The organism is Zobellella sp. An-6 (assembly GCF_052487945.1).
The window spans coordinates 717461-774282 of record NZ_CP199259.1; the positions used below are offsets into that span (position 1 = coordinate 717461).

At 64.0% G+C, this 56822-nt stretch carries 52 protein-coding genes (2 of these 52 running past the window's edge); 21 read left to right on the forward strand and 31 right to left on the reverse strand.

Going from position 1 to position 56822, the window contains the following annotated elements; all coding sequences use genetic code 11:
• Together ntrB and ACT7DK_RS03235 are read right to left on the reverse strand one after the other, a co-directional pair.
• A protein-coding gene (gene ntrB / locus ACT7DK_RS03230) for a nitrate ABC transporter permease (protein ID WP_445396268.1) crosses the window boundary here: on the reverse strand, positions 1-90 show its start. It extends 768 nt beyond the left edge of the window; the window shows 90 of its 858 coding nt (coding positions 1-90); it begins with the start codon at positions 88-90; its stop codon lies beyond the left edge, outside the window.
• Positions 91-106: 16 nt separating this feature from the next.
• Entirely contained in the window at positions 107-1420 is a 1314-nt protein-coding gene (locus ACT7DK_RS03235) for a CmpA/NrtA family ABC transporter substrate-binding protein (protein ID WP_445396270.1), read from the reverse strand.
• Positions 1421-1755: 335 nt separating this feature from the next.
• On the opposite strand from ACT7DK_RS03235, the gene ACT7DK_RS03240 reads away from it, so the two are divergent.
• The 3 genes from ACT7DK_RS03240 (at position 1756) to parC (ending at position 6593) form a co-directional block, all read left to right on the forward strand.
• Positions 1756-2328: a YqiA/YcfP family alpha/beta fold hydrolase gene (locus ACT7DK_RS03240; protein ID WP_445396272.1), complete on the forward strand. Its 573-nt coding sequence runs from the start codon at positions 1756-1758 to the stop codon at positions 2326-2328.
• A gap of 109 nt (positions 2329-2437) precedes the next feature.
• On the forward strand, positions 2438-4333 hold the full coding sequence (gene parE, locus ACT7DK_RS03245) for a DNA topoisomerase IV subunit B (protein ID WP_096778414.1): 1896 nt from the start codon (positions 2438-2440) through the stop codon (positions 4331-4333).
• 10 nt (positions 4334-4343) lie between these two features.
• Positions 4344-6593, forward strand: coding sequence for a DNA topoisomerase IV subunit A (parC, locus tag ACT7DK_RS03250; protein WP_445396275.1), 2250 nt, complete (start codon positions 4344-4346; stop codon positions 6591-6593).
• Positions 6594-6847: 254 nt separating this feature from the next.
• Here the strand turns inward: parC and ACT7DK_RS03255 are convergent, their stop codons facing one another.
• The 7 genes from ACT7DK_RS03255 to ACT7DK_RS03285 form a co-directional block, all read right to left on the reverse strand.
• Positions 6848-8425 carry an aldehyde dehydrogenase (NADP(+)) gene (locus ACT7DK_RS03255; protein WP_445396277.1) on the reverse strand — a complete coding sequence of 526 codons (1578 nt, stop codon included), beginning with the start codon at positions 8423-8425 and terminating at the stop codon, positions 6848-6850.
• A 9-nt stretch (positions 8426-8434) separates the two neighbouring features.
• On the reverse strand, positions 8435-9430 hold the full coding sequence (gene araD1, locus ACT7DK_RS03260) for an AraD1 family protein (RefSeq protein WP_445396279.1): 996 nt from the start codon (positions 9428-9430) through the stop codon (positions 8435-8437).
• 5 nt (positions 9431-9435) lie between these two features.
• Complete coding sequence (locus tag ACT7DK_RS03265; RefSeq protein ID WP_445396281.1) at positions 9436-10608, reverse strand: L-rhamnonate dehydratase; 1173 nt, start codon at positions 10606-10608, stop codon at positions 9436-9438.
• A 119-nt stretch (positions 10609-10727) separates the two neighbouring features.
• Positions 10728-11753, reverse strand: a complete 1026-nt coding sequence (locus ACT7DK_RS03270; RefSeq protein ID WP_445396283.1) for a 4-hydroxythreonine-4-phosphate dehydrogenase PdxA — start codon at positions 11751-11753, stop codon at positions 10728-10730.
• Positions 11754-11755: 2 nt separating this feature from the next.
• Positions 11756-13042, reverse strand: coding sequence for a TRAP transporter large permease (locus ACT7DK_RS03275; protein WP_445396285.1), 1287 nt, complete (start codon positions 13040-13042; stop codon positions 11756-11758).
• Entirely contained in the window at positions 13039-13659 is a 621-nt protein-coding gene (locus ACT7DK_RS03280) for a TRAP transporter small permease (RefSeq protein ID WP_445396287.1), read from the reverse strand. The genes ACT7DK_RS03275 and ACT7DK_RS03280 overlap by 4 nt, the downstream gene beginning before the upstream one ends.
• 3 nt (positions 13660-13662) lie before the next feature.
• Positions 13663-14634, reverse strand: coding sequence for a TRAP transporter substrate-binding protein (locus ACT7DK_RS03285; protein ID WP_445396289.1), 972 nt, complete (start codon positions 14632-14634; stop codon positions 13663-13665).
• A gap of 266 nt (positions 14635-14900) precedes the next feature.
• On the opposite strand from ACT7DK_RS03285, the gene ACT7DK_RS03290 reads away from it, so the two are divergent.
• A complete protein-coding gene (locus ACT7DK_RS03290) occupies positions 14901-15638 on the forward strand; it encodes a FadR/GntR family transcriptional regulator (protein WP_445396291.1) in 738 nt (245 codons plus the stop codon).
• A gap of 54 nt (positions 15639-15692) precedes the next feature.
• Here the strand turns inward: ACT7DK_RS03290 and mutT are convergent, their stop codons facing one another.
• The 10 genes from mutT to ACT7DK_RS03340 all read right to left on the reverse strand — a co-directional run bounded on the left by mutT (position 15693) and on the right by ACT7DK_RS03340 (position 21755).
• Positions 15693-16112 carry an 8-oxo-dGTP diphosphatase MutT gene (mutT, locus tag ACT7DK_RS03295; RefSeq protein WP_445402261.1) on the reverse strand — a complete coding sequence of 140 codons (420 nt, stop codon included), beginning with the start codon at positions 16110-16112 and terminating at the stop codon, positions 15693-15695.
• Entirely contained in the window at positions 16102-16293 is a 192-nt protein-coding gene (gene yacG / locus ACT7DK_RS03300) for a DNA gyrase inhibitor YacG (RefSeq protein ID WP_445396293.1), read from the reverse strand. The genes mutT and yacG overlap by 11 nt, the downstream gene beginning before the upstream one ends.
• Complete coding sequence (gene zapD / locus ACT7DK_RS03305; RefSeq protein WP_445396295.1) at positions 16290-17024, reverse strand: cell division protein ZapD; 735 nt, start codon at positions 17022-17024, stop codon at positions 16290-16292. The genes yacG and zapD overlap by 4 nt, the downstream gene beginning before the upstream one ends.
• A 51-nt stretch (positions 17025-17075) precedes the next feature.
• Positions 17076-18221 carry a radical SAM family heme chaperone HemW gene (gene hemW / locus ACT7DK_RS03310; RefSeq protein WP_445396297.1) on the reverse strand — a complete coding sequence of 382 codons (1146 nt, stop codon included), beginning with the start codon at positions 18219-18221 and terminating at the stop codon, positions 17076-17078.
• Positions 18221-18820, reverse strand: coding sequence for an RdgB/HAM1 family non-canonical purine NTP pyrophosphatase (gene rdgB / locus ACT7DK_RS03315; protein WP_445396300.1), 600 nt, complete (start codon positions 18818-18820; stop codon positions 18221-18223). Before rdgB ends, hemW begins: the two co-directional genes overlap by 1 nt.
• 97 nt (positions 18821-18917) lie before the next feature.
• On the reverse strand, positions 18918-19331 hold the full coding sequence (locus ACT7DK_RS03320; protein WP_445396302.1) for a DUF4426 domain-containing protein: 414 nt from the start codon (positions 19329-19331) through the stop codon (positions 18918-18920).
• Between the two features lie 36 nt (positions 19332-19367).
• Positions 19368-19679, reverse strand: coding sequence for a DUF167 family protein (locus ACT7DK_RS03325; protein ID WP_445396304.1), 312 nt, complete (start codon positions 19677-19679; stop codon positions 19368-19370).
• The gene (locus ACT7DK_RS03330; RefSeq protein ID WP_445396306.1) at positions 19667-20218 is read right to left on the reverse strand and encodes a YggT family protein; all 552 of its coding nucleotides are present in this window, start codon (positions 20216-20218) and stop codon (positions 19667-19669) included. The genes ACT7DK_RS03325 and ACT7DK_RS03330 overlap by 13 nt, the downstream gene beginning before the upstream one ends.
• Positions 20219-20227: 9 nt before the next feature.
• Positions 20228-21052 carry a pyrroline-5-carboxylate reductase gene (proC, locus tag ACT7DK_RS03335; protein WP_445396308.1) on the reverse strand — a complete coding sequence of 275 codons (825 nt, stop codon included), beginning with the start codon at positions 21050-21052 and terminating at the stop codon, positions 20228-20230.
• Positions 21053-21062: 10 nt separating this feature from the next.
• Positions 21063-21755: a YggS family pyridoxal phosphate-dependent enzyme gene (locus ACT7DK_RS03340; protein ID WP_445396310.1), complete on the reverse strand. Its 693-nt coding sequence runs from the start codon at positions 21753-21755 to the stop codon at positions 21063-21065.
• A gap of 30 nt (positions 21756-21785) precedes the next feature.
• On the opposite strand from ACT7DK_RS03340, the gene ACT7DK_RS03345 reads away from it, so the two are divergent.
• From ACT7DK_RS03345 to yaaA, 3 genes are read left to right on the forward strand one after another with little or no spacing between them, the layout of a single operon-like run.
• Positions 21786-22820, forward strand: a complete 1035-nt coding sequence (locus ACT7DK_RS03345; protein WP_445396312.1) for a type IV pilus twitching motility protein PilT — start codon at positions 21786-21788, stop codon at positions 22818-22820.
• Between the two features lie 15 nt (positions 22821-22835).
• Complete coding sequence (locus ACT7DK_RS03350) at positions 22836-23945, forward strand: PilT/PilU family type 4a pilus ATPase (protein WP_445396314.1); 1110 nt, start codon at positions 22836-22838, stop codon at positions 23943-23945.
• 9 nt (positions 23946-23954) lie between these two features.
• Positions 23955-24728, forward strand: a complete 774-nt coding sequence (yaaA, locus tag ACT7DK_RS03355; RefSeq protein ID WP_445396316.1) for a peroxide stress protein YaaA — start codon at positions 23955-23957, stop codon at positions 24726-24728.
• A gap of 322 nt (positions 24729-25050) precedes the next feature.
• On the opposite strand, the gene srmB is transcribed toward yaaA, so the two are convergent.
• Entirely contained in the window at positions 25051-26343 is a 1293-nt protein-coding gene (gene srmB / locus ACT7DK_RS03360; protein ID WP_445396318.1) for an ATP-dependent RNA helicase SrmB, read from the reverse strand.
• Between the two features lie 71 nt (positions 26344-26414).
• Between srmB and ACT7DK_RS03365 the strand changes: the two genes are divergently transcribed.
• The 3 genes from ACT7DK_RS03365 to ACT7DK_RS03375 all read left to right on the forward strand — a co-directional run bounded on the left by ACT7DK_RS03365 (position 26415) and on the right by ACT7DK_RS03375 (position 29162).
• Entirely contained in the window at positions 26415-27122 is a 708-nt protein-coding gene (locus ACT7DK_RS03365) for a tRNA1(Val) (adenine(37)-N6)-methyltransferase (RefSeq protein WP_445396320.1), read from the forward strand.
• 152 nt (positions 27123-27274) lie between these two features.
• A complete protein-coding gene (gene brnQ / locus ACT7DK_RS03370) occupies positions 27275-28591 on the forward strand; it encodes a branched-chain amino acid transport system II carrier protein (protein WP_445396322.1) in 1317 nt (438 codons plus the stop codon).
• A gap of 196 nt (positions 28592-28787) precedes the next feature.
• On the forward strand, positions 28788-29162 hold the full coding sequence (locus tag ACT7DK_RS03375) for a DUF6746 family protein (protein ID WP_445396324.1): 375 nt from the start codon (positions 28788-28790) through the stop codon (positions 29160-29162).
• 256 nt (positions 29163-29418) lie between these two features.
• Here ACT7DK_RS03375 and fldB read toward each other — a convergent pair whose 3' ends face one another.
• Positions 29419-29934, reverse strand: a complete 516-nt coding sequence (fldB, locus tag ACT7DK_RS03380; protein ID WP_445396326.1) for a flavodoxin FldB — start codon at positions 29932-29934, stop codon at positions 29419-29421.
• Positions 29935-30009: 75 nt separating this feature from the next.
• Here fldB and xerD point away from each other — a divergent pair, with 75 nt between their 5' ends.
• Together xerD and recJ are read left to right on the forward strand one after the other, a co-directional pair.
• Positions 30010-30897 carry a site-specific tyrosine recombinase XerD gene (xerD, locus tag ACT7DK_RS03385; protein WP_445396328.1) on the forward strand — a complete coding sequence of 296 codons (888 nt, stop codon included), beginning with the start codon at positions 30010-30012 and terminating at the stop codon, positions 30895-30897.
• Positions 30898-31145: 248 nt separating this feature from the next.
• Positions 31146-32885, forward strand: coding sequence for a single-stranded-DNA-specific exonuclease RecJ (gene recJ, locus ACT7DK_RS03390; RefSeq protein WP_445396330.1), 1740 nt, complete (start codon positions 31146-31148; stop codon positions 32883-32885).
• A 271-nt stretch (positions 32886-33156) separates the two neighbouring features.
• Here recJ and ACT7DK_RS03395 read toward each other — a convergent pair whose 3' ends face one another.
• A complete protein-coding gene (locus ACT7DK_RS03395; RefSeq protein ID WP_445396332.1) occupies positions 33157-35037 on the reverse strand; it encodes a methyl-accepting chemotaxis protein in 1881 nt (626 codons plus the stop codon).
• 200 nt (positions 35038-35237) lie between these two features.
• Between ACT7DK_RS03395 and prfB the strand changes: the two genes are divergently transcribed.
• A protein-coding gene (prfB, locus tag ACT7DK_RS03400; protein WP_445396334.1) for a peptide chain release factor 2 occupies positions 35238-36336 on the forward strand; the annotation gives its coding sequence in 2 pieces (ribosomal slippage) (positions 35238-35312 and positions 35314-36336; 1098 coding nt in all).
• Positions 36337-36592: 256 nt separating this feature from the next.
• The gene (lysS, locus tag ACT7DK_RS03405; RefSeq protein WP_181256419.1) at positions 36593-38077 is read left to right on the forward strand and encodes a lysine--tRNA ligase; all 1485 of its coding nucleotides are present in this window, start codon (positions 36593-36595) and stop codon (positions 38075-38077) included.
• Positions 38078-38385: 308 nt separating this feature from the next.
• Here the strand turns inward: lysS and ACT7DK_RS03410 are convergent, their stop codons facing one another.
• From ACT7DK_RS03410 to doeA, 9 genes are all read right to left on the reverse strand, one after another.
• Positions 38386-39279 carry a DMT family transporter gene (locus tag ACT7DK_RS03410; RefSeq protein WP_445396337.1) on the reverse strand — a complete coding sequence of 298 codons (894 nt, stop codon included), beginning with the start codon at positions 39277-39279 and terminating at the stop codon, positions 38386-38388.
• Complete coding sequence (locus ACT7DK_RS03415; RefSeq protein WP_445396339.1) at positions 39276-40070, reverse strand: maleate cis-trans isomerase family protein; 795 nt, start codon at positions 40068-40070, stop codon at positions 39276-39278. The genes ACT7DK_RS03410 and ACT7DK_RS03415 overlap by 4 nt, the downstream gene beginning before the upstream one ends.
• 98 nt (positions 40071-40168) lie before the next feature.
• A complete protein-coding gene (locus ACT7DK_RS03420; RefSeq protein ID WP_445396341.1) occupies positions 40169-41113 on the reverse strand; it encodes a cyclodeaminase in 945 nt (314 codons plus the stop codon).
• Between the two features lie 37 nt (positions 41114-41150).
• Complete coding sequence (gene eutB, locus ACT7DK_RS03425) at positions 41151-42143, reverse strand: hydroxyectoine utilization dehydratase EutB (protein ID WP_445396343.1); 993 nt, start codon at positions 42141-42143, stop codon at positions 41151-41153.
• Positions 42144-42247: 104 nt separating this feature from the next.
• Positions 42248-43654 carry an aspartate aminotransferase family protein gene (locus ACT7DK_RS03430; protein WP_445396345.1) on the reverse strand — a complete coding sequence of 469 codons (1407 nt, stop codon included), beginning with the start codon at positions 43652-43654 and terminating at the stop codon, positions 42248-42250.
• A 54-nt stretch (positions 43655-43708) separates the two neighbouring features.
• A complete protein-coding gene (locus tag ACT7DK_RS03435) occupies positions 43709-45226 on the reverse strand; it encodes an NAD-dependent succinate-semialdehyde dehydrogenase (RefSeq protein ID WP_445396347.1) in 1518 nt (505 codons plus the stop codon).
• A gap of 385 nt (positions 45227-45611) precedes the next feature.
• Positions 45612-46091, reverse strand: coding sequence for an Lrp/AsnC family transcriptional regulator (locus ACT7DK_RS03440; RefSeq protein WP_445396349.1), 480 nt, complete (start codon positions 46089-46091; stop codon positions 45612-45614).
• A 106-nt stretch (positions 46092-46197) separates the two neighbouring features.
• Positions 46198-47199: a N(2)-acetyl-L-2,4-diaminobutanoate deacetylase DoeB gene (doeB, locus tag ACT7DK_RS03445; protein WP_445396351.1), complete on the reverse strand. Its 1002-nt coding sequence runs from the start codon at positions 47197-47199 to the stop codon at positions 46198-46200.
• A 7-nt stretch (positions 47200-47206) separates the two neighbouring features.
• Entirely contained in the window at positions 47207-48394 is a 1188-nt protein-coding gene (gene doeA, locus ACT7DK_RS03450; protein WP_445396353.1) for an ectoine hydrolase DoeA, read from the reverse strand.
• 457 nt (positions 48395-48851) lie between these two features.
• On the opposite strand from doeA, the gene ehuR reads away from it, so the two are divergent.
• The 7 genes from ehuR to ACT7DK_RS03485 form a co-directional block, all read left to right on the forward strand.
• A complete protein-coding gene (gene ehuR / locus ACT7DK_RS03455) occupies positions 48852-50216 on the forward strand; it encodes a MocR-like ectoine utilization transcription factor EhuR (protein ID WP_445396355.1) in 1365 nt (454 codons plus the stop codon).
• A gap of 205 nt (positions 50217-50421) precedes the next feature.
• Positions 50422-51441: a TRAP transporter substrate-binding protein gene (locus ACT7DK_RS03460; protein ID WP_445396357.1), complete on the forward strand. Its 1020-nt coding sequence runs from the start codon at positions 50422-50424 to the stop codon at positions 51439-51441.
• A gap of 67 nt (positions 51442-51508) precedes the next feature.
• A complete protein-coding gene (locus tag ACT7DK_RS03465) occupies positions 51509-52069 on the forward strand; it encodes a TRAP transporter small permease (RefSeq protein WP_445396359.1) in 561 nt (186 codons plus the stop codon).
• Positions 52070-52086: 17 nt separating this feature from the next.
• On the forward strand, positions 52087-53373 hold the full coding sequence (locus tag ACT7DK_RS03470) for a TRAP transporter large permease (RefSeq protein ID WP_445396361.1): 1287 nt from the start codon (positions 52087-52089) through the stop codon (positions 53371-53373).
• A gap of 94 nt (positions 53374-53467) precedes the next feature.
• Positions 53468-54649, forward strand: coding sequence for a M24 family metallopeptidase (locus tag ACT7DK_RS03475; protein ID WP_445396363.1), 1182 nt, complete (start codon positions 53468-53470; stop codon positions 54647-54649).
• A 41-nt stretch (positions 54650-54690) separates the two neighbouring features.
• Positions 54691-55743: a threonine aldolase family protein gene (locus ACT7DK_RS03480; protein ID WP_445396365.1), complete on the forward strand. Its 1053-nt coding sequence runs from the start codon at positions 54691-54693 to the stop codon at positions 55741-55743.
• Positions 55744-55796: 53 nt separating this feature from the next.
• On the forward strand, positions 55797-56822 hold the 5' portion of the coding sequence (locus ACT7DK_RS03485; protein ID WP_445396367.1) for an aldehyde dehydrogenase family protein. The gene runs 408 nt beyond the window's last position; 1026 of the gene's 1434 nt are visible here — the first part of the coding sequence; it begins with the start codon at positions 55797-55799; its stop codon lies beyond the right edge, outside the window.

Here is a 56822-nt window from a genome sequence, read left to right on the forward strand (position 1 = left end):
GCCGTAGCGCAGCACGGGGCCGAGGGGAGCCGGGCGGGGCGCCCGCCGGGTGAGTGCAGGAGTCGGGGAAGAAGTGCTGTCGGTACGCATGATAATGCTCCTTGGGTCAGGCCAGCGTCTTGATGGCCAGGCTGTCCAGGTAGGCCATGGGGTTCTCGGGATCGAACCGCTTGCCGTCGAAGAAGGTTTCGATGCCGCGGGAGCGGGAGGCGGGAATGTCGGCCTTGTCCACCCCCAGCTCGGCGGCGGCGGTGCGCCACAGGTCTTCCCGGTTGACCCGGGCGATCAGCGCCTGGGTGTCGAGGTCGGTGGGCAGGTAGCCCCAGCGCATGTTTTCCACCAGGAACCACAGATCGTGGCTCTGGAAGGGATAGGAGGCCTGGTCCTTCCAGTAGCGCATCTGGTGCGGGCTGTTCTCCACGATACGGCCGGTGCCGTAGTCGAAGTGGCCCTGCATACGGTTGATAATGTCCTTGAAGGGGGCGTTGATCCAGCGGCGCTTGGCGCAGATCTGCGCTACTTCCTCGCGGTTTTCCGGTTGTTCGCAGAAGATCTGTGCTTCCATGATCGCCTTGAGCAGCGCCTTGGTGGCGTTGGGGTGCTGGTCCACGTAGTCGGCGCGCATGGCGAAGGCCTTTTCCGGGTGGTTGTGCCACAACTCGCCGGTGGTGTTGGCGGTGTAGCCGATGCCCTGGTGGATCAACTGCTCGTTCCAGGGCTCGCATACGCAGAAGGTATCCATGCTGCCCACCTTCATGTTGGCCACCATCTGTGCCGGCGGCACCACTATGGTGGCGATGTCCTGGTTGGGATCGATGCCGCCGGCCGCCATCCAGTAACGGATCCAGAGATCGTGGGTACCGCCGGGAAAGGTCATGGCCGCCTTCACCTGCTGGCCGCCGGCCTGCTTGGCGGCCAGCGCCTGCCGGAACTCGGCCAGATCCAGCCCGACCTTGAGTTCCTGGTACTCCTTGCCCACCGAGATGCACTGGCCGGCCAGGTTGAGCCGGGCCAGGGTGTACATGGGGGTGGGCACGTTGTTGGCGGTCATGGCGCCGGAACTGATGAGGTAGGGCATGGAGGAGAGGATATGGGCGCCGTCGATGCCGTTGCTGGCCGAGCCCAGCACCAGGTTGTCGCGGGTGGTGCCCCAGGAGGACTGCTTGAGCACCTGAACTTCGGTCATGCCGTGCCTGGCGAAGAAGCCCTTCTCGTCGGCCACGAACAGCGGCGCCGCGTCGGTGAGGGCGATAAAGCCCAGCTTGGCAGACCTGGTTTCGAGCGGACCCGTACTTTCCGCCGTCCAGCCCAGGCTCGGCAGGCTGCTCCACAGGGCGGCCCCGCCGGCGGCGGCCAGGGAGGCTTTGAGGAAGTGCCTGCGTCCGGCGGCGTCCACGGGGACGGACATTTTCTTGGTCATGGTTCATTCCTTCGATTTGCCAAAAAAAAAAAGCCCACTCGCCGCTGCATCTGCATGCAGCCTGCGGTGGGCAACGTTGCCTGAATGAGTGGGTCCGCCATTGAACCCATCTTGCCATGACCTAAGCAGAAAGCGTGCCAGAGGTCTCCAGATTGCCTCTGAAGGGTTATCCCCTAAGGGTTAACCCATTGGGGGTGGTTGGCGCCGCACTCGGAGGGCAGGAAAAAGTGCCGTTGTGGTGCGTATTGCACCGCATTAAGGCAGTGAATGTCGTTGTGGTTGCCGGGGCGGGCGGGTAAGCTCGCAGGCAGTTTTTTTCCGCAGGAGTGCACAGCATGACGGCCACGCTGCTTTATCTGCACGGCTTCAATTCTTCCCCCCAGTCGTTCAAGGCCCGGCTGATGGGAGAACATCTCGCCCGGCACCGGCCCGATATCCGTCTGATTTGCCCGCAACTGGCGGCTACCCCGGCGGCGGCCTGGGCCCAGATAACGGCGATCTGCGATGGGCTGGAGGGGGCTTTCGGGGTGGCGGGCAGCTCCCTCGGCGGCTTCTGGGCCACCCGGGTGGCCCAGTGGTACGGGGTACGCGCCGTGGTCATCAACCCGGCGGTCAATCCCCATATTCTGCTCGGCGACTGGCTGGGCGAGCAGCTCAACCCCTATACCGGCGAGCGCTATGTCCTGACCGCCGGACACATGGCCGAGCTGGCCGCCCTGCGGGTGGACGCGCCGAGCTGCCTGGACCGCATCTGGCTGCTGCAACAGCAGGGCGACGAGGTGCTCGACTACCGGGAAGCGCTGGACTACTACCGCTTCGCCCGGGTCTGCATCCAGAAGGGCGGCGACCATTCCTTCATCGGCTTCGAGCACTACTGCGCCCAGATCATCCGTTTTCTCAAGCTTTAAGCCGTAAGCCGGAAGCCGGAGGTGTTCCTGTCCTTCAGGCTTCCAGCTTCCAGCTGCTGGCTTCCGGTAGTAAGATGCCCGCCAATACCCCTGATTACCGAAGGTCAATATGACATCGAGTCAATATACTGCCGACGCCATTGAGGTGCTCAATGGCCTGGAGCCGGTGCGGCGTCGCCCCGGCATGTATACGGACACCGCCCGTCCCAACCACCTGGGCCAGGAGGTCATCGACAACAGCGTGGACGAGGCCCTGGCCGGCCACGCCAGCAAGGTCGAGGTGATACTGCACGACGACCAGTCGCTCGAGGTGATCGACGACGGCCGGGGCATGCCGGTGGACATCCACCCGGAGGAAGGCATTTCCGGGGTGGAGCTGATCTTCTGCAAGCTGCACGCCGGCGGCAAGTTCTCCAACAAGAACTACCAGTTTTCCGGCGGCCTGCACGGGGTGGGCATTTCCGTGGTCAACGCCTTGAGCAGCCGGGTCGACGTCACCGTGCGCCGCGGCGGCCAGGTGTTCGAGATGGCCTTCGAGCACGGCAACAAGGTGAGCGAACTCACCGTGACCGGCACCTGCGGCCAGCGCAACACCGGCACCCGGGTGCGCTTCTGGCCCGATGCCGGCTATTTCGACTCGCCCAAATTCTCCGCTACCCGCCTGAAGCACCTGCTCAAGGCCAAGGCGGTGCTCTGCCCCGGGCTCGCCATCCGCTTCGAGGACAGGGTCAACAACGAGACCCTGGAATGGTGCTACCAGGACGGTCTCAAGGATTACCTGGTGGAAGCGGTGAAGGAGTTCACCTGCCTGCCTGAGCAGCCGTTTACCGGCAACTTCACCGCCGAGCACTCGGCGGTGGAATGGGCCCTGACCTGGCTGCCGGACGGTGGCGAAGGGCTGGGCGAGAGCTACGTCAACCTGATCCCCACCGCCCAGGGCGGCACCCACGTCAACGGCCTGCGCCAGGGCCTGCTGGACGCCATGCGCGAGTTCTGCGAGTTCCGCAACCTGCTGCCGCGCGGGGTCAAGCTGACCCCGGACGACATCTGGGAACGCTGTGCCTACATCCTGTCGGTGAAGATGCAGGATCCCCAGTTCGCCGGCCAGACCAAGGAGCGGCTGTCGTCGCGCCAGAGCGCGGCCTTCGTCTCCGGGGTGGTGAAGGACGCCTTCAGCCTGTGGCTGAACCAGCATATCGAGCTGGCCGAACAGATCGCCGAGCTGTGCATCAGCAGCGCCCAGCGCCGGCTGCGCCAGGCCAAGAAGGTGGTGCGCAAGAAGGTGACCCAGGGCCCGGCCCTGCCCGGCAAGCTGACCGACTGCGCCTGCTCGGATCCCATGCAGGGCGAGCTGTTCCTGGTGGAAGGGGACTCGGCCGGCGGCAGCGCCAAGCAGGCGCGGGATCGGGAGTTCCAGGCCATTATGCCGCTGCGTGGGAAAATTCTTAATACCTGGGAAGTGGAGTCCGGCCAGGTGCTGGCCTCCCAGGAAGTGCACGACATCTCGGTGGCCATCGGCCTGGATCCGGACTCGGACGACCTGTCCGACCTGCGCTACGGCAAGGTGTGCATCCTGGCCGACGCCGACTCGGACGGCCTGCACATCGCCACCCTGCTGTGCGCCCTGTTCGTGCGCCACTTCCGCACCCTGGTGGAGCGGGGCCATGTGTACGTGGCCATGCCGCCCCTGTACCGCATCGACGTGGGCAAGGAGGTGTTCTACGCCCTCGACGAGGACGAGCGCGACGGGGTGCTGGAGCGGATCGCCGCCGAGAAGAAAAAGGGCAAGGTGCAGGTCACCCGCTTCAAGGGCCTGGGCGAGATGAACCCCAAGCAGTTGCGCGAAACCACCCTGGATCCCAACACCCGCCGGCTGGTGCAGCTGACGGTGGAGGATGCCGAGGCCACGGAGCAACTGATGGACATGCTGCTGGCCAAGAAGCGTTCCGGCGATCGCCGGGAATGGCTGGAAACCAAGGGCAACCTGGTCGACCCCCTGGCCTGAGGACGAGAGAATGAGCAACAACGACTTTACCATGGAAGGGGTGGAGCGCCTGCCGCTGCACACCTTCACCGAGCAGGCCTACCTCAACTACTCCATGTACGTGATCATGGACCGGGCCCTGCCCCATATCGGCGACGGCCTCAAGCCGGTGCAGCGCCGCATCATCTACGCCATGAGCGAGCTGGGCCTGTCGGCCCTGTCCAAGCACAAGAAATCCGCCCGTACCGTGGGCGACGTGCTGGGTAAATACCACCCCCATGGCGACTCCGCCTGTTACGAGGCCATGGTGCTGATGGCCCAGCCCTTCTCCTACCGCTACCCGCTGGTGGACGGCCAGGGCAACTGGGGCGCGCCGGACGATCCCAAGTCTTTCGCCGCCATGCGCTATACCGAGGCGCGGCTGTCGCGCTTTTCCGAGTTGCTGCTGTCCGAGCTGGGCCAGGGCACGGTGGAGTGGATCCCCAACTTCGACGGCACCCTGAAGGAGCCGCGCATGCTGCCGGCCCGGCTGCCGCACATCCTGCTGAACGGGGTCACCGGCATCGCCGTGGGCATGGCCACCGACATCCCGCCCCACAACGTGCGGGAAGTGGCCAACGCCTGCGTGCACCTGCTGGACCACCCCCAGGCGACGGTGAGTGAGCTGATGGAGCATGTGGCCGGGCCCGATTACCCCACCCGGGCCGAGATCATCACCCCCAGGGCCGAGATCCGGAAGATCTACGAAACCGGCAAGGGCAGCATCAAAATGCGCGCCGTCTACCAGCTGGAGCAGGGCGACATCGTCATCACCGCCCTGCCGCACCAGGCCAGCGGCGGCAAGATCCTGGAGCAGATCGCTGGCCAGATGCAGGCCAAGAAGCTGCCCATGGTGGCGGATCTGCGCGACGAGTCGGATCATGAAAACCCGACCCGGCTGGTGATCATCCCCCGCTCCAACCGGGTGGACGTGGAGCAGCTGATGCAGCACCTGTTCGCCAGCACGGATCTGGAGAAGAACTACCGGGTCAACCTCAACATGCTGGGCCTGGACAACCGTCCCCAGGTGAAGAGCCTGGATCTGATCCTGGGCGAATGGCTGCGCTTTCGCCGCGAAACGGTGCGCAACCGGCTGCAATACCGGCTGGACAAGGTCGAGGCCCGGCTGCACATCCTGGCCGGCCTGCTGGTCGCCTTCCTCAATATCGACGAGGTGATCCACATCATCCGCACCGAGGACGAGCCCAAGCCGGTACTGATGGCGCGCTTCGATCTGACCGAGACCCAGGCCGAAGCCATCCTCGAGCTGAAGCTGCGCCACCTGGCCAGACTGGAAGAAATGAAGATCCGCGGCGAACAGGACGAACTGGCCGCCGAACGCGACCGGCTGGCCCAGATCCTGGGCTCCGAACGCCGGCTCAGCACCCTGCTGAAGAAGGAAATCCTGGCCGACGCCGAGAAATACGGCGACGAACGGCTCTCGCCGCTGGTGGAGCGGGAAGAGGCCAGGGCCCTGAGCGAGAAGGAGCTGGTGCCGAGCGAGCCGGTGACCGTGGTGCTGTCCGAGAAGGGCTGGATCCGTGCCGCCAAGGGGCACGAGGTGGATGGCGGGGCCTTGAGCTACAAGGCCGGTGACGGCTTCCTCGATGCCGCCCCGGGACGCAGCAACCAGATGGCGGTGTTCCTGTCCAATATCGGCCGGGCCTACGGCCTGGATGCCCACAGCCTGCCCTCGGCCCGGGGCCAGGGCGAGCCGCTGACCGGCCGCTGCAGCCTGAGCCCGGGCGAGCAGGCCAGCTTCGTGCTGATGGGGGAGGACGACAGCCTCTTCCTGCTGGCCTCCGACGCCGGCTACGGCTTCGTCTGCCGCTATGGCGACATGGTCAGCCGCAACAAGAACGGCAAGGCCCTGCTCTCGGTGCCGGAGGGCGGCCGGGTGCTCAAGCCCGCCGCCATCGGCAGCCTGGACAGCGACCTGTGCATGGCCATCACCAACGAGGGGCGCATGCTGCTGTTCCCGCTGAAAGACCTGCCGCTGCTGGCCAAGGGCAAGGGCAACAAGCTGATCGGCATCCCTTCCGCCAAGGTGCAGGCCCGGGAGGATTTCATCAAGCAACTGGTGGTGGTGCCGCAAGGCGCCAGCGTCACCCTGCACGCCGGCAAGCGCAAGCTGACCCTCAAGCCCGCCGATCTCGAGCACTACCAGGGCGAGCGCGGCCGCCGCGGCGCCCTGCTGCCCAGGGGCCTGCAACGGGTGGACGGCATCGAGCTGGAAGCCTGACTTAAGCCCGAAGCTTGAGGCTGGAAGCGGGAGGCTTATGTTGCCCCCGCTTCATGCTTCAGGAACTGACACTCGCCGTTTCAGCCTGCTGCGAACATTCACTGGATGTTCGGTCAGGCTGAAATACCTCGTCAAGGCGAGGCAAGCTCGCCCCTGTGACGGTCGGCTGAGCCGCTCCCTTTGTCCGCCTGTTCTGGCATCAGCGTTGCCTGTTTAAGTCAGTCTGAAGGCCCGAGCAATCGGGCCTTGTTGTTTCAGGAGGAGTAGCGTCCGTCCTGCAGGCGGCGCAGGTGCCAGGGGTTGTCGTCCTGCAGCGCCTCGGGCAGCAGGGCGGGCGGGCAGTCCTGGTAGCAGACCGGGCGCAGGAAGCGCTGTATCGCCGCCGAGCCGACCGAGGTGGTGCGGCCGTCGGAGGTGGCCGGCCAGGGGCCGCCGTGCACCATGGCGTGGCACACCTCGACCCCGGTGGGAAAACCATTGAACAGCACCCGACCGGCCTTGCGCTCCAGCCGCGGCAGCAGCCGCCGGGCCAGGGCGCCGTCCCGGTCGTCCATCTGTACCGTGGCGGTGAGCTGTCCTTCCAGCGCATCGAGCACCGCCACCAGCTCGGTTTCGTCCCGGCAGCTCACCAGCAGGGCGCTGGCGCCGAACACCTCCTGTTGCAGTTGCTTATCCGCCAGGAAGTGCGTGGCGCTGGTGCGGAACAGCCGTGGCCGGCAGCCGTGGGGGCCCCGGGCGGCCAGGCCGGTGGCCAGGGTGTCGACCCCTTCGGCCCGGGCCAGGGCCGCTACACCCTCCTCGTAGGCCTGGTGGATGCCGGGGGTCAGCATGGTCTGGGGCTCGGCCCGGGCCAGCGCCTCGGCGGCCAGCCCGGCGAAGCGCTCCAGCGCCGGGCCTTCCAGGCCCAGCAGCAGGCCGGGGTTGGTGCAGAACTGGCCGGCGCCGAGCTGAAGCGAGCCGGCAAAGCCCGCGGCCAGGGCCTCGGGGCGGGCGGCCAGGGCGGCGGGCAGCAGCAGCACCGGGTTGATGCTGCTCATCTCCGCATAGACGGGGATGGGCTCGGGCCTGGCCTGGGCGGTGGCGAGCAGCGCCTGGCCGCCCTGGCGGGAGCCGGTGAAGCCCACCGCCTTGATGCGCGGACTCGCCACCAACGCCTGGCCGACACTGTTGCCGCTGCCGTAGAGCAGGGAGAATACCCCTGCCGGCATGCCGCTCTCCCGGGCCGCCGCCGCCACCGCCCGGCCCACCAACTCGGAGGTGCCCGGGTGGGCCGAGTGGGCCTTGACCACCACCGGACAGCCGGCGGCCAGGGCCGAGGCGGTGTCGCCGCCGGCCACCGAAAACGCCAGCGGGAAGTTGCTGGCGCCGAACACCGCCACCGGTCCCAGGGGAAGGTGCTGCAACCGCAGATCGGCGCGGGACAGGGGCGAACGCTGCGGCTGGGCGGGGTCGATGCGGATTCCCAGCCAGTCGCCGGCGCGCACCACCTCGGCGAACAGCCGCAACTGGCCGATGGTGCGGCCCCGCTCCCCTTCGAGCCGGGCCCTGGGCAGGCCGGTCTCCAGCATGGCACGGTCGATAAGGGCATCGCCCAACGCCAGTATCTGTGCGGCGATGGCCTCCAGAAAGGCGGCGCGGGCCGCCGGGGGGCGGTGGCGGTAGGGCTCGAAGGCGGCCTCGGCCAGGGCGCAGGCCTCGGCCACCTGGGCCGGGCTGGCGCCGGCATAGCCGGGTGAAAGCCGTTCATTGGTGGCCGGGTTGATGCCGTGAATGGGCTCGCCCTCGCCGGCCACCGGGTGGCCGGCCAGCAGCAGTTGTGCGGTCAGGGTCATGTCTGTTCCTCAGTTCCAGTGGTGGACGGTGGCGAGCGGCGCTTCCCGCTGCCAGGCCAGGGGGTTGCGCAGCGGGCGGCCGAAGGCGGGCAACTGGATCTCGAACCGATCGCCGTCCCGGGTCTGGATGCCGTCGCCGAAGCTTAGGGTCGAGGTGCCGAAGAAGTGCACGTGCACGTCGCCGGGGCGGCGGAACTGGGCGTACTTGAAGTGGTGGTGCTCCAGGTTGGCGAAGCTGTGGGCCATGTTCTCCTCGCCGGTGACGAAGGGCTTCTGCCACAACAGCTCGCCGTCGCGCAGGATCCGGCTCTCGCCCTCGAGCCGGGCGGGCAGCGGATCCAGCAGCAGCTCGGGACCGAAGCTGCAGGCGCGCAGCTTGGAGTGGGCCAGCCACAGGTAGTTGGCCTTTTCGGTGACGTGATCGGAGAACTCGTTGCCCACCGCGTAGCCCAGGCGCCAGGGCCGGCCCTGCTCGTCGATAAGGTAGAGCCCCACCAGCTCCGGCTCTTCTCCCGCGTCCCGGGCGAAGGCGGGCACCGGCAGCGGCGCCTCCGGATGTACCAGGATGCCGCCGTCGCCCTTGTAGAACCACTCGGGCTGGGCCCCTTCGGTGCCGGCGGCGGGCTTGCCGCCGTCCAGCCCCAGCTTGAACATCTTCATCGAGTCGGTGAGCGGCTCCTCCCCGGCCGCCAGCCTGGCGTGCATGGCGGCGCGGGTGTCGGCGCTGCCCAGGTGGGTCAGGCCGGTGCCGGTAACCAGGCAGTGGGCCGGATCCGGGTGGCAGAGGGGCACCCGCAGCCGGCCTTCGCGCACCAGCTGCTCGTAGTCGAGACGGGTGTCGCCGGCGCGCAGCAGGGCTTCCTCCGCCAGGGAACGGCCATGGGCCAGGGCGTCCCGGGCCAGCTGGTAGGTGCCGCCGCCCAGCTCGATCAGGCGGATGTGTTGCTCGTCTTCCACCAGGCCGACGGCCAGCCGGCCCTGGTGCTCAAATTGGATCAAACGCATGGCCTTCACTCCACGATGTTGAACTGGTCGAGGTAACGCTGGGACAGGCTGAGTCCCAGGCCGGGCTTGTGCTCGTCGAGGTCGATAAAGCCGTTTTCCGGCGTGGGGTCGCCCTCGAAGATGTAGTAGAACAGCTCGTTGCCCACCTCGACCTCGTGCACCGGGAAGTATTCGGACATGGGCGAGGCCAGGGTGGACATGGTCAGGTGGTAGTTGTGCATCTGGCCGGCGTGGGGGATCACCGGCACCCCATACACTTCCGCCAGGGCGTTGATCTTGTGCGCCGCCGTGATGCCACCGACCCGGTTGGTGTCGTACTGGATCACCGACACCGCCCGCTTGTCGAGCAACTGGCGGAAGCCGTGGCTGGTGAACTCGTGCTCGCCGCCTGAGATGGGAATGGAGGTCAGCCGGTTCAGCTCGGCGTAGCCGTCGATGTCGTCGGCGAGTACCGGCTCTTCCAGCCAGCGCGGCTCGAACCGCTCCAGCTTCGGCAGCATGCGTTTGGCGTACTCCAGGTTCCAGCCCATGTAGCACTCCAGCATCAGGTCCACATCCGGCCCTATCACCTCGCGTACCGCCGCCACGCTGTCCAGGTTCTTGCGCATGCCCTCGGGGCCGTCCTTGGGGCCGTAGCCGAAGCGCATTTTCATGGACGTGAAGCCCTGGTCCAGGTAGCGCTGGGCCTCGGCCTGCATTTCGCCGAGGTCGGTGCGGTAGAGCTTGGAGGCGTAGCAGGGGATCTTCTCCTTGGTGCGGCCGCCCAGCAGCTTGAACACCGGCCGGCCGGTGGCCTTGCCCATCAGATCCCAGAGCGCGATGTCGATGGCGGAAATGGCGGCCATGGCCACGCCCTTGCGACCCCAGGCGTGGGTGGAGCGGTACATGCGCTGCCACAGGTATTCGTAGTCGAAGGGGTCGTGGCCCAGCACCAGGGGGGTCAGGTACTGGTCGATGATCGTCTTGGCGATGCGCGGCGCCAGGGCCACGTTGCCGATGCCCACCAGGCCGTCGTCGGTCTCCACTTCCACCACCGTCCAGCCGTGGAAGCGGAAGGTGCCCATGGAGTCGCCCTTGTCCCACAGCAGATCCATGGCGTTGGAGCAGAAGTGGGGCTGGGGCGGCACGGTGTGGCCTTTCCATTCGAATACCCGGGCGCGTACATTGGTGATTTTCATATAGTTAATTCCTTATAAAACAATTGCTTGAATATTTTTTGCGAATTTGTTCGGGCAAGTCTTGCCCGTACGGGTCCGTTCCCGGGCCCGCGCCGTCTCTTTGTTAGCCGTGCTGTGCCTTAGCCGGTGGCGGCCAGGGTCCGTTGCCGCCTGGCCAGCCCCATGCGGCAGGCGATGTCGAAGGCGTTGCGGGTCGGCCCCACCCGGGCCTTGCCCTGGCCGGCGATGTCGAAGGCGGTGCCGTGGGCCGGGGTGGTGATGGGGATGGGCAGGCCGCCCTGCACCGTCACCCCCTGGGAAAAGCCGAGCAGCTTGATGGCGATCTGGCCCTGGTCGTGGTACATGGTGACCACGGCGTCGAAGTCGCCGTCCCGGGCGCGGATGAACAGGGTGTCCGCCGGGTAGGGGCCGCTCACCGGGTAGCCCTCGGCCTGGCACTGGGCCACCGCCGGGGCGATGACGTCGATCTCCTCCCGGCCGCAGGTGCCGCCTTCGCCGGCATGGGGGTTGAAGGCGGCCACCGCCACCCGGGGCGATTCGAAGCCGGCGAGGAGCAGGGCTTCATGGATCAACTTGCTGGCCGCGACGATGCGTTCCCTGGTCACATACCGTGCCGCGTCCTTCAGCGGCACATGGGAGGAGATGCGCGAGGTCCACAGGTGCCCCAGGGTGTTGAACTCGCAGAAGTAGCCCTCCACCCCCAGGTATTCCGCGAAGAAGTGCAGCTCGTCCTCGTGCTGGAGCCCGCCCAGCTTCATGGCGTGCTTGTTGAGCGGCGCGAAGCAGATGGCGTCCACCTCGCCGGCCTGGGCGGCGTCCAGGCACAGCCGCAGTATCTCCAGGGTGGAGGCGCCGCAGGCCCCGCTCACCTCGGCGTAACGGGCCTGCGCCGGCGCCAGGGTGTCCACCTTCAGCAGCACCGGCCCCGGGTGCTGGTGGACCTCCTCGACGCGGGCCACCACCGGCAGCCGGTGGTCGGTGCCGGCCAGTTGCTGGCCCTGCTGCCACTGCCATTCGTCGGCCACCAGCACGATGCGGGCCTGCTCGCCGACGCCGGGCTCGGCCAGCAGCCTGGCGATCAGTTCGGCGCCGATGCCGGCGGCATCGCCCAGGGTCAGGGCCACTACGGGTTTCAGTTCAGTCATGTTCAGGCTCCGTACATGTATTCGACCAGGCCCATGGGGATAAAGGGCACATAGGTCACCAGCATCAGGATGAGGAAGAGCACCAGGATCATCGGCAGGTTGACCCGGGTCACGTCCCACATGTCCGCCTTGGCGATGGAGCAGGAGGTGGCCAGCACCGAGGCGACCGGCGGGGTCTGCTGGCCGATGGCCAGGTTGAGGGTGACGATGATGCCGAAGTGGATGGGGTCGATGCCGATCTGCTGCACCAGCGGCATCACGATGGGCACCACCAGTATGATGGCGGCGGCCCCGTGCAGGAACATGCCGAGCAGCAGCAGCAGCATGTTGAGCAGGGCCAGGACCAGCACCGGCTCGGAGGTGATGGCCAGGATCTGGCGGGCCAGCTGCTGCGGCAGCTGCATCTCGGTGAGGAAGAGGCCGAGGATGGCGGAGGTGGCCACCAGCAGCATCACCACCGAGGTCTGCACCACGCCGTCGAGTACCGCCCGGTACAGCAGTTGCAGGTTGAACTCCCGGTAGATGCAGCCGCCGATGACGATGGCCGCCAGCACGGCGATGCCCGCGCCCTCGGTGGCGGTGACGAAGCCGCCGAAGATGCCGCCGAGGATGATCACCGGCAGCAGCAGCGCCCAGAAGGCTTCCCTGAAGGCCTTGCCCAGCCGGCTCAGGGAGAAGGCCTCTTCCCGGGGCAGGTCGTACTTCACCGCGTAGTAGTAGCAGAAGCCGGCCAGCATGGCGGCGCCGAGCAGGCCCGGTACCACGCCGGCCACGAACAGCTTGATCACCGAGGTGTTGGAGATGGCGCCGTAGAGGATCATCGGGATCGAGGGCGGTATGATGATCGCCAGCGAGGCGGAAGACGAGGTGATGGCGGCGGCGAAGTTCTTGTTGTACTTGCGCTTCTTCATCTCGGGGATAAGGATGGAACCGGTCGCGGCCACGTCCGCCACCGCCGAGCCGGAGATCTCGGCGAAGAACAGGGACACCCCCACGTTGACCATGGCCAGGCCGCCGCGCACGAAGCCGACCACGGCACTGACCAGGTTGATCAACCGCTTGGACAGGCCCGAGGTGTTCATCAGGGCGCCGGCGAAGATGAACAGCGGAATGGCGATCAGCGGAAAGCTGGTGGCGCCGTTGAACAGGGTGAGGGGGGCGTTGACCAGGGCGTCCCAGCCCATGGTGAACCAGACGCCGACCACCGCCACCACGCCGATGGCCACGGCGATGGGCACGTTGATCAGCACCAGGGCGAACAACGCCAGTATCACAATCAGCAACATCATGACTTGCTCTCCTTCAGATCTTGCTCGGCCTGGCGAATGGCTTCGTCGATGGCTTCGTGTTCGGGGTCGATGCCGCTGCGCATCTTCTGCCAGGCGGCGGGCAGGCTGACCAGCTCGCACAGGATGAAGAGGACGGCGCTGACCGGAATGACCGACTGGGTAAAGTCCATGCCGACGCCGGGCAGGGACACCAGGCTGTCCCAGGCCAGGACCTCCAGTACCTGGTAGCCGAACCAGCCCATGATGGCGAAAAAGCCGATCACGATGACTTCGCTCAGCACGAACAGCAGGCTGCGCAGCGCCAGGGGGGCGGCGGTGACCAGGCCGGGAAAGCCCATGTGCGCCCGCTTGAGCGCGGCCAGGCTGGCGCCGTAGAAGCTGAGCCAGGCCAGGCCGATGGAGGCCACCTCGTCATACCAGACGATGGAGCTGCCGACGGCGCGGAAGAACACCGCCGCCACCACTATGGTGGTCAGGGCCAGCAGCAGGCCGATGGTGAACACTTCCAGCCCCCGTTCGAGCCAGGTTTTCAGGGCACGGAGCAAGGAGGTCATGGCGGCGCCTTGGGGCTGATGGGGTGCCGCCGGGGCGGCACCTTGGGTCAGGGTTCGTGGCATGGTTTAGTTCCCCAGGGCGATGGCCTTGTCGACCAGTTGCTTGCCGTTGCCGACCTGTTCGGCGAAGCGGTCGTACACCGGCTGGCTGGCGGCCATGAAGGCGGCCTTGTCGGCGTGGTTCACCTGCATGCCGGCGGCGGCAAAGGCCTCGATCAAGTCCTTATCCATCCGCTCGCCTTCGTCCAGCGACCACTGCTGGGCTTCCCGGGCGGTCTCACGAATGGCGGCCTGCACCTCTGCCGGCAGCTTGTTCCAGCCGTCCATGCCCGCGATCAGCCAGATCGGGGAATAGACGTGGTCGGTCATCGACAGGTATTTCTGCACCTCGTTGAGCTTGGCGCCCTCGATGTTGGTGAGCGGGTTTTCCTGGCCGTCCACCACCCCGGTCTGCAGGCCGACAAAGACTTCGGAGAAGGCCATGGGCGTCGGGTTGGAGCCCCACTGGGTGAACATCATGGTGCGCCATTCGCTCTGGGGGGTACGGATCTTGAGGCCTTTCAGATCCTCAGGGGTGGTGATGGGTCTGTCGTTGTTGGTGATCTGGCGAAAGCCGTTCTCCCAGGTGGACAGCACCTTGAGGCCGCGGGCCTCGGCAGAGGCGGCCAGCTCGGTCATCACTATCTGCTCGTCGATCTTCAGCAGGTGCTCCCTGTCCTGTACCAGGAAGGGCAGATCGAACAGCGCGAAATCGTCGGAGATGGACGACATGATGGAGGAGATGGCTGCCAGGTTCACGGTGCCCAGGCGCATCTTCTGTACCAGCTGGCGCTCGTCGCCGAGCTGGGCGCTGTCGTAGTACTCCACCTGGTGGGCGTCGCCGAGCCGTTCCTGCAGCTTGTCGGCGAACAGCTTGGCGGTTTGTCCCTGCAGGCTCTGCGGGCTGCCGCCGATGGCGAAGACGATTTTCTCGGCGTGGGCCTGGGGGGCGGTCAGCGCCAGGGTCAGGGCGGAGGCGGTAAGCAGTTTCTTAAACATGGCATGGTTCCTTGTGGTTCCTGCGGGGGCGGCCCGGCAGGGAGGCGTGTCCTACTCTCGTTCGCTTGAAAAGCTTAACTGGTATGCTGGTTGGTTTACCGTACCAGTTGGCGTTTAATTTAGTCAGCCGCGCGGTGAAGTGTCAAGCTGCTTTGTTAATCTTTTGTGTCGTGATGTTTTGATTTTGTTTGTGAAAATCTGTGATATCTTGCTATGGCCATTCTAGTGGTCTAATATTTAGTCCAGTTTGGCTGTTGGAGGCGCCCATGAGTACGGCACAGGAGACGGTGTTTGCCTTTGAGCAGACCCTGGAAAACAAGACCAAGAAAGACATTCTGGCGGAAAAGATCATCGAGATGATCGTTACCGGTCTGCTGCGCGACAACGACGTGTTGCCGAGTGAGCGGGAGCTGTCCCAGCTGTTCGGGGTGAGCCGGGAAACGGTGCGTGGCGCGCTGCGGCTGGTGGCGGCCTACGGCCTGATCTCGGTGTCCCACGGCAGCAAGACCCGGATCAATGCGGGAGAGGCTCAACTGGCGCGTTTCCACGACAGCTATTCCCATATGAGCCCGATTGGCGTCAACAATTACGATATCGACACCGTGTTCGAGAGCCGCAGCCTGATCGAGGCGGCCATCGCCCGCAAGGCGGCGGTGCGCATCGACCAGGCCGGGCTCGACAAGCTGCGCAGGATGCTGGACGCCCAGGCGGAGATGTTCGACAACCCGGTGCACTTCCAGCTGTCGGACAAGAGCTTCCACAAGCTGATCGCCGAATACGCGGGCAACGAGCTGCTGCTCAAGTATTCGGAGGAGCTGTATTCCTACGGGCTCAATATCCGCCGCAGCGTCATGCTGGAGCCGGGCGCCATCGCCCGCAGCTATGGCGAGCACTGCCAGATCGTCGAGGCCCTGGCCCGGGGGGACGAAGACGCCGCCGAGCAGGCCATGCTCGGCCACCTGACCAGCGTCTACAGCACCACCCGGGAGAAAATGCCGGGCTGAACAGGCCGGCCCGGGAGTGGGGGGATATTGCTTCCAGCTTCCAGCTTCCAGCTTCTAGCCTTCGGCTTGTACCTGCAGTTTTTCCACTATGGGGGCGTTGGCGGCGGGAAAGTCGTAGCGGTGCAGCTCAGGGATAGGCACCCAGCGGCTGGGCTGGCCTTCGCGGCCGTGGGCTTCGCCCTCGAAGGCGGTGACCTTGCGGATATCCAGGATCACCTGCTTGTCGCCGTAGTCGTGCTCGATGCGCATAAAGGGTTGGCAGCTCGCCACCCGGATGCCGATCTCCTCTTCCAGCTCCCGGGCAAGGGCCTGGGGCACGGTCTCGCCGGCTTCCACCTTGCCGCCGGGAAATTCCCACTTGAAGGCCTGGTGTTGGCTCTCGCCACGCCGACAGATAAAGATGTCGCCGGCGCCGTTCTCGATCACGCCCACCGCCACCAGCACGCTTTTCTTCAGGCCGGCCTCAGTATTCATTTTCATCGTCCTGCTCCGGCAGCCAGGCGGGATCGCCGGGAATGCGCTTTTCCTCGTCGGCCCATTCGCCGAGATCGATCAACTGGCAGCGCTTGCTGCAGAAGGGGCGGTAGGGGCTCTGTTCGCCCCATTCCACGGCGGTACCGCAGGTGGGACAGGGGACTGTGATGATGGTGCTCATTTGATGTTGGCCAGTTCGAAGTCGATATTGCCGATCTCGGTGTTGCCGACCGGCATAAAGCGGATGGTGAAGCGGTATTTGTTGCCGCTGACCACCGGATAGACGGCGAGCTCGGCCGGCAGGCGCAGGCGGATCATTTCGGTGAGCTCGGCGCTGTCCTGGAAGAAGCCGCTCATCGCCTGCTGGGCGCGATACTGGCCGGCTTCCCGCCACAGGGTCAGCAGCAGCTCCAGCCCTTGCTGCAGCAGTTGCAACTGGGCCAGCCAGCCGTCGATATCCTGCTGCTGGCGCGCCGCCGGCAGGTGCAGCCAGTAGTGCAGCTGGGGGACGTCGAAGGGGCAGAGGCCGCCGGGAATGGCGAAACGGCTGCGCACGGCGGCGAGCAGCTTGTCCTCCCGCAGCAGTTGGCCCAGGCGGGCCGCCCGGGGCAGTTGCTGGCTGAATTGCTCCAGCTGGCTCTCCAGTTGGGACAGGGCGGCGGCGTCCACCCCCGGCACCTGGGACCAGGCGGCCAGCTTGCCCCGTTGGGCTTCCAGATCCTTGGCCAGGTCGCTGCGGATATCGCAGCGTTCCAAGAGTTCCATGATATCCAGCAGCGCCTTGAACAGGGCGGTGGCCTGGCCGTTGGCCGAGAGCTCCCGGCACAGGCGGATTTGCTGCAAGAGTTCGTTCAGGCGCAGGTAATTGCGGCACTTCTCGTTGAGCGGAAATTCATAAACCAGTGATGACATAAGGCTTCGGCCTGCAGAGTGACGGCGATAATAACGGCAAGTTTACCCGCATCAGTCGCCAATAAACAAATCGAGCAGCCGGTTCAGGAAGCGGCGCCCCAGCGGGGTCACCCGCCAATGTTGTTCGTCTTCGATCAGCAATTCCAGCCGCATCGCCTCCGACAGCGGGGCGGCGAGCCGCTCCGGGGCAAGGCCGGTCAGCCGGCAGAATTCGTCCCTGGGAATGGGTTCGAACAGACGCAGCCGGTTCATGAAGTATTCCAGCGACAGATCCTGCGGCGCTATGGGCCAGTACTGATCCAGATAAGGGCGTCCCGGCTCCAGGTAGCCTTTGGGATGTTTGACCTTGACGGTGCGCACCAGCTTGCCCTCGAGCGGCAGGGTGATCTTGCCGTGGGCGCCGCAGCCGATGCCAAGGTAGTCGCCGAAGCGCCAGTAGTTGAGGTTGTGCCTGGCCTCATGGCCGGGCCTGGCATAGGCGGACACCTCGTACTGGCGGTAGCCCCGGGCCAGCAACAGGGCGTGGCCTTGCTCGTAGATATCGGCCAGCACCTCGTCTTCCGGCAGGGCCGGCGGGCGCGAGGCGAAGGGCGTATTGGGCTCTATGGTGAGCTGGTACCAGGACAGGTGCGGCGGCGCCAGCGAGAGCGCCTGCTCCAGATCCTGGAGGGCGTCTTCCAGACGCTGTTCGGGCAGGCCGTGCATCAGGTCCAGGTTGAAGGTCCTGAGTCCCACTCCGGCCGCTTCACGGGCGGCGAAGCGGGCCTGCTCCGGATCGTGGATGCGGCCCAGACGGGCGAGCTGGTCCGGCTGGAAGCTCTGCACGCCGATGGAGATGCGGTTGACACCGGCTTCCCGAAAGCCCCGGAAGCGACCGGCTTCTACCGTGCCCGGGTTGGCTTCCAGGGTGATTTCCATGTCCTCCTCGAAGGGGAGGAGCCGCCCTATGCCGGTCAGCAGCCGGGCGATGGCCTCGGGGCTGAGCAGGCTGGGGGTACCGCCGCCGATAAAGATGCTGTGCAGCCGCCGCCCCTGGGCCAGGTGCAGGTCCTGGCCCAGGTCGTCGAGCAGGGCGTCTACATAGGCCTGTTCGGGGATGGTGTCCTTCAGGGCGTGGGAGTTGAAGTCGCAGTAGGGGCACTTCTGCACGCACCAGGGAATGTGCACATAAAGGCTGAGCGGTGGCAGCTGCAGCATCAGGCTTCCTCTTGCAACTGGCTCAGCAGCTGGCGCAGGGCCTGGCCTCGGTGGCTCAGGCGGTTCTTTTCTTCCGGACTCAGTTCGGCGGCGGTCCTGCCGGCCTCGGGCAGCAGAAAGACGGGATCGTAGCCGAAGCCGCCGTCACCCCGGGGGGCCTCGGCGATGGCGCCGGTCCAGTGGCCGGTACAGATGAGGGGGGTGGGATCCTCGGCGTGGCGCAGGTAGACCAGCACGCACCAGAAGGTGGCTTTGCGAAGGCCGCTGGGCAGTCCTTCCAGATCGGCCAGCAGCCGTACCACATTTTGCTCGTCGGTGGCGGCGGGGCCGGCGAAGCGGGCGGAATAGACCCCGGGGCGGCCGTCGAGGGCGTCCACCGTCAGGCCGGAATCGTCGGCGATGGCGGGCAGGCCGGTTGTGCGTGCCGCGTGCCTGGCCTTGATGATGGCGTTTTCCACGAAGGTGGTGCCGGTTTCCTCGGCATCCATGACGCCGAATTCATTCTGGGGCACCACCCTCATGCCCAGACCACCGAGCAGGCTTTGCAGTTCGGCAACTTTCTTGGCGTTGCCGGAGGCCAGGACAATCTGTTTGCTCACCTATGTGTTCCTGTCAGGATACCGTGGGCGGCCATGATAACACGGGGACGGGAGTTCGATCCCGTGGCGGAGGCCTGCGGCGCAGGCCTCCCGAGGGTCAATCGGTATAGAAGGTATGGCGGAAGGAGAACTGGCCGCCCTGTTGCGCACCCTGAATATCGATGGTGAACAGGACATTGTCTTCGTTGCGGTAGGGATATTCGGCGATGTAGTAGATGGAGTCGCCTTCTCGCACCGTCTGGAAGTTCAGCTTGCGCACCGTGCCGAGCAGGGTCTTGCCTTCGCCGCTGAGGCTCACCTCCTGGGTGTTGCCGGCGGCGTCGGCCACCGCTATGTTGACCAGGCCATTGAAGCGGCTGCGCTCGATGTTGTAGCTGCGCGCCACTTCCGGCGTGAGAAAGGTGGAGGCGAAGGCGCTGTAATGCACCGTCCAGTTGCCGACCCGGGTTTCCGCACCGGAGAGCTGGGAGGCGAACATCAGTGCCAGGGCTGAGAGGATGACTTTGATCATGGCGGATCCTTATGGGCGAAGAACGTTATTGTTAGTTTAGGCCGGGTTGGCCAGGAGTTCCGCCAGTGCCGGCGGGATTTCCCGGGGGGATTCGACCATCAGCTTTTTGTGGCGGCTGGTCTCGCCGGAAAGCAGCACCACCCGGGACTTGGGCACCCGGCACTGTTTGGCCAGCCATCTCTGCAGGTAAGCATTGGCCTGGCCATCCACCGGCGGGGCCGTGATGGCCAGCCGGAGTTCGTCGCCATGCAGGCCGAGGAACTGATCCCGGCTGGCCTTGGGTTGCAGGTACAGGCTGAGATAGAGCCTGTCCTGCTCCAGCCGGACCGCCTGGGTCACAGTTGCCACCACAGCGGGCCAATCAGATCCCCCAGCAGCCAGTTCAGCGCCTGCAGGGCGATAAAGGCCACCAGTATCGACAGGTCCAGACCGCCCATGGGCGGTATGATGCGGCGCAGCGGGGCGAGCAGCGGCTCGGTCAGTTGGTGCAGCACGTATTCTATCTGGCTGCGGCCCTGGCTGACCCAGCTCATCAAGGCGCGAACGATCAGGATCCAGAACAGCATGACCCCGGCCTTCTTCAGCACTGTGATCAGTCCCACCAGCACCACTGTGCTCCAGTCGGCGTAGAGCAGGTTCATGGCCTTGAACAACATCAGCTTGGCGGTGGCCACCAGCACCGCCAGCACCACGGCGGCGAAATCGATGCCGAAGAAACCGGGCACGGCCCGGCGCAACGGGGTCAGTACCGGATTGGTGGCCTTGACCACGAACTGGCTGAATGGATTGTAGAAGTCCGCCCGTACCCACTGCAGCCAGATGCGCAACAGCACCACCATGAGGTAAAGATCGAAAAGGGTATTAATCAGGTAATAGGCTGTGTTCATTATTGTTCCTTAGAGCAGGGTTTCCAGTTCCCGGGCACGGGCCACGGCGGCGGCCATGGCCTCGGCCACCAACTGCTCCAATCCCTGCTCCTGGAAATGGCGAATGGCCGCGGCGGTGGTGCCGCCCTTGGAGGTAACCTGGGCACGGAGCTCGGCCAGGGACAGCCCGGGGTTGGCGGCGACCATCTGGGCGGCACCCAGGGCGGTCTGCTGCACCAGCAGACGGGCTTCATCGGCGGAAAAACCCTGTTTTTCGGCCTCCGCCGCCATGGCCTCCATAAAGAGGAAGAAATAGGCCGGGGCGCTGCCCGCGGCGGCGATCACCTGATTGATGCCGTCTTCCTCGGCCACCCACAGGATCTTGCCCACCGCCGCCATCATCTGGCTGCAGTAGTCCCGATCGGACTGGCTTACATGAGACCTGGCGTAGAGGCCGGTCATCCCCAGGCCCAGCAGGGAGGGGGTATTGGGCATGGTACGGATGAGGTTGTCATGCCCGCCGGCCATCTGCTCCAGCCGGGCCACGCAGAGACCGGCGGCAATGGAAATCAGCAGTTTGCCTTTGAAGTCGGCGCCCGCCTGCACCAGCTCCGCCAGCATGGCGGCCATCATCTGGGGTTTGACCGCCAGCACCAGGGCCTGGGCCCAGCCGGCGGCTTCCAGGTTGTCCTGAGTGGTGCGGATGCCGAATTCGGCAGCGAGGGCATCCAGCTTGGGACGGGAAGGGTTGGCGGCCAGGATCAGATCGGCCGGGTACCCCGACTTGATCAGTCCGGCGATCAGGCTGCGGGACATGTTGCCCGCGCCGATAAAGGCGAGTTTTCTGTGTTCCATCAATGATCACTCAAGGGTTGCGAGAGCCAAATATAGCCGTGCCAACCCTTACCAGGGTACTGCCACAGGCCACTGCGAGTTCCAAATCGTTGCTCATCCCCATCGACAGGGTGTCCAGTTGGGGGTGCTTTTCCGCCATTCTATCAAAGAGTTGCTTCAACTCTAGCAATTGTGCCCCGAGCTTTTCCCGATCTCCGGTCGCTTCGGGAATCGCCATCAAACCACGCAGGCGCAGACCCGGCAACTCAGTCACCTGCTCCGCCAGGGCCTCCACCTGCGCCGGGAGCAGGCCGGACTTGCTGGCTTCGCCGCTGACGTTCACCTGCAGGCAGATATTGAGAGGACGCATATGGACCGGGCGTTGATCGCTGAGCCGCTGGGCTATTTTGAGGCGGTCCACCGTCTGCACCCAGTCGAAATGCTCGGCTACCAGCCGGCTCTTGTTGGACTGCAGCGGGCCGATCAGGTGCCAGCAAATATCCGGACAGGTGGTTTTCAGCGCCTTTATTTTATCGACGGCTTCCTGCACATAATTTTCGCCAAACTGGCGTTGGCCGGCGGCGTAGGCGGCCTGCACATCGGCGGCGGGTTTGGTCTTGCTGACCGCCAACAGCTGGATATCGTGCTCTCGGCGGCCACAGGCGGTGGCGGCGGCGGTAATTCTGTCGTGAACCAGTTGCAGGTGCTGTACGATAGTATTCATATATATAACCAAGGGCGACAGGGATTTCTTATGGATATTACGGAATTATTGGCGTTTAGTGTAAAGCATAATGCCTCGGATCTGCACCTGTCGGCGGGAGTGCCGCCGCTGATCCGGGTGGACGGTGATGTCCGCAAGATCAACCTGCCGCTGTTGGAGCACCGTGATGTGCATCGTCTGGTGTACGACATCATGAACGATCGCCAGCGCAAGGAGCTGGAAGAAAACTTCGAAGTCGATTTTTCCTTCGAACTGCCGGGCCTGGCCCGTTTCCGGGTGAACGCCTACCATCAGTCCCGCGGCGCGGCGGCGGCCTTTCGCGTGATCCCGAGTGAGGTATGGAGTCTGGAGCAGTTGGGAGCGCCGGATAGCTTCCGACGCATCGCCGAATATCCCCGCGGCCTGGTGCTGGTCACCGGCCCCACCGGTTCGGGCAAATCCACCACCCTGGCGGCGATGATCGATCACATCAACGAGAGCTTCAACAAGCACATCCTCACCATAGAGGACCCCATCGAATTCGTGCACGGCAACAAAAAGTGCCTGGTCAACCAGCGGGAAGTGCACCGTGATACCCATTCCTTCAGCAACGCCCTGCGCTCGGCGCTGCGGGAAGATCCCGATGTCATCCTGGTCGGCGAGTTGCGGGATCTGGAGACCATTCGCCTGGCGCTCACCGCCGCCGAAACCGGCCACCTGGTGTTCGGCACCCTGCACACTTCCTCGGCGGCCAAGACCATAGACCGTATCATCGACGTTTTTCCCGGCGCCGAGAAGGACATGGTGCGCTCCATGCTGTCCGAGTCCCTGCGGGCGGTGATCTCCCAAAACCTGCTCAAGAAGGTGAGCGGTGGCCGCATCGCCGCCCATGAGATCATGTTGGGGACCCCGGCGATCCGCAACCTGATCCGGGAGGACAAGGTGGCCCAGATGTATTCGATGATCCAGACCGGCATGGCCCATGGCATGCAGACCATGGATCAGTGTCTCAAGCAGTTGGTCGGCCGCGGCATGGTGGCGCCGGTGGATGCCCGTGCCAAGGCGGTGGATCCCCAGAATATCTGATAACCGGAGGTGAACATGGAGCTGACTCCTTTTCTCGAGGCCATGCAGTCGCAACGAGCCTCGGACCTGTATATCTCGGCGGGCATAGCGCCCACCCTCAAGGTGCAGGGCCGGTTGTTGCCGCTGGGGACGGCGCCGTTGACCGAGGCCCAGGCCCTGGCGCTGGTGGAGTCCTGCATGAACGACGACTGGCGGCAGCGCTTTCATCGCCACAGGGAGGCCAACTTCGCCATCAGCGACGAACAGTCCGGCCGTTTCCGGGTGAGCGCCTTCTGGCAGCAGGAAAAGGCGGGCATGGTCATCCGGCGCATCGAAAGCCGCATCCCCACCTTCGAGGAGCTCTACCTGCCCGAGATACTGCGGGAGGTCGCCATGGCCAAGCGCGGCCTGGTGCTGTTCGTGGGCGGCACCGGCACCGGCAAGTCCACCACCCAGGCCGCCATGATAGGCCACCGCAACCGCCATGCGGACGGCCATATCCTCACCATAGAGGATCCGGTGGAATATCTGCATGCGCATGGGCGGTCGATCGTCACCCAGCGGGAGGTGGGCATCGATACCGAGTCCTTCGATGCCGCCCTGAAAAGCTCGCTGCGCCAGGCGCCGGACGTCATCCTGATCGGCGAGATCCGCTCCGAGGAGACCATGGGCTTCGCCCTGTCCTTCGCCGAGACCGGCCACCTGTGCATGGCCACCCTGCACGCCAACAACGCCAACCAGGCGCTGGACCGGATCATGCACCTGGTACCGGAAAGCAAGCACCGTCAACTGTTGTTCGATCTGTCGTTCAACCTCAGGGCGATAGTGGCCCAGCAACTGATCCCCACCCGGGACGGCTCGCACCGCAGGGGGGCTTTCGAGATACTGCTCAACAGTCCCCTGGTGGCGGACCTGATCCGCAAGGGCGAGGTGCACCGGTTGAAGGAGGTCATGGCCAAATCCCGGGAGCTCGGCATGCAGACCTTCGATCAGGCCTTGTTTGACCTCTATACCCAGCAGCATATAGGCTACACCGAAGCCCTGGCCTACGCCGACTCGCCCAACGATCTGCGGCTGATGATCAAGCTGCACGGCGGCGGCGGGCTGGATGCGGGCCTGCTCGACAATGTGACGATAGAATCTTAGAGGACCCTCATGCTGATAGTGGTTTCCCCCGCCAAGACCCTGGATTACGACACCCCGCCGGTACTTGCCGAGTACAGCCTGCCCGAGCTGCTGGATCATGCCGCCGAACTGATCACCAGAGCGCGCCGGCTGAGTCCGGCCGAGATCGGCAAGCTGATGAGTATCAGTGACAAGCTGGCCGGCCTGAACGCCGCCCGCTTCGCCGACTGGCAACCGGACTTCAGCCCGGCCAACGCCAAGCAGGCGATACTGGCGTTCAAGGGGGACGTCTATACCGGGCTGGACGCCGACACCCTGAGCGCGGACGATTTCGCCTTCGCCCAGCGCCACCTGCGCATGCTGTCCGGCCTTTACGGGGTGCTGCGGCCATTGGATCTGATGCAGCCCTACCGGCTGGAAATGGGCACCCGGCTCGACAACGGGCGGGGGCGGGATCTGTACCAGTTCTGGGGCGACATCATCACCGACAAGCTCAATCAGGCCCTGGCGGAGCAGGGTGATAACGTGCTGATCAACCTGGCATCCAGCGAATACTTCAAGGCGGTGAGACCGAAGAGGCTGGAGGGGCAGATCGTCACCCCGGTGTTCAAGGACCGCAAGAATGGCCAGTACAAGGTGATCAGCTTCTACGCCAAGAAGGCGAGGGGCATGATGGCCCGTTATATCATCGAGCACCGGCTGACCGAGGTCAGCCAGCTCACCGCCTTCAATTCCGCCGGCTATTACTTCGTGGAAGCCGAGTCCGGCCCGACCGAACTGGTGTTCAAGCGGGAAGAGCAATAAAAAATAAAAAAAGGCCGGAACCTTTTGTTCCGGCCACTTTCTTACTAGGTGTGTCTACTGAATTTTTTGATTTCTCTTCTCTTCATTTCTGTCATTTTCAACCGGCCCGATGGGCCGGTTTTTTTATCCGTCGTCCGCTGGAATCGCATCGCTGTGGCGCCGACCCGGGCGGGTTCGACGATCCCGGTCTGCCGGTGGCTGGCGTATCAGATCACGCCGATCCAGGATCCGCCTGCGTTGTCCCCGGCGCCGCTCGCGGCCGATAAAGGGAGTGCTCATGGCCATGCCTCCTTGGTTTCCTTTCAGCATAGCCAAGGCGGGATTACTGCCCGGCTTTTTTCTCTCTGGCCCACTTGGGCTTGCCCTTGGCCTTCTGGTCGCGCAGCCGCACCTTCTTCTTCGGCTCCGCCTGCTTGCCCTTGGCGTCCGTTTCCTTCTTCTTGCGCGGCGTGACGGCCGCCTCCTTGTGCTTGGGACGCAGCGCGTCGATGACCCGGCGCTTTAGCTTCTGGTCGGTGTAGCGCTCCACCTTGACCACCATCGGCATGTCGTGGGCTTCCACCAGGCTGATGGCGGTGCCCTTGCGGCCGGCCCGGCCGGTGCGGCCGATGCGGTGCACGTAGACGTCGGCGGTGCGCGGCATGTCAAAGTTGATCACGTGGCTGACCTCGGGCAGGTCGATACCCCGGGCCGCCACGTCGGTGGCCACCAGGATGTTGACCTTGCCGTTGCGAAAGCGGCGCAGCGCTTCGAAGCGTTTGTCCTGATCCATTTCGCCACGCAGCCAGGCGTTGTCCAGCCCTTCCTGCTGCAGCCGGCTGGCCAGCTCCATCAACCGCTCCCGGGTCTTGACGAAGACGATGCTGCGGCTCGCGTCCGGCTGGCGCAGCAGGTGAACCAGCAGGGCGAACTTGTGCTCGGCGTTGTCCGCCAGGTGCAGCCACTGGTTGATCTTCTTGCGTTCGCTGCGCGGCGGCTCGGCGGACAGCGCTACCGGCTCCTTGAGGATGTCGGCGGCGAACTTCATCAGGCCGCGGCCTTCCAGGGTGGCGGAAAACAGCATGGTCTGGCGGCGCCAGCGGGCCTCGGCGGCGATGCGGTCCACGTCATTGATGAAGCCCATGTCCAGCATGCGATCCGCCTCGTCCAGGATCAGGATCTCGATATCCCGGCTGTCGAAGGACTCTTCTTCTATGTATTGCAGCAGCCGGCCCGGCGTGGCCACCACTATGTCGGTGGTCTTGGTCAGGGCGGGCAGGTGCTTTTCGCTGTCCACCCCGCCGGTGATGGTTTCTACCCGCAGACCGGTATCCTTGAGCAGGGCCTTGGCGTCATCGGCGATCTGTTTGGCCAGCTCGCGGGTGGGGGTGAGGATCAGGGCCCGGGCCGGGCCGGCCTGGCGACGGGGAAAATCCAGCAGGTGCTGGCAGACCGGCAACAGGAAGGCGGCAGTCTTGCCGGTGCCGGTGGGGGCCGAGGCCATGATGTCCCGTCCGTTCATGGCTTCGGGGATGACCTGGCTCTGAATGGTGGTGGGTCTGGCATAGCCCATGCGTGCCAGGGCGCGGACCAGAATGGGATCCAGTTCCAGTTGCTCGAAGCTCATACTGCTCATGATCGATCTCGTCAGCCTAAAAGGCGGGTATTATAGGCGAACTCGGATAAAAAAACCTGTCAGGATAAGTCATGAGCAGCCGCGGTTTCACCTTCAAGCAATTTCATATCAATCACGACAGGTGCGCCATGAAAGTCGGCACCGACGGTATCCTGCTCGGAGCCTGGGCTCCGCTGGGACGGGCCCGCCGCATCCTGGACGTGGGCACCGGCTCCGGCCTGGTGGCACTGATGCTGGCCCAGCGCGGTGAGCCCGGAGTGACGATCACCGGGCTTGAGCTGGACCGGGACGCCGCCGCGCAGGCGGCGGAAAACGTGGCGGCCTCGCCCTGGCCGGAACGGGTCGGGATTGTCCATGGCGCCCTGCAGACGTTCGAGTCCACGCCCTTCGACCTGATCGTGTCCAACCCGCCCTATTTCGGCCATGGCCAGCGCTTCGACTGCCAGGCCCGGGCCAGTGCCCGCCATACCGGCAGCCTGAGCCTGGCCGAGCTGTTCGCCCATACCAAACGATTGCTCTGTGAAGATGGCGGATTATCCCTGGTTTTGCCGGTACAGGCGTTGGATGAGGCAATGCTGATGGCAGAGTCAAGTGGCTTTTATTTGACCGAAAGGCGGAATGTCGTCACTCGGGAAGGAAAAAGTCCAGGGCGTTTTTTATTGCACTTTTGCAGGATCAAACACTGCAGTTTTGTTAATGACATTGTCATTAATACTGACAATGGTGGGTATGGCGACATATACAAGAAGATGGTCTCGCCCTTCTATTTGAAGATGTAAATTTCGTCTTGAATATGATTTTCACATCATTATGCTACTCGCCAGCTCGACATGCGCCGGTTTTTAGTATTTTACAACTCTTTACTGGCAGCAGGTCGTATCGTCACCCTGTTTGGTTTCCATACGAAACCAGTACTGCGCGGACAGCCGCAATGAGGTTTGCTGTGAACAGATCCTTATCCACCTTCGATATCATGGGCTTGGGTTTTATGACCTTCGCCTTCTTTTTGGGGGCCGGGAACATCATCTTCCCGCCGCTGGCCGGCTTTCTCGCCGGTGAACACCTGGGCAGTGCCATGCTCGGCTTTCTGCTGACCGCCGTGGGCCTGCCGCTGGTGACCCTGATTGCCGCCGCCCTGGCTGGTGGCGGCCTGCCCACCATGGGCCGTTACCTGCCCGCCGCCGTGGTGACCATCATGGCCACCGCCATCTTCATCATCATAGGTCCGGCTTTTGCCGCCCCCCGTACCGGCCTGGTGGCCTACGAGATGGGCCTGAAGCCCTTCCTCGGTGAGCCCGGCCAGGCGACCCTGACCCTGTATACCATCGGGTTCTTCGCCCTGGTGCTGCTGCTTTCCCTCAACCAGGGCCGGTTGCTGGATGCGGTGGGCAAGATCCTGACCCCGATCCTGCTGCTGCTGCTGGTGGCGCTGGCGGTGGCGGTATTCGTCAGTCCCCAGGGCAGCCAGCCCGAGGTGGCCGAAGCCTACCTGCACCAGCCGTTCGTCAAGGGCTTTATCGAAGGCTATAACACCATGGATACCTTCGCCGCCCTGATGTTCGGCATGCTGATCCTGGACGTACTGCGCCAGAAGGGAGTGACCGATACTAGGGCCCAGTCTCGCTATCTGATGATAGCGGCGCTGATCGCCGCCGCCGGCCTGGGCTTCGTGTATGTGTCGCTGTTTATCCTGGGCGGCACCAGCCTGGGGGTGGTGGAGTCCGCCAGTAACGGCGGCGAGATCATCAGCGCCTATGTGATGGCTCTGTTCGGCACCCCTGGCCTGTGGATACTGGCCGGCATCGTCACCCTGGCCTGCCTGACCACCGCCGTGGGTCTGGTGTCTTCCTGCGCCGACTACTTCCACCGCCTTACCGGCAAGGGCAGCTACCGCGGTTGGGTGGTGATCAACGCCGCCGCCTGCATGCTGGTGGCCAACGTGGGCCTGAGCACCCTGATTGCCGTGTCGGTGCCGGTGCTGGTGGCCTGCTACCCGGTGGCGGTGGCCCTGGTGCTGGCCACTTACCTCAAGCCGATGATGAAGTCGCCGGTCTTCGCCTTCCGCCTGATCCTCGCCGTGGCCTTCGCCTTCGGCCTGATCGACGGTATGCAGGCCGCCGGCCTGAACATGAGCGCCTTTACCTTCCTGCCGATGTTCGAGATCGGCATGGCCTGGGTGCTGCCTACCCTCGGCGCCGTCCTGCTCGGCCTGGTGGGGGGCAAGGCCCGGGAAGAAGCCCTGGCCTGAGTGGCCAGGTGAAGACCCTCGTCCTCAAGGGGCGGCCATCGGCCGCCCCTTTTTGCATTTTACGGTGCAGGGCAAGGGCGACCGAAGCAAGAGAATGGGCCTGGGTTGATCTGTATCAAGCACTCGGGAATAAAGGTGGTAATAATTATCATTGTTTTCATTGAAGCTGCGATTCCACCCACCCTGCGAGGACACCATGATGAAATCCCTTCCGCTGTCTTTATTCTCCGCCCTGTCCCTGCTGCTGGCGGCCCATGTGCAGGCCGATGCGCGGCCGGATCATTACAAGGGGGAGCCCGCCGAGACCCTGGAGCAGGCGGTGGCCAACTTCTCCGAGTACAACACCAGGCTGGCCGAACTGCTGACGGGAGAGCTGACGCCGGCGGCCCTGAACGAGGTGCACCAGCTCACCTATACCCTGGAAAACGCCCTGGCCAAAATCAATGAGGAAACCGCGGCCCTGGCACAGACCCTGGAGGAAGTGCATGTCGCCTCCGAGAGCAACCAGCCGCTGGTGGTCAAGGACAGGGGCGAGGCCTATCTGGCAGTATCCCGCACCCTGGTCCCCTGAGCGGTGCCTGTTACTTCCCCATTCAGGCGGCATCAGGATTTGAAAGAGACAACAGGAACTGCCTCCGCCGACCGGCACACGCCAGGGGGCCGAAGGCCTTGCAGCGCCGCCAGCATCGCGAAGCGATGATACGGCGGTTTCCGCAACATCCGGCCTGTGCCGAGCGATACAGGTCCCGAAGCGTGTCGGCGGGTTCCCGCTTTAGTGGAAAAACCTGGGGTGGGTTAGCGGGAGCTTACTTTACTTCAGCAGCAGCTCACAAGGCCGCTATTTCTTCCACTATCTGGGCCACCCAGGCCTGGATGCGGGCGTCGGTGTCGTCGTACTGGTTGGCCTCGTCCAGCGACAGGCCGACAAAATAGCGGCCGTCGTCGGTGAGCGCCTTGGAGGCCTCGAACTCGTAGCCCTGGTTGGGCCAGTAGCCCACCAGGGTGGCGCCGCGGGCGGCCACCTTGTCGTGCAGCAGGCCGAGGGCGTCCTGGAACCATTCGCCGTAGCCGAGCTGATCGCCCATGCCGAACAGGGCCACCACCCGGCCTTCCAGCTCCAGCTGGTCCACCTCGTCCCAGTGGGACTCCCAGTCTTCCTGCAGTTCGCCGAAATCCCAGGTGGAGATGCCGAAGATCAGTATGGGGTAGTCTTCGGCGCGCTTGAGCGGCACATCCTTGATATTATGCAGATCGACCAGCTCGGCGCCGAGCTGGTCGCGGATTTTCTCGGCGGCCATCTCGGTGTAGCAGGTGGTGGAGCCGTAAAAGAGACCGATATTCATGGGGTTCCGTCATCTCAACTGACAATGGCCCTATCATAACAGAAGCCCGCGCGCAGGGCAGAGCCCGGAGTAACCATGAGCCATCCCCTGGTGGAACAATTCGTCGATGCCCTCTGGCTGGAGAAGGGGCTCTCCGACAACACCCTGGCCTCCTACCGCAGCGATCTGACCCACTTCGCCGCCTGGCTGGACGGCGAGGGGGGCAGCCTGCTGGCGGTGGACGGCCTCACCCTGCAGCAGTACCTGGCGCACCGGCTGGATCTGGGTTTCAAGGCCAGCAGCACGGCGCGCATGCTGAGCGTGCTGCGCCGCTTCTTCCAGTACCTGCACCGGGAGCAGTTGCGCGCCGACGATCCCAGCGTGCTGATCGCCGGCCCCAAGCTGCCCAAACGGCTGCCCAAGGATCTGAGCGAGCAGCAGGTGTCCAATCTGCTGCAGGCGCCGGCGGTGGGCGACCCCCTGGAGCTGCGCGACAAGGCCATGCTGGAGCTGCTCTATGCCACCGGCTTGCGGGTGAGCGAGCTGGTGAGCCTGTCGATGGAAAGCGTCAGCCTGCGCCAGGGCCTGGTACGGGTGACCGGCAAGGGCAACAAGGAGCGGCTGGTGCCCATGGGCGAGGAGGCGCTGTACTGGCTGACCACCTATCTCAAGGAGGCGCGGCCTGTGCTGCTGGGCGAGCAGCCGTCGGACGTGGTGTTCCCCTCGCGCCGGGCCCGGCAGATGACCCGCCAGACCTTCTGGCACCGGATCAAGCATTATGCCCTGCGCGCCGGCATCACCATGGAGCTGTCGCCCCACACCCTGCGCCACGCCTTCGCCACCCACCTGCTCAACCACGGCGCCGATCTGCGGGTGGTGCAGCTGTTGCTGGGCCACTCGGACCTGTCCACCACCCAGATCTACACCCACGTGGCCACCCACCGGCTCAGCGCCCTGCATGAACAACACCATCCCAGGGGATAACCGCCTGCGGCGGAGCTGGAAGCCGTAAGCGATAAGCTGGAAGCCGTTCAGGCGTGATTTATTGATGCAGCGTTATGCCTGCAAATTTTGTTCGAGTGCGGACGTCGCCTAATCGTCAGGCACAATTCGGGATCGACATTCCACTCCTCTTATAGCTTCAAGCTTATCGCTTCCGGCTCTGTCTACGGCGGGGCGTTGCAAATTCCCCCAGGCGCGGTTAGTGTGGTCGGCCCGTTTAAAAACAAGTTTTGCCCATGTCCGTCCGTTCCCGATTGCCCATCCGCCGGCGTGAAGTCGCGCTCCATCAGTTGCCCGCCGAACTCTCTCCCATACTGCAGCGGCTCTATGCCAGCCGTGGCGTGGTGCGGCCCGAGCAGCTCAACCTGCAGGCCGGAGCCCTGCTCAAGCCCGGCTTCAAGGGCATGGCCGAATCGGTGCGGCTGCTGGAGCAGGCCCTGGGGCAGCAGCGCAGCATACTGATAGTGGGCGATTTCGACTGCGACGGCGCTACCAGCTCGGCGCTGATGGTGCACGGCCTGAGGGCCATGGGCGCGCGGCGGGTCGGCTACCTGGTGCCCAACCGCTTCGACTACGGCTACGGCCTGAGTCCCCAGGTGGTGGACGAGGCGGCGGCCCTGGGCGCCGAGCTGCTGATCACCGTGGACAACGGCATTTCCAGCATCCAGGGAGTGGCGGCGGCCAGGGCGGCGGGCATGCAGGTCATCGTCACCGATCACCACCTGCCCGGCGAGGAGATTCCCGCGGCGGACGCCATCGTCAACCCCAACCAGCACGGTTGCGATTTTCCCTCCAAAAACCTGGCCGGGGTAGGGGTGGCTTTCTACCTGCTGCTGGCGCTGCGGTCGGCGCTGAGCGAACAGGGCTGGTTCGAGCAACAGGGGATCAGGGCGCCCAACATGGCGGACTACCTGGATCTGGTGGCGCTCGGCACGGTGGCGGACGTGGTGGCGCTGGACGGCAACAACCGGGTGCTGGTGCACCAGGGCCTGCAGCGCATGCGTGCCGGCCGGCTCCGGCCCGGCATCCAGGCGTTGATCGACATTTCCGGGCGCAACCAGGCGCGGCTGGCGGCCTCGGATCTGGGCTTCGCCCTCGGCCCCCGGCTCAACGCCGTGGGCCGACTCGACGACATGTCGATGGGGGTGGCCTGCCTGCTCAGCGACAACCTGGACGAGGCCCGCAAACTGGCGGCGCTGATGGACGAACTCAACCGGGAGCGCAAGGCCATCGAGGCCAGCATGCAGCAGGAGGCGCTGGCCAGCCTGGCCCGGGTGCGCCTCGGCGACGGCGAGTTGCCCGCGGGCCTGGTACTGCATCAGGACGACTGGCACCAGGGGGTGGTGGGGCTGGTGGCCTCGCGCATCAAGGAACGCTACTTCCGCCCGGTGATCGCCTTCGCCGAGGCGGGAGAGGACGAGCTCAAGGGCTCGGGCCGCTCCATTCCCGGGGTACACCTGCGGGATCTGCTGGAGGCCATCAACAGCCGCCACCCGGGCCTCATCACCAAGTTCGGCGGCCATGCCATGGCGGCGGGGCTGTCGCTGACCAAGGCGGCGCTGGCCCCGTTCAAGGACGCCTTCGAGCGGATGGTGGATGAGTGGGTCAGCCCCGAGCTGCTGACCGGGGAAATCCTGAGCGACGGCGAGCTGGCGGCCCATGAGCTGACCCTGGAGCTGGCCGAGCAGTTGCGCTTTGCCGGCCCCTGGGGCCAGGCCTTTCCCGAGCCCCTGTTCGACGGCGAGTTCCGCATCATCCAGCAGCGGCTGGTGGGGGAGAAGCACCTCAAGCTGGTGCTGAGCCCGGACGAGGGGCGCACCGTTTTCGACGCCATCGCCTTCAACGTGGATCTGGGAGTCTGGCCCAACGCCGCCATCCAGCAGGTGGAGCTGGTCTACAAGTTGGACGTGAACGAATGGAAGGGGCGGCGCCAGCTGCAACTGCTGGTGGAGCAGTTGGCTCCGTTGTAGGGCCGACACCGTTATATCAGAAAGGGATTTTTATGGAGCTTTTTGGCCGATCTCTTCGGTCATGACAACGTCCATCGTCTGTTTTTCCAGCGCTCTTCTTTAATGACTGCTGGTTAGCCTTGGTCATCTCCACGAAGGCGGAGATCCATGAAGGACTGCACTGGACTTCCGCCTTCGCGGGAGCGACTACAGAGAACGACGAAGCTTTGTCAGCAGTCTGAAAGGGCCCATTCGGGCCCTTTTGCATGATTCCGTAAATACCGGTGACGATTCAGAGGGTAAAGGCGCTGACCAGGCCGTTCAGCTCGCCCGCCTGGTTGTGCAGCTCCTTCGACTGCTGCAGGGACTGGGTCGCATCCTCGGCCAGCTCGTCGGCCACGTCCTTGATGGCGGTGGTGTTCTGGGTGATCTCCCCGGTCACCTGGCTCTGCTCTTCCGCCGCCGTGGCGATCTGGCTGGCCATGTCCGAAATCAGCCCCACGGCGGCGGTGATCTCCGCCAGTGCCCGGGCGGCGTCCTGGGCATCCGCCACGCTCAGATCCGCCAGGTGGCGGCTGCTGTCCATCAGCTTCACCGCTTCGCTGGTGGCCTGCTGCAGGGTGCTGATGGTGTCCTGGATTTCCTCGGTGGAGGCGTGGGTCCGCTGGGACAATACCCGCACCTCGTCCGCCACCACCGCGAAGCCGCGGCCCTGCTCGCCGGCCCGGGCCGCTTCGATGGCGGCGTTGAGCGCCAGCAGGTTGGTCTGTTCGGCGATGCCCTGGATGGTGGCCAGCACGCTGGAAATGTCCTTGGCGTGCTGATCCAGGCGCACTATCACCGACGATGCCTGCTCCATTTCCCGGGCCAGGGACTGGATGGAATCCCGGGTTTTGTGCACCAGCTGCTTGCCCTGCTCGGTGCTGACGGAGGATTGCTGGGCGGCGGTGGCGGTGTGCTCGGCGTTGTTGGCGATCTCCTGGGTGGCGGAGGCCATTTCGGTCACCGCCGTGGCCACCATGGCCACCTCCTGCTGCTGGCGGCCCAGCTCGGTCACCGTCTGGTTGGCGCGCACCGAGGCCTGCTCGGCGTTGGCTCCCAGGTGTCCGGCCTGGTGTCGGATCTGGCGGATCAGCTCCGCCTGGCTGCCGACGAAACGGTTGAAGTTGGCGGCCAACTGGCCCACTTCGTCCTGGCTGTTGAGGTGGATGCGCTGGGTGAGATCCCCCCGACCGTCGGCGATCTGGGCCAGGGCGCGGGAGACCCTGATCAGGGGAGCGAGCAGCACCTGCACCAGCAGGCCGATCAGCACCACGGCGGCGACGATGACCAGGGCGGTCAGGCCCAGCTGTTGCCACAGCAGGGTAGTGAGCGGCGCTTCCAGCGCCGCCCGATCGAGCACGAACAGCAGTTGCCAGTCGCTGCCCGGCACCGGCTGGGCATAAACCAACTTGCTTTCGCCGGCGAGGGTGACCGGGTGCAGGGTCTGGTCCTGTTGCCAGCGAGCCAGGTTGGTAGCGGACAGGTTCGGATCCAGGTTGCTGACCGGTTGCAGTACCCGGGCCTGATCCCGGTGGGCGATCAGGGTACCGTTGTTGTCGAGCATCATGGCGTAGCCCCGGGCGGGCAGGCGGATGGCATTGATGTCCTCGATCAGGCTGGTGATGGCCACATCGCCGCCGATCACCCCGGCCAGACGACCGTGGTGTTGCACCGGCTGGGCGAGGGTGACCACCAGCACCTTGTAGGCGGCGTCCAGATAGGGGGCGGTGACGATGTTTCCATTATCTCTCTGGGCCTGTTGATACCAGGGACGGCTGCGCGGGTCGTAACCGGTACGATCGATACCGGGGTCGCTGTCGTGCATGACGCCTTCGGCCGTGCCGTAAAAGCCGAGCTGGAAATCACCGGCCTCCTGTATCAGTTGCAGGGGCGAGAGGGGGCTGTCTCCCAGCTGCCTGGCGGCGGCCCCCAGCATGGCCTGGCGGCTGCCCAGCCAGTCGGCCACCTTCTCGGCTTCCTTCTGCGCCAGGCCGGACACCAGCGCCTCGCTGCCCCGGTAAAGTTGGGCCTTCATGTCCCGAAAGCCGAAGCCGCTGAGGATAAGGGCGGTGATAACAATGGCGGCGATAAAACTTAACAGAATCTTGTGCTTTAATTTAAGGTTGTTCACTTTTTTTGTTCTGGTTGGTGGCAGTGATTCATTATATCGACGGCAGCCCGGTAAAACTTAATCGAAACTAAATATTGATAGTGGCCCGGAATCTGGTCATGACCTGCTGCGTTCAGGGCCGGCTTTCGGTAGAATAAGCGCCCTGATTTTGGCGAGCCGCCAAACACACTCACTCAGCACAACAGAGAGTCAGTCGACCCATGTTTGAAGTAAACCCTGTGTACAACAAACTCAAGGAGCTGTCTGAACGGGCACAGCTCCTTAGGGGGTACCTTTGACTACGATGCCAAGAAAGAGCGTCTGGAAGAGGTAAACGCCGAGCTGGAACAGCCGGATGTGTGGAACCAGCCCGAGCGCGCCCAGGCACTGGGTAAGGAAAGGGCCGCCCTGGAAGGGGTGGTCGGCACCCTGGACGAGCTGGATCAGGGCATCGAGGATATCGGTGGCCTGGTCGAGCTGGCGGTGGAAGAAGAAGACGAAGACACCTTCGAGGAATCCAAGGCCGACCTGGAGGCGCTGGAGAAGAAACTGGCGGATCTGGAATTCCGCCGCATGTTCTCCGGCGAACAGGACGGATCCGACTGCTACCTGGATCTGCAGGCCGGCTCCGGCGGCACCGAGGCCCAGGACTGGTGCAACATGGTGCTGCGCATGTACCTGCGCTGGGGCGAGGCCCGCGGCTTCAAGACCGAGATCATCGAACTGTCCGAAGGGGAAGTGGCCGGCATCAAGTCCGCCACCGTCAAGTTTAGCGGCGAATACGCCTACGGCTGGCTGCGTACCGAATCCGGCGTGCACCGGCTGGTGCGCAAGTCGCCGTTCGACTCCGGCGGCCGGCGCCACACCTCCTTCTGCTCCGCCTTCGTGTACCCCGAGATCGATGAAGACATCGAAATCGAGATCAACCCGGCGGATCTGCGGGTCGACACCTACCGCGCCTCCGGCGCCGGCGGCCAGCACGTCAACAGAACCGACTCGGCGGTGCGCATCACCCACGAGCCCACCGGCATCGTGGTGCAGTGCCAGAACGACCGCTCCCAGCACAAGAACCGGGATCAGGCGATGAAGCAGCTGAAGGCCAAGCTGTACGAGCTGGAGCTGCAGAAGCAGAACGCCGAGAAGCAGGCACTGGAAGACAGCAAGTCCGACATCGGCTGGGGCAGCCAGATCCGCTCCTACGTGCTGGACGACGCCCGCATCAAGGACTTGCGCACCGGGGTCGAAACCCGCAACACCCAGTCGGTGCTGGACGGCGACCTGGACAAGTTTATCGAAGCCAGCCTCAAGTCCGGGCTTTAAGTAACCGTGCATTGGGCATAACGGCCGGATCCGCTAAGCAGACCCTTCGCGCCAGGGATGGCGCGGCGGAGCCCCAGGGGGCGAGCTTGCTCGCCGTGACGAGCGGTTTCGGCCTGACCGAACATCCAGTGAATGTTCGCAGCAGGCCGAAACCGCGAGTGTCATACCTTTTACGGCGTGTCTGCGTGCGGTTCCGGCCGGTGTGGCGTGATTGGGAACGGTTATTTAACTAACAAGATTCAAACAAGGCTTAATCATGACAGAGCAGCTACAAGACGAGAACAAACTCATTGCCGAGCGCCGTGCCAAGCTCGAGCAGATCCGCAAGGACTGCCCGGCCAACGCGCACCCCAACGACTTCCGCCGCGAGCACCTGGCCGGCGATCTGCAGGCCGAATTCGGCGAGCACGACAAGGACGCCCTCGAAGCCCTGGGCAAGGTGGTGTCCGTGGCCGGCCGCATCATGGCCAAGCGCGGCCCCTTCCTGGCCCTGCAGGACATGTCCGGCCGCATCCAGGCCTACGCCACCAAGGAAGCCCAGCAGATCATCAAGGATCAGTACGGCGGCCTGGACATCGGCGACATCATCGGGGTCAAGGGGGTGCTGCACAAGTCCGGCAAGGGCGATCTCTACGTCAACCTGGATGAATTCAAGCTGCTCACCAAGGCGCTGCGTCCCCTGCCCGAGAAGTTCCACGGCCTGTCGGATCAGGAAACCCGCTACCGCCAGCGCTACCTGGATCTGATCACCAACGAAGACTCCCGCCGCACCTTCCAGGTGCGCTCCCAGGTGATGGCGGCCATCCGCCAGTTCATGAACAGCCACGGCTTTATGGAAGTGGAAACCCCCATGATGCAGGTGATCCCCGGCGGCGCCTCGGCCCGCCCCTTCATCACCCACCACAATGCGCTGGATCTGGACATGTACCTGCGCATCGCCCCCGAGCTGTACCTCAAGCGGCTGGTGGTGGGCGGTTTCGAGAAGGTGTTCGAGATCAACCGCAACTTCCGCAACGAAGGCCTGTCGCCGCGCCACAACCCCGAGTTCACCATGATGGAGTTCTACTGGGCCTACGCCGACTACCGCGACCTGATGGACTTCACCGAAGAGATGCTGCGCACCGTGGCGACCCAGGTGCTGGGCACCGCCGAGGTGAAATACGGCGAGGAAGTGTTCGACTTCGGCAAGCCCTTCGCGCGCCTGAGCATGAAGGACGCCATCCTCAAGTACAACCCCGAGGTGACTCTGGAGCAGCTGGCTACCTATGACGGCGCCTGCGAAGTGGCCAAGGATCTCAAGATCAAGGTCGAGAAGTCCTGGGGCCTGGGCCGGGTGATCACCGAGATCTTCGAGGAGACCGCCGAGCACCGCCTGATCCAGCCGACCTTCATCACCGAGTATCCGGCGGAAGTGTCCCCGCTGGCGCGCCGCAACGACAACGATCCGAGCATCACCGATCGCTTCGAGTTCTTTATCGGCGGCCGCGAAATCGCCAACGGCTTCTCCGAGCTGAACGACGCCGAGGATCAGGCCCAGCGTTTCCGCGATCAGGTGGAGCAGAAGGAAGCGGGCGACGACGAAGCCATGTTCTACGACGAGGACTACGTCACCGCCCTGGAGCACGGCCTGCCGCCCACCGCCGGCCAGGGCATCGGCATCGACCGCCTGGTGATGCTGCTGACCGACTCCCACACCATCCGCGACGTTATCCTGTTCCCGACCCTGCGCCCACAGCGCTAAATTCAGGTTGTCTCCAGGATAGTTCAAAGCCGGTCATCGACCGGCTTTTTTGCTTTTAGAGCCGGTTTGAGGACTTTTGTCCTCCCCAACGTTTCATTGTCGCCTGTTGACTCGGGCGTTAGACAGCGCTGGAGCTTGGAAGAGGCAACAGGGATGGCCCCCACCGACCGTCACATGCCAGGGACGGCATGTGCCGAGCGCCACAGGGATGTGCTCGCAGCGTGTCGGTGGAGGTGGCCCTGTTGACTCTTTGCTGAGTGGTGACAGAGCAAGCTTTGCAAATGATCCTAAACAGTCATAACTGGTCTTCAAACCATGGGCGGGCTGGCGGCGGGGGGCAGGCCGGCGCGGTTTCTCGGCAACTGGCCGAGGCAGTGGAACAACAGGCCGGCGCAGACCACCAGGCTGCCCAGCAGTGTCCGCTCGCCCGGTGCCTCGCCCAGCACCAGCCAGACCCAGAGAGGCCCCAGCACTGCCTCCAGCAGCAGGAACAGGCTGACCTCGGTGGCCTGGATATAGCGCGGCGCCAGCTGCAGCAGGGTGAAGCCGATGGGCATCAGCAGGGCGGCGGTCAGCGCCATCACCCCCAGCTCGGTGGCGCCAGGCAGGGCCGGAACCGGCGTGTGCAGCAGCGCCAGCGCCGAGGCGAAGAGGCCGCCCAGGATCAGCATGGGGCTGAGATCCCGGGGGGCGGCCCGGCGCGCGATATTGAAGTTGAGCGCCATGAACAGGGCGGCGCCCAGGGCGTAGAGATTGCCCGCCAGGCTGTTGTGGCCGTCCTTGTCCGCCACTATGATGCCGATGCCGGCCAGGGTGATGGCGATGGTGATCAGGGTGCGGTGGCTGGCGCTTTCCCGCAGCCATAGCCAGGCCAGTACGGCGGCGAACACCGGTGCCGTGCTGATGATCATCATGGCGGCGGTGGGGCTGGTCAGCTTCATCGACTGGGTAAAGCAGTAGGTGGTTAGGGCGAAGCTGAGCGCGCAGCCCAGACCGGCCAGGCCGCCTTCCCGCAGCCTGGACCCCAGCTGGCCGCGGTAGCGGTACAGGGCCACGGCGCCGAAGCCGAAAAACAGCAATATCCCCCGCCAGAACAGCAGGGAGCCGTGATCCAGCGGTACCCAGCGTACCACCAGAATATCCGGCGACAGCAGCACCACCCCGGCGGTGGACAGCAGCATGCCGTTGAGCCTCGGATTCATGGCACCACCTCCGTGGATGGCGTGCGCAACAGCCGGCCGAAGCCGGCGATCTCCGGCTGCTGCCCGGCCAGCTGCAGGGCGTGCCAGAACAGCGCCTGGTTGGACGACACCATGGGCAGGCCGAACCGCCGTTCCATCTCTTCCAGTACCGTCACCGCCCGCAGGTTGGTGCAGGAGAAGAAGACCCCCTCGGCCCGGCAGCGGCCCAGCAGATCGGCGGTGGCGGCCATGATGGCGTCGGTATGGATGGCGGGGATCTCGGTGTCCAGGGTCAGGCCGAAGGCGCCGAAGGCCACTATCTCGAAGCCGGCGTCCTGCAGGCCCCGGTACAGGGAATGGTTGACCTCGGTATTATAGGGGGTGAGCACCGCCAGTCGCCGGATGCCGAGGTGGCGCAGGGCGCAGAGGCTGGCCTGCCAGGGGTTGGTGGCGGGCAGGCCGGGACGATCCCGGGTCAGGCGTTCGGCTACCCCGTCGCTGCCGATCAGCATGCTGGCGGAGGTGCAGCCGAAGGCCATGACATCGAGTTCCAGCCCCGGGGCCACCAGGGCGGCGGCGTCCGCAATGCTGCCTGCCGTGGCCCTGAGGGAGTCCGGTGTCATCACGCTGTTGTAGGCCATGCGGGTACTGTAGATCTCTATCCCTGCTTCCGCCAGACGGCGCCAGTCGTTTTCCAGGGTGTAGTCGCTGGCCAGCTGTACCAGGCCGATGCGGGCCCGGGCCTGGCGCAGCTGGGTGGTAAAGGTATAGGGCCTTTCCAGGGCGGAAAAGGCGTCTTGGGCTTGAGGCATGATGCGTGTCCTTGCGCAATCCGGGCCGAGGGGATCGGCCAGCTGCAGGTGGTTTCGGCCACCTGCCCATTCTGACTCTGTTTCGCTAATGTTACCCTTCAACCACCCAGGCGGGCGGCGGTGTAGTTGGCGATGGCGGTGTCCTGGACCCCGGTGCCGCTCAGGTCGCAGACGGTGATCTGCTCGGGTGCGGTGCGCAGGCCAAGCCCCTCGGCAATCACCTGGCCCAGTTCAAACACCTGCTTGGTAAAGGGACCGGGGAAGTGGTGCAGCTCGCCGATGGTCTCCGACTGGCTGCGCCTGTCCACCACCAGGGTGTCGGCGTTGGCCAGTATCGCCGGCTCCAGCTCGTTCTTGTGGCCGTTGTCCGAGCCCATGGCGGTTACGTGGGTGCCGGGGCGCAGGTCTGCCCAGTGTAGCACCGGGCTGGAGGCCGGCGTGGTGGTCACGACGATGTCGGCCCGGGCACAGGCGGCGGCCGCGCTCTGGTGCAGGGTCACCGGCAGGCCGTATTTGTGTGCCATGGTGTCCTGGTAGGTGAGCATCCTTTCGCTGTTGCGGGCGAATACATGCACTTCCCGTATCGGGCGCACCAGCCACAGGGCCGCGACCTGCAGTTCGGCCTGCAGGCCGGCGCCGATCACCGCCACCGAGCCGCTGTCCGGCCGCGACAGGTGTTTGGCGGCGATGGCGCCGGCCAGGGCGGTGCGGATGTCGGTGAGATAGCCTTCGTCGAACAGCACCGAGTCTACCACCCCGGTTTTGGCCGAAAACAGTATCATCAGGCCGTTGAGGCTGGGCAGGCCAAGTTTGGGGTTGTCGAAAAAGCCGGAGCTTATCTTGAGGGCGAACCGCTCTTGGCCGCGGATATGGGCGGTCTTGACGTCCACCTCGCCGTTGCTCTCGCCGATGTTCATGCTGAGCACCGGTGGCATGGTGACCTCGCCCCGGCCCAGGGCGGCGAAACCGGCTTCCACCGCCGCCAGGGCGTCGTCGGTCAGGCCGGTGACTTCGGTGATCTGCGCTTTATGATAAATCTTCATGTTTTGCTCCAAAGCGAAATGTCCTGATGGGGGCCGGTCAGCACGCCGCCGCCGCCAGCGCCCGGGCCCGGTCGAAGGTGTCCAGCGCCACGTTGTGGCCGCTGACCACGAACACCACCTGCTTGCCGCGCACGTCCAGGCTGTGCTGCTCGATGGCGGCCACGCCCACCACGGCGGCGCCTTCCACCAGCATCTTCTCGTGCTCCACGAAATGCACCATGGCGCGGGCGATGCTGGCCTCATTGACCAGATAAGCCCTGTCCATGTGCCGTCGCACTGCCTCGAGGCTGTAGCGGTTGTGCAGGCCGATGCCGCCGCCCAGGCTGTCGGCAAAGGATTCGTATTCGGTCACCTGCACCGGCTGGCCCGCTTCCAGGCTGGCCACCATGGCCGCGCCCCTGTCCATGGTGACGCCGACTAGCTCCACCGTGGGCTTGATGCCCTTGAGGGCGATGCCGATGCCGCCTATCAGTCCGCCCCCGGACAGGCCGGCGAAGACGGTATCGACGGTCGGCAGATCCTCCAGTATCTCCAGGCCGATGGTGCCCTGGCCGGTGATGATGTCCGGGTGATCGAAGGGCGGCAGGTAGACCATGCCCTGCTCCTCGACCAGGCGCAGGGCTTCCACCTCGGCCTCGTCCTGGGAATTGCCGATGATGCGCACCTCGGCGCCCAGGGCCCTGATGGCCTCGACCTTGTTGGCCGGGACCAGCCGGGACATGCAGATCACGGTGTGAATGCCGAGCCGCCGGCCGGCGTAGGCGATGGCGCGGCCATGGTTGCCGGTGGAGCAGGTGACCACGCCGGCCCGGCGCTGTTCCGGGCCGAGCCGGCTCATGGCGAAGGTGGCGCCGCGCAGTTTGAAGGCGCCGATGGGCTGGAGGGTTTCGAGCTTGAGCCAGGCTTCGCAGCCGAAGCGGCGCGACAGGGCTTCGGAGCGGATCAGGGGCGTGCGCGCCACCTGGCCTTGCAGTGCCTGCCGGGCCTGATAGATCCGCGACAGGTCGGGGAGTGCGTCCGTTGCTGGCATCCTTTGTCGTCTCTCTTGTAGTGATGACCGCAAAAGCCAGGTTCGACGGGCGAACCTGGCTGGGTGATATTTGCCGAAGCTAGAAGCTTCCGGCTTCCGACTATTTACCGGGCGTTCCAGTCGCCGCTGCTGATCAGCTTGTCGGTGACCTTGTTCACTGCCTTTGCGGTGCGCTCGACGATATCGTCCACTTCGCCTTTGGTCACCACCAGCGGCGGGGCAAAGCCCAGGATGTCGCCATGGGGCATGGCGCGGGCGATCAGGCCTTGCTCCAGGCAGGCGGCTGCGATCTGCGGGCCCACCTTGAGGTTGGGATCGAAGTGCTCACGCCTGGCCTTGTTGCTGGAGAACTCCAGGGCGTGCAGCAGGCCCACACCGCGGCTTTCGCCTACCAGCGGGTGGTCGGCAAAGGTTTGCTGCATACGTTGTTGCAGGTAGGCACCGGTGTCACGGGCATTACCGACCAGGTTTTCACGGGCGATGATGTCCAGGTTGCACAGGGCGGAGGCGGCACCGATGGGGTGGCCGGAATAGGTGTAGCCGTGGCCGATGGCGCCCCACTGATCGGTGCCCTGCTCCAGCACCTTCCACACCTTCTCGCCCACGATCACGCCGGACAGCGGCTGGTAGGCGGAGGTCAGGCCCTTGGCCACGGTGATCAGATCCGGCTTCATGTCGTAGTAGATGGAGCCGAACTCGGCGCCCAGGCGACCGAAACCGCACACCACTTCGTCGGCGATCAGCAGGATGTCGTACTTGTCGAGCACCTTGCGGATCTCGGCCCAGTAGCCCTCGGGCGGCGGTACTATGCCACCGGTACCCAGCACCGGCTCGCCGATCATGGCGGCAACGGTGTCCGGACCCTCGGCCAGGATCATCTCTTCCAGCTTGGCGGCGCAGTACTTGGAGAATTCCAGCTCGCTCATGTTGTCGTCGGGGCGGCGGTAGTAGACCGGCGCTATGGTGTGCTTGATGCGTTCCAGCGGCAGATCGAAGTGGGCGTGGAACAGCGGCAGGCCGGTCATGGAGCCGGAGGCGATGCTGGAGCCGTGGTAGCCGCGATCCCGGGAGATCACCTTCTTCTTCTGAGGCAGGCCGCGGGCGTTGTTGTAGTACCACACCAGCTTGAGCTGGGTCTCGTTGGCGTCGCTGCCGGACATGCCGTAGTACACCTTGCTCATGCCGGCGGGCGCCATTTTGATGATGCGGTCGGACAGCTCGATCAGCGCCTCGTTGGTGTGGCCTACATAGGTATGGTAGTAGGCCAGCTTCTTGGCCTGCTCGTAGATGGCCTCGGCCATTTCGGTGCGGCCGTAGCCGATGTTCACGCAGTACAGGCCGGCGAAGGCATCGATCAGCTCCACCCCTTCGGAATCCTGGATGCGGATGCCCTGGGCGCCGGTGATGATGCGGCCGCTCACTTCACCCTGAGCGTACTGCTTCAGGTGGGTGGAGGCGTGGAACACGGTGTTGCGGTCGATTTCGAGCAGCTTTTTGGTATCTATGGTCATGGTGGTCGCTCCCTTGATAGCGTTCAATCTGGTATTGGGTGTTCAGTCCTGGTCTCAGCTGCCGCTAACGGTCGGCATGGCCCCCAGGCAGTAGTACTTGATCTGGCTGTACTCATCGAAGCCGTGACGGCTGCCCTCACGGCCCAGGCCGGATTGCTTGACGCCGCCGAAGGGGATGGGGTGGCCGGTCATCTTCACTGAATTGACCGAGACCATGCCAAACTCCAGGCCGCGCATCAGCTGCCAGATGTGACGGATGTCGTGGCCGTACACATAGGCGGCCAGGCCGTATTCGGTGTCGTTGGCCAGGGGGATCAGCTCGTCGATGCTGTCGTAGGGCAGCACCCCGGCCACCGGGCAGAAGTTCTCCTCGCGGAATACCTTCATCTCCGGGGTCACGTCGGCCAGCAGGGTCGGCATGAAGAAGTTGGCGCCCGGCGCCCGGCTTTGGTCGCCGGCAACCAGACGTGCCCCCTTGGCGAGGGCGTCGTCGACGATCGCCTGGGCCTTGTCCACCGCCTGGCGGAAGATCAGCGGGCCCATGGTCACGCCCTCGTCGAAGCCGTTGCCCACCTGGATCTTGGCCATCTCGGCGGCGAAGGCGGCGAGGAAGTCTTCATACCTGGCGCGCGGCACGAAAATGCGGTTGGCGGCCAGGCAGTCCTGCCCGGCGGTCTGGAACTTGGCGTCCACCGCCGCCCTGGCGGCCGCGGTGATGTCCATGTCCGGCAGCACGATGAAGGGGGCGTTGCCGCCGAGCTCCATGGAGCACTTCTTGACGGTGGCCGCGGCCTGCTCCAGCAGCAGCTTGCCGACCCGGGTGGAACCGGTGAAGGAGAGTGCCTTGACCTTGTCGGAGCGGCACAGTACGCCGCACACCTCGGCGCCGTCGCCGGTGATCACGTTGTAGACCCCGGCCGGAAAGCCGGCGCGCTCGGCCAGCTCGGCCAGCGCCAGGGCGGAGAAGGGGGTTTCATTGGCCGGCTTGACCAGCACGGTGCAGCCGATGGCCAGGGCCGCCGCCGCCTTGCGGGTGATCATGGCGCTGGGAAAGTTCCAGGGCGTGATCAACGCCGCCACGCCGATGGGCTCGCGCAGGGTGGCCAGCTGGGCGTTGGGGATATGGCTGGGAATGGTCTCGCCGTAGGCGCGGCGGGCCTCTTCCGCGAACCAGCGGATAAAGGAGGCACCGTAGTCGATTTCGCCGCGGGCATCACTCAGGCTCTTGCCCTGCTCCAGGACCATCAGCACCGCCAGGTCCTCCTTGTTGTCGAGGATGAGATCGTGCCAGCGCATCAGGATGGCGGCGCGCTCGTCGGCCAGCAGCGCCCGCCAGGCCGGAAAGGCGCGTTCGGCGGCGTCGATGGCCTGGCTGACCTGCAGCGGTTGCAGCTGGGTGCAGTGACCGATGATGTCGTCGGTGGCCGGGTTGATCACGGCCAGATCGGCGTTGCCGTTGACCCATTTGCCGTTGACATAGGCCAGTTCGCGAACCAGCCGGGGATCCTTGAGATAGGGCATAATGGCTTCGGTGACCTTGCTGTCTGATACATGCTTGAGGGTAAGGCTCATAAACACCACCAATTCGTTGTTTGGGTACAGGTTGTTGCTATGAGGTCATTCTAGGAGCGATGGCGGGGAGATACTTTTTGTTGCCCCGGCATTGGCGGGGCGATTTTTCTGATAACCGAGGTTAAAAAATTGTTTTTTTCTGGAGGTGAGAGAAAGGTGGGGTATGACGGACTACTGCCCAAGCCCGGGCCGACTTAAACAGGCAACACCCATGTTAAAACAGGCGGACAAAGGGAACGGCTCCGCCGACCATGAAATGCCATGGATAGCATTTCGAGCCCACATAGATGTGTTTACGGCGTGTCGGCGGAGCTGGCCCTTTGGCCGGCTTACTGGGTTATAACAGACAAGGTCGTCCACAAACTGGAGACTTTTGGTCCCCGTCCTACTCCTTGTATTCCGCCGCGAATTCCAGCCTGGGCTGCTGCTGCTTGATGGTCTTGGTGACGATATAGGTGAAGTAGCGTTCTATGCCGAGCCCGGAGGTGAGCCAGCTGTCGATCAGCCGCTGGTACTGGTCGATGCCATCGCACATCACCTTGAGGATATAGTCGACGCCGCCGCCAGTGGCGTAGCAGTCCACTACCTGGTCGCACTGCTGCATGGCCTGCTCGAAGCGATTAAAGGCTTCGGCGCTGTGCTGCTTGAGGCTGACTTCCACCAGCACCGGCGAGCGCCTGAACAGCACTTCGGTGTTGATGCGGGCGCCGTAGCCCTGGATGATGCCGGCGTCTTCCAGCCGTTTGACCCGCTCCCAGCAGGGGCTGACCGAGAGGTTGATGGCTTCGGCCAGGCCGGATTTGGTGATGCGGCCCTGCTGGTGCAGGATGTGCAGAATTTTGATGTCGTAGCGATCCAGACGCATGGGGCTTCCTGCTTGTTGCTGTGCAATCTTGATGGCTTGAGTATACAAAAGGCCGCCGGTGGCAACCAGCAGCCCTTTTCGCTCAAGCACTTACCTTAAGTTCTGTTCAGGCGTCGAGCTCGACCGCCAGCACCGCGAAGGTGTCGCCGATGTCGATCAGCGCCGGGTGGCGGCGGCCGGCGAGAATGCCGTCGCGTTGGGCCCGGTATTCCGCCGGCGGTTGGCCGGTGCGCTCCAGGCTGTGGATGCGCGCCACCAGATCGCCTGCCCTGACCCGGTCGCCCAGGGAAACGCACAGCTCCAGCAGGCCCTGGTGCTCGCTCATCATGTAGCAGGAGCCGTCGGGCATGTCGAGCAGGCGCGGCGGGGTGTCGGGCAGGCGGTAATCTCCCCGGGTGATGCCGGCGAAGATCAGGAAGTTGTGCACCCCCTGGTCCGCCAGGGCGATGGTCTCGGGGCTGCTGGTGCCGCCGCCACACAGTTCGGTGGTGACGAACACCTTGCCCTGGGATTCCACCGCCGTGTCGTAGAGGGAAGCGGTGTCCAGCTCGAACATCACCACCACGTTGGGCGCACCGAACAGCCTGGCGCCCTCGATGCAGGCGGCCTCCTGGGCCGGGTCCGGCAGCCGGTGGGCGGCGGAGAAGGGGATGAAGTCCAGGGTCTTGCCGCCGGAATGGATGTCCAGGGCGTAGTCGCACATCGGCACCAGGTAGCGGTTGAAGTAGTCGGCGATGCGCTCCGTCATGCTGCCCGCCGGGTTGCCCGGGAAGCTGCGGTTCATGTTGCCCTTGTCGATCGGCGAGGTGCGGCTGCCGTTGCGCACCGCCGGGTAGTTCATCGCCGGGACTATGATCACCCGGCCCCTTACCTGCGCGGGCTCCAGGCTGTTGGCCAGCTTGAGCAGGGCGGTGATACCCTCGTATTCGTCGCCATGGTTGCCGCCGGTGAGCAGGGCGGTGGGGCCGTCGCCATTCTTCACCACGGTGATCGGGATCATGATGCAGCCCCAGGCGGACTGATCGCTGGAGTAGGGCAGCTTGAGGAAGCCGTGCTGCTTGCCGTCCCGCTCGAAGTCGACGGTAGGAGTGATGGTGGTTGCCTGCATATTCTGGTTACCTCTTTACAAACAGCTGACGGGGATAGTTGCACAGGGTTTCCACCCCGGTCTCGGTTATCACTATGCTTTCGGTGGTCTCTATGCCCCAGTCCTCCAGCCAGAGCCCCGGCATGAAGTGGAAGGTCATCCCCGGCTCCAGTATGGTCTGGTCGGTGTTGCGCAGGCTCATGGTGCGCTCGCCCCAGTCCGGCGGATAGCTCAGGCCGATGGGGTAGCCGCAGCGGGCGCCTTCCCGGTTGAAGCCGTACTCCGACAGCACGGCGTTGAGGGCGTCGGCGATGTCGGCACAGCGGTTGCCGGGTTTGGCGGCGGCCAGGCCGGCCTCAAGGGCGGCGTTGAGCGCCTCCTCCCCGCGCAGGAAGTCATTGCTGGGCTGGCCCAGGTAGATGGTGCGCGACAGCGGGCAGTGGTAGCGACGGTGGCAGCCGGCGATTTCGAAGAAGGTGCCTTCGTTGTGGTTGAAGGGGCGCTCGTCCCAGGTCAGGTGCGGGGCCGAGGCGTCCTTGCCCGAGGGCAGCATGGGCACTATGGCCGGGTAGTCGCCGAAGTGCCCTTCGTGGCCTTCCATCGCCACCCGGTAGATCTCGGCCACCAGCCGGTTTTTGGGCAGGCCGGGCTCGATCATCTCGAAGGCCGCCTGGTGCATGTTCTCCACGATGCGGGCGGCGATGCGCATGTAGCGCAGTTCGGTCTCGGATTTTACTGCCCTGCACCAGTTGACCAGGCCGGTGGCGTCCACCAGCTCGGCTTCGGGCAGGTTGTCCTTCAGCGCCAGGTAGGCGGTGGGGCTGAAGTAGTAGTTGTCCATCTCGATACCGATATTGCCCCGGGCCCAGTCGCGCGGCTTGAGGATCTGGTTGGCCAGGTATTCCATGGCGTGCAGCGGCGGGTTCATCACGTAATAGTCCGGATACCAGGTGATGTTTTCCTCCTGCAGGTAGACGGTGCGTTTGGCACCGTTGGAGTCCATTTGCCGGCCATACCAGATCGGCTCGCCGGCCGGGCCCACCACCGCCACCTGGGGGGTGTAGAAAGACCAGCCGTCGTAGCCGGTGAGCCAGGCGATGTTGGACGGATCGTGCACGATCAGGGTCTGGATTTCGTGCCGGTCCATGGCGGCGCGCACCTTGGCCAGCCGGGTCTGATACTCCTCGAGGGAGAAGTTGGGTATATGGTTATGCATAAGTACTGTCTCATGTCTGGCAGTCGGGACCACCAACCCCTGCCGGCCCGGAGGCAAGCAGTCGGTTGGGGTGTTGTTTTGGTGTTGGGAGATGGCGGCCGTGCCGCGGCCATTGCCGCGGCACGGCCGCTAATCAGCGATCGGCCTGGATCAGACCTTTCGTTCGTGGGAGCGAAACCGGAAATGTCTGTGGCCGCAGCGAGACCTCGGCCGGGAGAAGCAGGAGGGGGTTCAGGCTGTTTCTGTCCATGAGTGTTACCTCGTCGGGCCGGGGCCCATAGCGCCTAACTGATACAATTCGTCCCTGCAATCATGACAATCGGTCAAAAACTGGGTGAGTTACCGCTTGTTGTCCTAGTATGTTGCTTCGGGCGCCAGTTAATATCAGTGCATTTATTCCTGTCAATAAATTTATTGAACTATGACAATTGATATCCAACCTTTATTGAAAGCCGGCATGCCCAAGTACCTGGCCATTGCCAAGACCCTGGAAGAGGCTATCGCCCGGGGCGAACTGCTGCCCGGCACCCGCTTGCCCACCCACAGGGTATTGGCAGAGCAGTTGCAGGTCAGTGTGCAGACCGTGAGCAACGCCTATGCCTATGCAGAGAAACAGGGCTTGATCACCGCCTGCGTGGGCAGTGGTACCTTCGTCAGCGACTATGGCGCCGGCAAGGAAAACGAGCTGATGCTGGTCGAAGACAAGGACGTCGAGGGGCGGGCGATAGACCTGTCCATCGCCCACCCCATTTGCACCGACGAGCTGACCCGGTTGTTTGGTGAGACGCTGGTACGGATCGGGCAGGGCAGCACCGAGGCATTGATCCGGGCGGCCCGTCCGGTGCAGGGGCAGTGGTCTCACATCGAGGCGGCGGCCAGGTGGCTGGAGAGCCAGAAATTGCCGGCGGAGCCGGAGCGGGTGCTGCTGTGCAACGGCGCCTCCCATGGCCTGATGCTGGCCATGGGCGTCTTGCTGCAACCGGGAGATCTGGTGGCCTGCGAGGAACTGGTGGATCACGGCCTGATCGCCCGCTCGCGCATGCTGGGTGTGCGCCTGTGCGGCCTGCCCACCGACCGGGAGGGCATTATTCCCGCCGCGTTGGAAGAGGCCTGTCACAAGAAGAAAATCAAGGTACTGTGCTGCACCCCCAGCATGAGCAACCCGGCCAGCTGTCACATGGGGCCGGAGCGGCGTCAGGCCATCGCCGAGATAGTGCGGCGTCATCACCTGATGGTGATCGAGGACGATGTCTATGGCGCCCTGGAGCCGGACCGGATGCCGCCCCTGTCCAGCCTGCTGCCGGAGCAGGCGTTTTACGTAACCAGCCTGGCCAAGACGGTGGCGCCCGGCCTGCGCTGCGGTTTCATGGTGGTGCCGAGGCACCTGCTGCAGCACTGCGTGGCCCGACTGGCGGCTTCCAGCTGGATGGCCACGCCGCTGGTGTTTGAAATCGCCAGCCAGTGGATCCAGGACGGCACCCTGCATCGGCTGATCGCCTTCCAGCAACAGGAGTTTGCCGCCCGCCAGCAGCTGGCACGTGAACTGTTGGCCGGATTCGAGTACGACTGCCATGAGCACGGCATGCACCTTTGGCTTCGTCTGCCGGAGGGCTGGGGCGCCGATGAGCTGGTGAGCTCTGCCATGCAGGCCAGCATACTGATCACCGGCTACCAGCCTTTCGTGGTGGATCCCGAACGCAGGCTCGGTCGGGTAAGGCTCAGCCTGGGCAGTGAAAGCAGCCGCCAGCGGGTGCGCCATGGACTGCAGTTACTGGCGGATATGCTCAGCGCGCCGCCGCCGCCCACACATTTTCTGTTGTAAGGGGCAATTACAGAAGAAGTCGCAAGCTGGCCGGGTCCGACACGAAAAAAAACAGTGGCAGGCTCCGGTTAGTATGAATGTTATCAAATTGTCATCAAATCAAGTCATGACAAAGTAAGCTGAGGCCGTTCGAGGAAGCTATCTTTCATTCAGTCATTTTTTACACTTGTGTAATGTGGAACCAACCGTCAGAAGGACTACTGAAATGAGCAAGAAATCATTGGGGATGACCGCCAAACTGTCCGTCGCCGCCCTGGCCCTGGCCTCACTGCAGGTGAGCGCCGCCAACTGGAAATACGCGATCGAGGAAAGCCTGACCGAAGTACAGGGGGTGTACGCCACCAAGTTCAAGGAAGTGATCGAGGCCAATTCGGATCACAAGGTACAAATCTATCCCTTCGGTACTCTAGGGGAGTCGGTGGACGTAATGGAACAGGCCCAAGCCGGCATCCTGCAGTTTGTGGATCAGTCCCCAGGCTTTACCGGTAGCCTGATCCCCGAGGCCCAAGTCTTTCTGATGCCTTATGTGATTCCTGAAAAACAAAGTGAAATCAACTATTTCTTCAAAAATTCCAAAGTCATCAACGAGCACTTTCCCAAGCTCTATGCCGACAAGGGGCTGGAGCTGCTGAGCATGTTCCCGGAAGGTCGCGTGCACATCACCACCCAGGAGTCCTTCGACAGCCCGTCCGACCTGAATGGGGTCAAGATCCGGGTAATGACCTCGCCGCTGCTGGTGGAAACCTACAAGTCGTTCGGCTCTGTGCCCACGCCGCTGCCCTGGGGTGAAGTGTTCGGCGCCTTGCAGACCAAGATGATCCAGGGGCAGGAGAACCCCATGTTCTTCATCGAATCCACCAAGATGTACGAAGTGACCGAGGTGGTCACCGACATCGGCCACAACATTTTCACCACCGCGGTGATGGCTAACAAGGATTTCTACGACGGCCTGTCCGATGACGATCAGGCGCTGATCCAAAAAGCCATTGCCGAGGCCACCGACTTCATCCTCGACTATCAGCAGGGGCTGGAGGACGAGTCCATCGCCAAGATCAAGGCAGCCAAGCCGGGCATCCAGTTCGTGTCGCTCGCCGAAGACAAGCGCGCCGCCTTCCGCGAGGCGTCCGCGCCGGTGAAGGCGAAGTTTGTGGAGATGACCGGTGATTCCGGCAAGGCCATACTCGAACAAATGGAAGCGGACCTCCTGGCAGCAAAAGGCAAGTAAACCGAAGAAAGTGGTGCGGGCCCCGTGCCTGCGCCACCTTGTGTTTTCAGACTCAAGGAGCTGCTGAATGACCTCGTCTCCCGGCCTCATTAAATCTGGTTACCATCGTGTTATTGGCATCGTTAATAAGGTGGAAGGCGCCATTCTTATTATCAGCGTGCTGTTGATGGCGACCAATAATATTGCGAACGTTATCGGTCGCGTCATTTTCAACCAAAGCCTGTTCTTTGCGGAAGAGGTGAACAGTATCTTGATTATCCTGGTGACCTTTGCCGGCACCAGTTTCGCTGCCCGGCATGGCAGCCATATCCGTATGACCGCAATTTTTGACGCCTTGCCGCGCCGGTTTCAGAAGTTCCTGATTATCATCATCACCTTCGTGACCGCGGTGTGCATTTTTACCATCTGCTATTTTTCGGTGAAATACATCCTGTGGGTGGCACCACGCGGACAAATACTGCCGGCGTTGCAGATCCCCGTCTACACCATCTATCTGTGGGTGCCGATCAGCCTGTTTATTACCGGTTTCGAGTACTTTATTGCCGGGGTGAGGAACCTGTTCAGTCAAGAGATTTTCCTGGCCAGTGAAGTGACCAGCGAAGAATATGAAAATGTGGCGGAAATTTAGGGGCTGGAAAAATGGATATGACCTCTTTGATGTTGATCGCCATGGTGGTGCTGTTGCTGATTGGGTTTCCGATGATGGTGCCCATGATGGTAGCGACGCTGATTGGCTTTTATGTACAGTTCGACGGTTTCGGCAACTCCCAGTTCATGGTCCAGCAGATGTTCGCCGGTATCCGTCCCGCTTCCTTGATTGCGGTGCCCATGTTTATCCTGGCCGCCGACATCATGACCAAGGGGCGCTCGGCCACCAAGCTGATCGATATGGTGATGGCCTATATCGGGCACTACAAGGGCGGGCTGGCGGTGAGCACCGCGACCGCCTGCACCATGTTTGGCGCCGTGTCCGGCTCCACCCAGGCCACCGTAGTGGCGGTGGGGTCGCCGCTGCACCCCAAACTGCTGCAAAACGGTTATAAGGACTCCTTCTCCCTGTCGTTGATCATCAGCTCCAGCGGCATTGCCCTGCTGATCCCGCCGAGCATCGGCATGATCATCTACGGCGGCATCGCCCAGACTTCGATCTCCGAGCTGTTTATCGCGGGGATAGTACCGGGCCTGTTGATCCTGGTGCTGTTTTCCATCTACTCGGTGTTCTTCGCCATCAAGGAAGAAGTACCGACAGTGCCCAAGGCTAGCTTTGCTGAACGGCTTCAGGCCACTCGTGATGCTATCTGGCCGTTGGGCTTCCCTATCATAGTGGTGTTCGGCATCTACGGCGGTATCTTCAGCCCGACCGAAGCGGCCTCGGTGTGCGTGCTCTATGCGCTGCTGCTCGAGGTGGTGATCTTTCGCGAGTTGAAAGTCAGGGATGTGCTGGATATCGCCAAATCTACCGGGCTTATCACCGCCGTGGTGTTTATCCTGGTGGCCGCCGGCGCGGCGTTTTCCTGGGTTATTTCCTTCGCCCAGATCCCCCAGGCGATCATGGCCGGGCTGGGGCTGAACGAGACCAATGAAATCGGCCTGCTGCTGGCGATTTCCATCGCCTTCTTTGTCGGCTGCATGTTCGTGGATTCCATTGTGGTCATCCTGATCATGGTGCCCATCTTTCTGCCCGAGATCGAGCGGCTGGAGCTGGATAAGGTACTGGTGGGGATCATCATTACCCTGCAGGTGGCCATCGGCGCGGTCACACCGCCCTTCGGCTGCAACATCTTCACCGCCGTGGCGGTATTCCGCCGGCGTTATATGGATGTGGTGCGAGGCTCACTGCCCTTTGTTCTGCTGCTGGTCCTGGTGGCGGGCTTGTTGATCCTGTTCCCACAGATCGCCCTGTTCCTGCGGGATCTGGCCTTCGCTAAGTAACCCTGTTCCGAATCCTGTTTAATCAAACCACCGGCAACCGCGGTTGCCGGTATACCCGGTTGCACCCGCAACCTTGTGCCTGGAGTGTCCGTCTGTGAAGTACCAACAGCCATTCAGTCTCGAAGAATATCAGGCCCGTCTGCACAAGACCCAGCAGAGCATGCTGGAGCAGGGCATCGACGTGCTGATCGTCAGCGAGCCCGCTAATCTCTATTACCTGACCGGCTATGACGCCTGGTCGTTCTACACCCCCCAATACGCTCTGGTCAGCCAGGACTGGGACAGGCCGCTGTGCGTGGTGCGCGGCCAGGACGTGAATGGCGCCCGGCTAACCAGCTACCTGACCGACGACTTTATCCTTGGCTACTCGGATCACTATATTCAGAATCCGGCCGCCCATTGCATGGAATTCGTCGCCCAGTTGCTGATCGAACGCGGCAAGGGTAGTGCACGGGTAGGCTATGAGGGTGACAGCTTCTTCTTCAGTGGCCGCAGTCTCAACCAACTGCAATACCACCTGCCCAACGCTACCCTGGTGGACGCCGATGCCCTGGTCAACTGGGTACGCAGCGTCAAGTCGGAGACCGAGATCGGCTATATGCGCCAGGCCGCCCGTCTGACCGAACTGACCATGGCCAAGGCCATCGACAAGATCAAGCCTGGAGTCCGGCTGGCGGATGTGGCCGCCGAAGTGTATGCCACTTCGGTTGCGGGGCTGGATGAGTACGCCGGCGAGTATGCCGCCATCGCTCCGCTGATCCCGGCCGGAGTGGGTACTTCCTGCCCCCATGTGATGTGGCGGGACGAAGTCTACCAGCAGGGTGACTGCTCCACCCTTGAGATCTCCGGGGTCAAGGCTCGCTATCACGCGCCCCAGAGCCGCACCGTCTTCCTCGGCAAGCCCAATCCCAAGGCCTACGACACCGTGCAGATCGTACTCGAAGGCATCGAGGCGGTGCTCGAAACTGCCAAGGAGGGGGTCTATGCCCACGAGGTACACGCCGCTTGGGACGCGGTGATCTCCCGGCACGGCATCGTCAAGGATTCTCGCTGCGGTTACAGCATCGGTATCGGGTACCCGCCCGACTGGGGCGAGCGCACCATCAGCTTCCGGCCCATCGACAACACCCTGCTGACCGAGAACGTCACCATGCATTTCATGCCCGGGGTCTGGTTCGATGACTGGGGCGTGGCCATCACCGAGTCGATCCGCATCACCAAGACCGGGGTGGAATGCCTGTGCAATACTCCGCGGGCGCTCTTTATCATCGACTGACCGAATGGCGCCGGTCCCGGCCGGCGCCAACTGGAGGATTCATGACCCAAGCTCCCATGTTTGCCAGCGACAACGCCTCCGGTGTGCATCCCGCCATCATGGCGGCGCTGGCCGACGCCAACCGGGGCCATGCCTTGGGCTACGGCGCCGACGAGCTGACCGCCCGTGCCAACCGGGCGTTCAAGCAGCTGTTCGGCGACCAGGCCGAAAGCTTCCTGGTGTACAACGGCACCGGCGCCAACGTCATCGCCCTCAAGGGGCTGGTGCGTTCCTTCGAGGCGGTGTTCTGCTCCGCCGAGTCCCACCTGTGGATCGACGAGGCCGGCGCCCCCGAACAGTTCCTCGGCGCCAAGCTTATCACCCTGCCGGCGCACAACGGCAAAATCCGCATCGACGACATGCGCCCGCGCCTGGGCGACATCGGCTTCCAGCACCGCAGCCAGCCCAGGGTGATTTCCCTCGCCCAGTGCACCGAACGCGGCTCCGTCTATCGCCCGGACGAGCTCGGGGCCTTCTGCGACTTCGCCCGGACCCACGGCTTCTACGTGCATATCGACGGCGCCCGCATTCACAACGCGGTGGCGGCGCTGGGCGGCGACTGCAAGCGGCTCTTTACCGAGCTGGGGGTGGACGTGGTGTCCTTCGGCGGCACCAAGAACGGCCTGATGATGGGCGAGGCGGTGGTGGTGCTCAACCCGGCCCTGCAGGCCCAGTACCCGGTGATCCGCAAGCACGGCATGCACCTGGCGTCCAAGATGCGCTTCCTTGCCGCCCAGTTCCTGGCCTACTTCGAGGACGATCTCTGGCTGCACAACGCCGCCCAGGCCAACGCCATGGCGGCCTATCTGGCCGAGCGGCTCAAGGCCGTGCCCCAGGCCCGGCTGGTGGCGCCGGTGGAGACCAACATGCTGTTCGTGGAGTTGCCCAATGACTGGCTGACGCCGCTGCAGCAGCAGGCCTACTTCCACGTCTGGCGGGCCGACAGCAGCCCCGGTCGGTCCGAAGCGCGGCTGGTGATGTCGTTCGATATCGAGCGTGCCCATGTCGACGCCTTTGTGGCGCGGATGGGGCAACTGGCCGCTCAGGAACAGTAACCCCGCAGGCATCGGCCCGAGCGGGAACCCAGTGAGACTAAGGAGAGACAACGATGGCGATGGTACGACTGAACAACCCCTTCACCGGAGAAACCGTCTTCGAACAGGCCTCGGCCAGCTTCGGCGAGGTGGCGGAAAAACTGGCCCTGGCCCGGGCCGCCTACCGGCGCTGGTCGCGGGTGCCGGCGGCGGAGCGGGCACGCCGGGTGCGCGCCGCCCTGGAGGTGTTCCGGGCGGCAGAGGACGAGATCAGCACCGCCATCGGCCGGGAGATGGGCAAGCCGAAAACGGCGGCGGCCGAAGAGCTGCGCTACATGATCGAGCGGGCGGAATACATGTGCCGCTTCGCCGAGGACGGGGCGCTGGCGGATCTGGATCTCTCGGCCTATCACGACGCCGACTTCCAGGGACGTATCCGCTACCGGGGCAAGGGCATCGTCTATATCATCAGCCCCTGGAACTACCCGCTGTTCACCGCCATCAACGGCGTGGTCTGCGCCCTGCTGAGCGGCAGCGCCGTGCTGCTCAAACACACCACCACCCCCTCGGTGGGGCGCCTGTTCGAGCGGGCCTTCCACACCCTGGGCGACCAGGTGGATCTGCTGTTCAACATCACCGTCGACTATGAGGTGTCCGCCGAGATCATCGAGCGGGGCGACATCGACCAGGTGGTGTTTACCGGCTCGGTGCAGGGCGGGCGCGTGATCCAGCAGAGCATCGCCCGGCGGGCGCTCAACGACCAACTGGATTCCCCCTTTATCGAGGCCGCACTGGAGCTCGGCAGCAACGACGCCTGCTACATCGCCGAGGACGCCGATCTGGAGCAGGCTCTGCTGTGGGCGGTGAAGATCGGCCGGCTGCACAATTCCGGTCAGTCCTGTTGCGCGGTCAAACGGCTCTACGTGCACGAGTCCCTGTACGACGCCGTGGTGGAAGGCGCCAGGGCCATCATGGCCGCAGAGGTCAACGGCGACCCGCTGCGGCCAGAGACCACCCTGGGCCCCCTGTTCGGCGGCAGGGCGGCCATCGATGGCCTGCTGGAACTGGTGGCGGATGCCACCGCCAGGGGCGCGACCCTG

Coding starts and splice junctions, on each gene's coding strand:
- ACT7DK_RS03235 (WP_445396270.1), bottom strand. CDS start 1,420: ATGACCAAGAAAATGTCCGTCCCCGTGGACGCCGCCGGACGCAGGCAC.
- ACT7DK_RS03240 (WP_445396272.1), top strand. CDS start 1,756: ATGACGGCCACGCTGCTTTATCTGCACGGCTTCAATTCTTCCCCCCAG.
- parE (WP_096778414.1), top strand. CDS start 2,438: ATGACATCGAGTCAATATACTGCCGACGCCATTGAGGTGCTCAATGGC.
- parC (WP_445396275.1), top strand. CDS start 4,344: ATGAGCAACAACGACTTTACCATGGAAGGGGTGGAGCGCCTGCCGCTG.
- ACT7DK_RS03255 (WP_445396277.1), bottom strand. CDS start 8,425: ATGACCCTGACCGCACAACTGCTGCTGGCCGGCCACCCGGTGGCCGGC.
- araD1 (WP_445396279.1), bottom strand. CDS start 9,430: ATGCGTTTGATCCAATTTGAGCACCAGGGCCGGCTGGCCGTCGGCCTG.
- ACT7DK_RS03265 (WP_445396281.1), bottom strand. CDS start 10,608: ATGAAAATCACCAATGTACGCGCCCGGGTATTCGAATGGAAAGGCCAC.
- ACT7DK_RS03270 (WP_445396283.1), bottom strand. CDS start 11,753: ATGACTGAACTGAAACCCGTAGTGGCCCTGACCCTGGGCGATGCCGCC.
- ACT7DK_RS03275 (WP_445396285.1), bottom strand. CDS start 13,042: ATGATGTTGCTGATTGTGATACTGGCGTTGTTCGCCCTGGTGCTGATC.
- ACT7DK_RS03280 (WP_445396287.1), bottom strand. CDS start 13,659: ATGCCACGAACCCTGACCCAAGGTGCCGCCCCGGCGGCACCCCATCAG.
- ACT7DK_RS03285 (WP_445396289.1), bottom strand. CDS start 14,634: ATGTTTAAGAAACTGCTTACCGCCTCCGCCCTGACCCTGGCGCTGACC.
- ACT7DK_RS03290 (WP_445396291.1), top strand. CDS start 14,901: ATGAGTACGGCACAGGAGACGGTGTTTGCCTTTGAGCAGACCCTGGAA.
- mutT (WP_445402261.1), bottom strand. CDS start 16,112: ATGAATACTGAGGCCGGCCTGAAGAAAAGCGTGCTGGTGGCGGTGGGC.
- yacG (WP_445396293.1), bottom strand. CDS start 16,293: ATGAGCACCATCATCACAGTCCCCTGTCCCACCTGCGGTACCGCCGTG.
- zapD (WP_445396295.1), bottom strand. CDS start 17,024: ATGTCATCACTGGTTTATGAATTTCCGCTCAACGAGAAGTGCCGCAAT.
- hemW (WP_445396297.1), bottom strand. CDS start 18,221: ATGCTGCAGCTGCCACCGCTCAGCCTTTATGTGCACATTCCCTGGTGC.
- ACT7DK_RS03320 (WP_445396302.1), bottom strand. CDS start 19,331: ATGATCAAAGTCATCCTCTCAGCCCTGGCACTGATGTTCGCCTCCCAG.
- ACT7DK_RS03330 (WP_445396306.1), bottom strand. CDS start 20,218: ATGAACACAGCCTATTACCTGATTAATACCCTTTTCGATCTTTACCTC.
- proC (WP_445396308.1), bottom strand. CDS start 21,052: ATGGAACACAGAAAACTCGCCTTTATCGGCGCGGGCAACATGTCCCGC.
- ACT7DK_RS03340 (WP_445396310.1), bottom strand. CDS start 21,755: ATGAATACTATCGTACAGCACCTGCAACTGGTTCACGACAGAATTACC.
- ACT7DK_RS03345 (WP_445396312.1), top strand. CDS start 21,786: ATGGATATTACGGAATTATTGGCGTTTAGTGTAAAGCATAATGCCTCG.
- ACT7DK_RS03350 (WP_445396314.1), top strand. CDS start 22,836: ATGGAGCTGACTCCTTTTCTCGAGGCCATGCAGTCGCAACGAGCCTCG.
- yaaA (WP_445396316.1), top strand. CDS start 23,955: ATGCTGATAGTGGTTTCCCCCGCCAAGACCCTGGATTACGACACCCCG.
- srmB (WP_445396318.1), bottom strand. CDS start 26,343: ATGAGCAGTATGAGCTTCGAGCAACTGGAACTGGATCCCATTCTGGTC.
- ACT7DK_RS03365 (WP_445396320.1), top strand. CDS start 26,415: ATGAGCAGCCGCGGTTTCACCTTCAAGCAATTTCATATCAATCACGAC.
- brnQ (WP_445396322.1), top strand. CDS start 27,275: ATGAGGTTTGCTGTGAACAGATCCTTATCCACCTTCGATATCATGGGC.
- ACT7DK_RS03375 (WP_445396324.1), top strand. CDS start 28,788: ATGATGAAATCCCTTCCGCTGTCTTTATTCTCCGCCCTGTCCCTGCTG.
- fldB (WP_445396326.1), bottom strand. CDS start 29,934: ATGAATATCGGTCTCTTTTACGGCTCCACCACCTGCTACACCGAGATG.
- xerD (WP_445396328.1), top strand. CDS start 30,010: ATGAGCCATCCCCTGGTGGAACAATTCGTCGATGCCCTCTGGCTGGAG.
- lysS (WP_181256419.1), top strand. CDS start 36,593: ATGACAGAGCAGCTACAAGACGAGAACAAACTCATTGCCGAGCGCCGT.
- ACT7DK_RS03410 (WP_445396337.1), bottom strand. CDS start 39,279: ATGAATCCGAGGCTCAACGGCATGCTGCTGTCCACCGCCGGGGTGGTG.
- ACT7DK_RS03415 (WP_445396339.1), bottom strand. CDS start 40,070: ATGCCTCAAGCCCAAGACGCCTTTTCCGCCCTGGAAAGGCCCTATACC.
- ACT7DK_RS03420 (WP_445396341.1), bottom strand. CDS start 41,113: ATGAAGATTTATCATAAAGCGCAGATCACCGAAGTCACCGGCCTGACC.
- eutB (WP_445396343.1), bottom strand. CDS start 42,143: ATGCCAGCAACGGACGCACTCCCCGACCTGTCGCGGATCTATCAGGCC.
- ACT7DK_RS03430 (WP_445396345.1), bottom strand. CDS start 43,654: ATGACCATAGATACCAAAAAGCTGCTCGAAATCGACCGCAACACCGTG.
- ACT7DK_RS03435 (WP_445396347.1), bottom strand. CDS start 45,226: ATGAGCCTTACCCTCAAGCATGTATCAGACAGCAAGGTCACCGAAGCC.
- ACT7DK_RS03440 (WP_445396349.1), bottom strand. CDS start 46,091: ATGCGTCTGGATCGCTACGACATCAAAATTCTGCACATCCTGCACCAG.
- doeB (WP_445396351.1), bottom strand. CDS start 47,199: ATGCAGGCAACCACCATCACTCCTACCGTCGACTTCGAGCGGGACGGC.
- doeA (WP_445396353.1), bottom strand. CDS start 48,394: ATGCATAACCATATACCCAACTTCTCCCTCGAGGAGTATCAGACCCGG.
- ehuR (WP_445396355.1), top strand. CDS start 48,852: ATGCCCAAGTACCTGGCCATTGCCAAGACCCTGGAAGAGGCTATCGCC.
- ACT7DK_RS03460 (WP_445396357.1), top strand. CDS start 50,422: ATGAGCAAGAAATCATTGGGGATGACCGCCAAACTGTCCGTCGCCGCC.
- ACT7DK_RS03465 (WP_445396359.1), top strand. CDS start 51,509: ATGACCTCGTCTCCCGGCCTCATTAAATCTGGTTACCATCGTGTTATT.
- ACT7DK_RS03470 (WP_445396361.1), top strand. CDS start 52,087: ATGACCTCTTTGATGTTGATCGCCATGGTGGTGCTGTTGCTGATTGGG.
- ACT7DK_RS03480 (WP_445396365.1), top strand. CDS start 54,691: ATGACCCAAGCTCCCATGTTTGCCAGCGACAACGCCTCCGGTGTGCAT.